48 protein-coding genes and 1 tRNA gene (2 of these 49 cut by a window edge) are annotated in these 57,671 nt (G+C 44.5%); 38 read left to right on the top strand and 11 right to left on the bottom strand.

What is annotated here, in order from left to right:
* A protein-coding gene (locus tag GKG41_RS01265) for an MBL fold metallo-hydrolase (protein WP_072853665.1) crosses the window boundary here: on the bottom strand, window positions 1–531 show its 5' portion. Its footprint begins 360 nt before the window's first position; 531 of the gene's 891 nt are visible here — the first part of the coding sequence; the start codon lies at window positions 529–531; its stop codon lies beyond the left edge, outside the window.
* A gap of 175 nt (window positions 532–706) precedes the next feature.
* On the opposite strand from GKG41_RS01265, the gene rfbB reads away from it, so the two are divergent.
* The 11 genes from rfbB to rfbD all read left to right on the top strand — a co-directional run bounded on the left by rfbB (window position 707) and on the right by rfbD (window position 12,442).
* Window positions 707–1,783, top strand: a complete 1,077-nt coding sequence (gene rfbB, locus GKG41_RS01260) for a dTDP-glucose 4,6-dehydratase (protein WP_154256449.1) — start codon at window positions 707–709, stop codon at window positions 1,781–1,783.
* Between the two features lie 85 nt (window positions 1,784–1,868).
* Window positions 1,869–2,738, top strand: coding sequence for a glucose-1-phosphate thymidylyltransferase RfbA (gene rfbA, locus GKG41_RS01255; RefSeq protein ID WP_072853662.1), 870 nt, complete (start codon window positions 1,869–1,871; stop codon window positions 2,736–2,738).
* Window positions 2,739–2,806: 68 nt separating this feature from the next.
* Complete coding sequence (rfbC, locus tag GKG41_RS01250; protein ID WP_154256447.1) at window positions 2,807–3,358, top strand: dTDP-4-dehydrorhamnose 3,5-epimerase; 552 nt, start codon at window positions 2,807–2,809, stop codon at window positions 3,356–3,358.
* Between the two features lie 16 nt (window positions 3,359–3,374).
* Complete coding sequence (locus tag GKG41_RS01245; RefSeq protein WP_072853658.1) at window positions 3,375–4,166, top strand: ABC transporter permease; 792 nt, start codon at window positions 3,375–3,377, stop codon at window positions 4,164–4,166.
* 8 nt (window positions 4,167–4,174) lie between these two features.
* Window positions 4,175–5,449: an ABC transporter ATP-binding protein gene (locus GKG41_RS01240; protein ID WP_072853656.1), complete on the top strand. Its 1,275-nt coding sequence runs from the start codon at window positions 4,175–4,177 to the stop codon at window positions 5,447–5,449.
* Window positions 5,450–5,466: 17 nt separating this feature from the next.
* Window positions 5,467–6,402: a class I SAM-dependent methyltransferase gene (locus tag GKG41_RS01235; protein WP_072853654.1), complete on the top strand. Its 936-nt coding sequence runs from the start codon at window positions 5,467–5,469 to the stop codon at window positions 6,400–6,402.
* Window positions 6,395–7,633 (top strand): hypothetical protein, encoded by a 1,239-nt coding sequence (locus GKG41_RS01230; RefSeq protein WP_154256445.1) that lies wholly within the window; start codon window positions 6,395–6,397, stop codon window positions 7,631–7,633. Before GKG41_RS01235 ends, GKG41_RS01230 begins: the two co-directional genes overlap by 8 nt.
* Window positions 7,634–7,645: 12 nt before the next feature.
* Complete coding sequence (locus tag GKG41_RS01225) at window positions 7,646–8,617, top strand: glycosyltransferase family 2 protein (protein ID WP_154256443.1); 972 nt, start codon at window positions 7,646–7,648, stop codon at window positions 8,615–8,617.
* A gap of 35 nt (window positions 8,618–8,652) precedes the next feature.
* Window positions 8,653–9,903: a glycosyltransferase gene (locus GKG41_RS01220; RefSeq protein WP_154256441.1), complete on the top strand. Its 1,251-nt coding sequence runs from the start codon at window positions 8,653–8,655 to the stop codon at window positions 9,901–9,903.
* A 2-nt stretch (window positions 9,904–9,905) separates the two neighbouring features.
* On the top strand, window positions 9,906–11,564 hold the full coding sequence (locus GKG41_RS01215) for a glycosyltransferase (protein WP_154256439.1): 1,659 nt from the start codon (window positions 9,906–9,908) through the stop codon (window positions 11,562–11,564).
* A gap of 29 nt (window positions 11,565–11,593) precedes the next feature.
* Window positions 11,594–12,442, top strand: coding sequence for a dTDP-4-dehydrorhamnose reductase (gene rfbD, locus GKG41_RS01210; RefSeq protein WP_154256437.1), 849 nt, complete (start codon window positions 11,594–11,596; stop codon window positions 12,440–12,442).
* A gap of 56 nt (window positions 12,443–12,498) precedes the next feature.
* Here the strand turns inward: rfbD and GKG41_RS01205 are convergent, their stop codons facing one another.
* On the bottom strand, window positions 12,499–13,455 hold the full coding sequence (locus tag GKG41_RS01205; protein ID WP_072853643.1) for a glycosyltransferase family 2 protein: 957 nt from the start codon (window positions 13,453–13,455) through the stop codon (window positions 12,499–12,501).
* 183 nt (window positions 13,456–13,638) lie between these two features.
* On the opposite strand from GKG41_RS01205, the gene GKG41_RS01200 reads away from it, so the two are divergent.
* The 13 genes from GKG41_RS01200 (at window position 13,639) to GKG41_RS01140 (ending at window position 29,539) form a co-directional block, all read left to right on the top strand.
* Window positions 13,639–15,000, top strand: coding sequence for a glycosyltransferase family 39 protein (locus GKG41_RS01200; RefSeq protein WP_154256435.1), 1,362 nt, complete (start codon window positions 13,639–13,641; stop codon window positions 14,998–15,000).
* An 18-nt stretch (window positions 15,001–15,018) separates the two neighbouring features.
* Window positions 15,019–15,369 (top strand): EamA family transporter, encoded by a 351-nt coding sequence (locus GKG41_RS01195; RefSeq protein ID WP_072853639.1) that lies wholly within the window; start codon window positions 15,019–15,021, stop codon window positions 15,367–15,369.
* On the top strand, window positions 15,356–15,697 hold the full coding sequence (locus tag GKG41_RS01190; RefSeq protein ID WP_084068026.1) for an EamA family transporter: 342 nt from the start codon (window positions 15,356–15,358) through the stop codon (window positions 15,695–15,697). The genes GKG41_RS01195 and GKG41_RS01190 overlap by 14 nt, the downstream gene beginning before the upstream one ends.
* Window positions 15,698–15,799: 102 nt before the next feature.
* Entirely contained in the window at window positions 15,800–17,665 is a 1,866-nt protein-coding gene (locus GKG41_RS01185) for a glycosyltransferase family 2 protein (RefSeq protein WP_072853637.1), read from the top strand.
* 13 nt (window positions 17,666–17,678) lie between these two features.
* Window positions 17,679–18,635: a glycosyltransferase family 2 protein gene (locus GKG41_RS01180; RefSeq protein ID WP_154256433.1), complete on the top strand. Its 957-nt coding sequence runs from the start codon at window positions 17,679–17,681 to the stop codon at window positions 18,633–18,635.
* 28 nt (window positions 18,636–18,663) lie between these two features.
* Window positions 18,664–20,193 (top strand): glucosyltransferase domain-containing protein, encoded by a 1,530-nt coding sequence (locus GKG41_RS01175; protein WP_154256431.1) that lies wholly within the window; start codon window positions 18,664–18,666, stop codon window positions 20,191–20,193.
* Window positions 20,194–20,281: 88 nt separating this feature from the next.
* Window positions 20,282–21,685 (top strand): undecaprenyl-phosphate glucose phosphotransferase, encoded by a 1,404-nt coding sequence (locus GKG41_RS01170; RefSeq protein ID WP_154256429.1) that lies wholly within the window; start codon window positions 20,282–20,284, stop codon window positions 21,683–21,685.
* A gap of 16 nt (window positions 21,686–21,701) precedes the next feature.
* Entirely contained in the window at window positions 21,702–22,808 is a 1,107-nt protein-coding gene (locus GKG41_RS01165) for an LCP family protein (RefSeq protein WP_154256427.1), read from the top strand.
* A gap of 75 nt (window positions 22,809–22,883) precedes the next feature.
* A complete protein-coding gene (locus GKG41_RS01160; protein ID WP_154256425.1) occupies window positions 22,884–23,828 on the top strand; it encodes a glycosyltransferase family 2 protein in 945 nt (314 codons plus the stop codon).
* 75 nt (window positions 23,829–23,903) lie between these two features.
* Window positions 23,904–25,730, top strand: coding sequence for a glutamine--fructose-6-phosphate transaminase (isomerizing) (gene glmS, locus GKG41_RS01155; RefSeq protein WP_072853625.1), 1,827 nt, complete (start codon window positions 23,904–23,906; stop codon window positions 25,728–25,730).
* Window positions 25,731–25,865: 135 nt separating this feature from the next.
* Window positions 25,866–27,437, top strand: a complete 1,572-nt coding sequence (locus tag GKG41_RS01150; protein WP_243140950.1) for a trypsin-like peptidase domain-containing protein — start codon at window positions 25,866–25,868, stop codon at window positions 27,435–27,437.
* A gap of 155 nt (window positions 27,438–27,592) precedes the next feature.
* Window positions 27,593–29,050, top strand: a complete 1,458-nt coding sequence (gene clpX, locus GKG41_RS01145; protein ID WP_072848337.1) for an ATP-dependent Clp protease ATP-binding subunit ClpX — start codon at window positions 27,593–27,595, stop codon at window positions 29,048–29,050.
* Window positions 29,051–29,080: 30 nt separating this feature from the next.
* The gene (locus GKG41_RS01140) at window positions 29,081–29,539 is read left to right on the top strand and encodes a signal peptidase II (RefSeq protein WP_072848335.1); all 459 of its coding nucleotides are present in this window, start codon (window positions 29,081–29,083) and stop codon (window positions 29,537–29,539) included.
* Window positions 29,540–29,640: 101 nt separating this feature from the next.
* Here the strand turns inward: GKG41_RS01140 and GKG41_RS01135 are convergent, their stop codons facing one another.
* Window positions 29,641–31,059, bottom strand: coding sequence for an aspartate ammonia-lyase (locus tag GKG41_RS01135; RefSeq protein ID WP_072848334.1), 1,419 nt, complete (start codon window positions 31,057–31,059; stop codon window positions 29,641–29,643).
* Between the two features lie 177 nt (window positions 31,060–31,236).
* Window positions 31,237–32,697 (bottom strand): trimethylamine methyltransferase family protein, encoded by a 1,461-nt coding sequence (locus tag GKG41_RS01130; protein ID WP_154256421.1) that lies wholly within the window; start codon window positions 32,695–32,697, stop codon window positions 31,237–31,239.
* Between the two features lie 260 nt (window positions 32,698–32,957).
* Here GKG41_RS01130 and GKG41_RS01125 point away from each other — a divergent pair, with 260 nt between their 5' ends.
* Together GKG41_RS01125 and GKG41_RS01120 are read left to right on the top strand one after the other, a co-directional pair.
* Window positions 32,958–34,418: a sigma 54-interacting transcriptional regulator gene (locus tag GKG41_RS01125; RefSeq protein WP_154256420.1), complete on the top strand. Its 1,461-nt coding sequence runs from the start codon at window positions 32,958–32,960 to the stop codon at window positions 34,416–34,418.
* 88 nt (window positions 34,419–34,506) lie between these two features.
* Window positions 34,507–35,787 (top strand): MFS transporter, encoded by a 1,281-nt coding sequence (locus GKG41_RS01120; RefSeq protein WP_173015485.1) that lies wholly within the window; start codon window positions 34,507–34,509, stop codon window positions 35,785–35,787.
* Window positions 35,788–35,846: 59 nt separating this feature from the next.
* On the opposite strand, the gene GKG41_RS01115 is transcribed toward GKG41_RS01120, so the two are convergent.
* Window positions 35,847–36,359 carry a ferritin family protein gene (locus GKG41_RS01115; protein WP_072848326.1) on the bottom strand — a complete coding sequence of 171 codons (513 nt, stop codon included), beginning with the start codon at window positions 36,357–36,359 and terminating at the stop codon, window positions 35,847–35,849.
* A 302-nt stretch (window positions 36,360–36,661) separates the two neighbouring features.
* Here GKG41_RS01115 and GKG41_RS01110 point away from each other — a divergent pair, with 302 nt between their 5' ends.
* The 4 genes from GKG41_RS01110 (at window position 36,662) to GKG41_RS01095 (ending at window position 41,331) form a co-directional block, all read left to right on the top strand.
* Window positions 36,662–38,149, top strand: coding sequence for an HD domain-containing phosphohydrolase (locus GKG41_RS01110; protein ID WP_158640961.1), 1,488 nt, complete (start codon window positions 36,662–36,664; stop codon window positions 38,147–38,149).
* Window positions 38,150–38,244: 95 nt separating this feature from the next.
* Window positions 38,245–39,546: a phenylacetate--CoA ligase gene (locus tag GKG41_RS01105; RefSeq protein ID WP_154256416.1), complete on the top strand. Its 1,302-nt coding sequence runs from the start codon at window positions 38,245–38,247 to the stop codon at window positions 39,544–39,546.
* A 14-nt stretch (window positions 39,547–39,560) separates the two neighbouring features.
* On the top strand, window positions 39,561–40,001 hold the full coding sequence (locus GKG41_RS01100) for an ACT domain-containing protein (RefSeq protein ID WP_072848321.1): 441 nt from the start codon (window positions 39,561–39,563) through the stop codon (window positions 39,999–40,001).
* A 628-nt stretch (window positions 40,002–40,629) separates the two neighbouring features.
* Complete coding sequence (locus GKG41_RS01095; RefSeq protein WP_173015484.1) at window positions 40,630–41,331, top strand: HAD family hydrolase; 702 nt, start codon at window positions 40,630–40,632, stop codon at window positions 41,329–41,331.
* Between the two features lie 50 nt (window positions 41,332–41,381).
* On the opposite strand, the gene GKG41_RS01090 is transcribed toward GKG41_RS01095, so the two are convergent.
* Window positions 41,382–41,465: transfer RNA gene (locus GKG41_RS01090), tRNA-Leu, on the bottom strand.
* Window positions 41,466–41,833: 368 nt separating this feature from the next.
* Between GKG41_RS01090 and GKG41_RS01085 the strand changes: the two genes are divergently transcribed.
* The 3 genes from GKG41_RS01085 (at window position 41,834) to GKG41_RS01075 (ending at window position 47,096) form a co-directional block, all read left to right on the top strand.
* The gene (locus tag GKG41_RS01085; protein ID WP_072848745.1) at window positions 41,834–42,907 is read left to right on the top strand and encodes a carbamoyl phosphate synthase small subunit; all 1,074 of its coding nucleotides are present in this window, start codon (window positions 41,834–41,836) and stop codon (window positions 42,905–42,907) included.
* On the top strand, window positions 42,907–46,113 hold the full coding sequence (carB, locus tag GKG41_RS01080; RefSeq protein WP_072848317.1) for a carbamoyl-phosphate synthase large subunit: 3,207 nt from the start codon (window positions 42,907–42,909) through the stop codon (window positions 46,111–46,113). The genes GKG41_RS01085 and carB overlap by 1 nt, the downstream gene beginning before the upstream one ends.
* 140 nt (window positions 46,114–46,253) lie before the next feature.
* Window positions 46,254–47,096, top strand: a complete 843-nt coding sequence (locus GKG41_RS01075) for an undecaprenyl-diphosphate phosphatase (RefSeq protein WP_072848315.1) — start codon at window positions 46,254–46,256, stop codon at window positions 47,094–47,096.
* Here the strand turns inward: GKG41_RS01075 and GKG41_RS01070 are convergent.
* The 5 genes from GKG41_RS01070 to GKG41_RS01050 all read right to left on the bottom strand — a co-directional run bounded on the left by GKG41_RS01070 (window position 47,080) and on the right by GKG41_RS01050 (window position 53,244).
* Entirely contained in the window at window positions 47,080–48,651 is a 1,572-nt protein-coding gene (locus GKG41_RS01070; protein ID WP_072848313.1) for a helix-turn-helix domain-containing protein, read from the bottom strand. The genes GKG41_RS01075 and GKG41_RS01070 overlap by 17 nt on opposite strands.
* A gap of 42 nt (window positions 48,652–48,693) precedes the next feature.
* Window positions 48,694–49,329 (bottom strand): corrinoid protein, encoded by a 636-nt coding sequence (locus GKG41_RS01065; RefSeq protein WP_072848311.1) that lies wholly within the window; start codon window positions 49,327–49,329, stop codon window positions 48,694–48,696.
* 35 nt (window positions 49,330–49,364) lie between these two features.
* Entirely contained in the window at window positions 49,365–49,904 is a 540-nt protein-coding gene (locus GKG41_RS01060; protein WP_154256404.1) for a DUF2284 domain-containing protein, read from the bottom strand.
* On the bottom strand, window positions 49,901–51,715 hold the full coding sequence (locus GKG41_RS01055) for an ASKHA domain-containing protein (RefSeq protein ID WP_154256402.1): 1,815 nt from the start codon (window positions 51,713–51,715) through the stop codon (window positions 49,901–49,903). Before GKG41_RS01055 ends, GKG41_RS01060 begins: the two co-directional genes overlap by 4 nt.
* Before the next feature lie 98 nt (window positions 51,716–51,813).
* Window positions 51,814–53,244: a trimethylamine methyltransferase family protein gene (locus tag GKG41_RS01050; protein WP_072848305.1), complete on the bottom strand. Its 1,431-nt coding sequence runs from the start codon at window positions 53,242–53,244 to the stop codon at window positions 51,814–51,816.
* Window positions 53,245–53,515: 271 nt separating this feature from the next.
* Between GKG41_RS01050 and GKG41_RS01045 the strand changes: the two genes are divergently transcribed.
* The 5 genes from GKG41_RS01045 to GKG41_RS01025 form a co-directional block, all read left to right on the top strand.
* Complete coding sequence (locus GKG41_RS01045) at window positions 53,516–54,076, top strand: helix-turn-helix domain-containing protein (protein ID WP_072848303.1); 561 nt, start codon at window positions 53,516–53,518, stop codon at window positions 54,074–54,076.
* A gap of 227 nt (window positions 54,077–54,303) precedes the next feature.
* Window positions 54,304–55,401 (top strand): aminopeptidase P family protein, encoded by a 1,098-nt coding sequence (locus GKG41_RS01040; protein ID WP_072848302.1) that lies wholly within the window; start codon window positions 54,304–54,306, stop codon window positions 55,399–55,401.
* A 21-nt stretch (window positions 55,402–55,422) separates the two neighbouring features.
* Window positions 55,423–56,724, top strand: coding sequence for an MFS transporter (locus GKG41_RS01035; RefSeq protein WP_072848300.1), 1,302 nt, complete (start codon window positions 55,423–55,425; stop codon window positions 56,722–56,724).
* Window positions 56,725–56,831: 107 nt separating this feature from the next.
* On the top strand, window positions 56,832–57,617 hold the full coding sequence (locus GKG41_RS01030) for a threonine/serine exporter family protein (RefSeq protein ID WP_072848298.1): 786 nt from the start codon (window positions 56,832–56,834) through the stop codon (window positions 57,615–57,617).
* Window positions 57,614–57,671, top strand: partial view of a threonine/serine exporter family protein gene (locus GKG41_RS01025; protein ID WP_154256400.1) — the 5' end (the start) only. The gene runs 389 nt beyond the window's last position; the window shows 58 of its 447 coding nt (coding positions 1–58); it begins with the start codon at window positions 57,614–57,616; its stop codon lies off the right edge, out of view. Before GKG41_RS01030 ends, GKG41_RS01025 begins: the two co-directional genes overlap by 4 nt.

Here is a 57,671-nt window from a genome sequence, read left to right as displayed (position 1 = left end):
ATCTACATGGTCATCGTATGCGCTGAATACATTTACAGTTAGACCAAGCAAAGAAAAGCTGTCACCGGTATGAAGATATTTCAGGCTGTCAGTTCCTTTCGTCAAATCCAAGAAGGTTTTATAGGTGTTAATATCATCCCATTCCTGGGCCTTTTTTTCATACGCTTGGTAATCCAGAGCAATCGTATAGATTTCTTTAATAGTAATTCCCTGTGGGTTGGCGTAGACTTGGTTAAAGGCGCCTATATGATCTGGATGAGGGTGGGTAAGAATCCAGGCATCAACGGAATTTCCTTTTTCTGCAATTGCCTCTCTTACATTTTCTTCATTATCAGTCCATCCGCCGTCAACTACTACAAGTCCTCCTGCAGAAGACTCGATGGTATAAAACATTTGGTTTTTTCCGTCATTGTCTCCATATTGTGTGATGGTCCAAGTTGTGTGAGAAGATTGAAATCTTCTGTAACTGGCGAACATAACAGCACATATAAGTATAAGACAGATTATGAATCCAATATACTTTTTCTTCATTTGTAGTACCTTCCTTTCAGTAATATTTTAATACATGTTTTGTAAAATGGCCAGAAAAAGATAATCAAAGGTACTATCTGCATAAAATATAAAATCTTGAAACATAGCACGGTAAATGCTATAATAATAAGCAGTGTGCAATTTTAAACGAGAATTTACGGAGGAAATTAAACCAATGAAAACATATGTAGTTACTGGGGGAGCAGGCTTTATCGGTTCTAACTATATCCATTATATGTTAAAAAAATATGATGATGCGATCCGAATTATAAATGTAGACAAGCTGACATATGCCGGCAACCTGGAGAACTTAAAGGATGTTGAAGACAGGGATAATTATACATTTATAAAAGCAGACATCTGTGACAGTGAGGCGATCAACAGAATTTTTGAGGAGAATGATGTTGACAGGGTGGTTCATTTCGCGGCGGAAAGCCATGTGGACAGAAGTATTAAAAATCCGGATATCTTTGTAAAAACAAACGTGCTGGGGACATTGGTAATGCTCAACGCTGCCAAGGCCGCCTGGGAACTTCCCGATGGTTCATATAAAGAGGATAAGCGTTTTCTGCATGTATCCACTGACGAGGTATACGGTTCACTGGAGAATGAGGATGAGTTTTTCTATGAGACAACGCCCTACGATCCGCACAGCCCATACTCTGCAAGTAAAGCATCCTCAGACATGCTGGTGAAATCTTATATGGATACCTATAAATTTCCGGCTAATATCACAAACTGCAGCAATAACTACGGGCCCTACCAGTTCCCGGAAAAGCTGATTCCTCTTATCATCAATAATGCTCTTCACGGCAAAAAACTGCCGGTCTACGGGGACGGAAAAAATGTCCGTGACTGGCTTTATGTAGAGGACCATGCGAAAGGAATAGACATGGTGCAGGAAAAGGGGAGGCTTTTTGAGACATATAATATCGGGGGACACAACGAAAAGCAGAACATTGAAATTATTCATATTATTCTGGATACGCTCCAGGATATGCTGCCGGAGGGAGATCCCAGGAAGAAGCTGGTGAGCAAAGAACTGATAACCTATGTGGAAGACCGGAAGGGCCATGACAGAAGGTATGCCATCGCACCGGATAAGATAAAGGAAGAGATTGGCTGGTATCCTGAGACTAAGTTCGAGGACGGAATACGTCTGACGATTCAGTGGTTCTTTGAACATGAAGACTGGATGAAACGTGTTACCAGCGGGGACTACCAGAAGTATTATGAGGAAATGTATCAATAAATAACAGGGCAGTTGGCTCGTCACGGCATCTTCTGACGGGTCAATTGTTGTGTTTAAAAACAAGATTACAGGAGGTATTTATAAAGTGAAAGGTATTATATTAGCCGGAGGTTCCGGTACCAGGCTGTATCCTTTAACAAAAGCAATCTCTAAGCAGATTATGCCTGTTTATGATAAACCCATGATTTACTATCCCCTGTCCACGCTAATGCTGGCCGGTATCCGGGAGATTCTGATAATCTCCACACCAAGAGATCTTCCGGTATTCGAAGAGCTGTTTGGGACGGGAGAACAGCTGGGGCTGCATATGTCATACGCAGTTCAGGAGTCTCCCAGAGGACTTGCAGACGCCTTTCTTGTAGGGGAGAAATTTATCGGATCAGACAATGTGGCACTGGTTCTGGGGGATAACATTTTTTACGGCCAGAGTTTTTCCAAAGTGCTTCAGCAGGCTGCGGGGCGTGAAAAGGGGGCAACCATCTTCGGCTATTATGTCAGAGACCCCCGGGAATATGGGGTTGTAGAATTTGATGAAAGCGGCAGGGCTCTTTCTATTGAGGAAAAGCCGGAGCATCCAAAGTCCAACTATGCAGTTCCAGGACTCTATTTTTATGATAACGATGTAGTTGAGATTGCGAAAAATGTGAAGCCTTCAGCCAGGGGCGAGATCGAAATTACCAGTGTTAACAATGAATATCTGAGGAGAGGTACCCTGCAGGTAGAGACTCTGGGAAGGGGATTTGCATGGCTGGATACAGGGAATCATGACTCTCTTTTGGATGCCGCGGATTTTGTTTCGGCGTTTCAGAAACGTCAGGGGCTCTACATCTCCTGTATAGAGGAAATTGCCTATAAACGCGGGTTTATTAACCGGGAGCAGCTGATTCATCTGGCGCAGCCGCTTTTAAAGACTGCATATGGTCAGTATCTGATGGAAGTGGCGGAAGGCCTGTAGCGTTATTTCGGGAAGAAACACAGGGTAGTTTGGTTTGACAATAATTGATAAAACGAGGTTAACGAAAGATGGGAAAAATAAAAGTAACAACCTGTGAAATTGAGGGACTGAGAGTGATCGAACCTGCGGTTTTCGGGGATGAACGCGGTTATTTTATGGAAACCTATAACTATAATGATTTCAAAGAAGCCGGCATTGATATGCCCTTTGTACAGGATAATCAGTCCTGTTCCAAAAAGGGGGTTCTTAGGGGGCTTCACTTTCAGATTCATTATCCACAGGATAAGATTGTCCGGGTAGTCAGAGGTGAGGTATACGATGTGGCTGTGGATTTGCGGAAGGGTTCTCCCACATTCGGAAAGTGGCATGGGGAACTCCTCTCGGCAGAGAATAAAAAGCAGTTTTTTATTCCGAAAGACTTTGCCCATGGCTTTCTGGTGCTCTCTGAGGTTGCAGAGTTCGCTTACAAATGTACAGATTTTTATCATCCCAACGATGAAGGGGGGATTATCTGGAACGATCCCCAAATAGGGATTGCGTGGCCGATTCCGGAGGGAATGGAATTAACTATTTCTGAAAAGGACCAAACATGGGGCGGATTACAGGATTTTGAGAAATAGGTAAGGAGAAAATTACATGAACATGTTTAGAGAACTGTTGGCGAACAGGAAACTCATATGGAAACTTGCAAAAAATGATTTCAAAACCAAATACTCCGGTTCATATTTTGGAATCTTCTGGGCTTTTGTTCAGCCAATTGTTACCGTATTAATCTATGTCTTTGTATTCCAGGTAGGGTTTAAGGCGCAGCCGACAGATACAGGATATCCGTATGTACTGCAGCTGGTATCAGGCATTATCCCCTGGTTTTTCTTCTCAGAGGCGCTGTTAAGTGCTACGAACTGTCTGTTGGAATATAGTTATCTTGTGAAAAAAGTAGTGTTTAAAATCAGTATCCTGCCTATTGTTAAAGTGTTATCTGCAATATTTGTGCATATCTTTTTTATTTGCTTTGGCGTGCTGCTGTTTGTCATTATGGGGAAGATACCGCCGATACAGTTTGTCCAGATTGTTTATTATATGTTCTGTACGCTGTGCCTGGCCATCGGTCTGAGCTTTTTTACCTGTGCCATCGTGCCATTTTTCAGAGATTTTTATCAAATGGTAAGCATTGCACTGCAGATTGGGATGTGGCTTTGCCCTATTATGTATGATATATCTTTAATCCCAACTAAGATACAGTTTTTTTTGAAGCTGAACCCTGTGTATTATATTGTGCAGGGATACCGTGACTCCTATATGAATGGAATCTGGTTCTGGCACCATGGGACTATGGGAATTTATTTCTGGGTAGTAACCATTTTGTTCGGGATTCTGGGATTCAAAACCTTTAAAAAGCTGAGGGTTCACTTCTCAGATGTCTTATAGGAGGAAACATGAAAAATATTGCAGTAGAAATAAAGAATGTTAGAAAAGTATATAAGCTCTTTGACAAACCTACGGATCGGTTGAGAGAGTCCCTGTCTTTTACCCACAAAAACTATCACAGGGATCACTTTGCTCTGGAGGATATTTCATTGACGGTTCATGAGGGAGAATGTGTGGGAATCATCGGTACCAATGGTTCTGGTAAATCTACCCTTCTGAAGATTGTCACAGGTGTTCTCAATCCTACGGAGGGGAGTGTGACCGTAAATGGAAAAATCAGTGCCTTGCTGGAGCTGGGAGCCGGATTCAACATGGAATACACCGGAATTGAAAACATCTATCTGAACGGAACGATGATGGGCTTCTCAGAGGCGGATATGGATAAGAAGATAGACGACATCATAGACTTTGCAGAAATTGGAGATTTTATTCAGCAGCCGGTGAAAACTTATTCCAGCGGTATGTTTGCCCGTCTGGCCTTCGCTGTGGCTATTAATGTAGAGCCAGATATTTTGATTGTGGATGAGGCGTTGAGTGTGGGGGATATCTTCTTCCAGGCGAAATGTTACCGAAAATTCAATGAGTTTAAAGAAAAAGGCAAAACAATTGTGTTTGTGTCCCATGATCTAAACAGTGTTCTGAAATACTGTGACAGAAGTCTTCTGATTCACCACGGCAAACAGATTGCTGTGGGCAAATCATCGGAGGTTATCGATATTTATAAAAAAATTTTGGCGAACCAGTACGATGAGAACGGGCCTGTGGAGCCTTCACAGGAAGTAAGCGCCGCTGAGAATAAGCCCGAGGAAATCTGGAAGGAAAAGCTGGTCACCAATCCTCAGGTGATAGACTATGGGGAGAAAAAAGCAGAAATTGTAGACTTTGCCATTGTTGATGAAAAAGGGATGATCACATCCACCATAGACAAAGGAAGCAGATGCAAGATTAAAATGAAAGTGTTTTTCCACGATACTGTTCAAAATCCTATCTTTGCCATTACCATAAAGGACAGGAAGGGGACAGAGATTACCGGGACAAATACTGCATTAGAGGATAATAACCTGTCAACAGGCAAAAAAGGAACTACGGCTACAGCGGTATTTGAACAGAGAATTGACCTTCAGGGAGGACAGTATCTGATCTCCTTCGGGTGCACAGGATATGAGCTGGACAGCCTTGTTGTGTATAATCGTTTGTATGATGCCTGCTTTTTGGAGGTATTCTCTGCCAAAAATACCATTGGCTACTATGACATGAATTCCAGCGTTACCTATGAAAAATAAAACAGGATGGATACAAAATGGGTGAGAAAATAGGAAAAGTAAAGATGAACCTGGATTACTATGGAGGGGAAGACCTCTATAGTGACGGTGAGGTGGAGGAGCAGCTTCTTAAGATTGTTAAGAGCCACAGGGAAGAAGAATTTCCTGAGATCATCATGAAGGAGAAATCATGGCCGATTCTGTACCATTTGTCTAAGCAAAGGCAAAATATTATTGAGTGGTATCCTTTTGAACCTGAGGCTGCGGTATTTGAAGTGGGCGCAGGCTGCGGGGCGATCACCGGGGCGCTTACAAGAGCAGTGAAGAAAGTAGTCGCCAATGATCTGTCTAACAGAAGAAGTATGATCAACGCTTACCGGAACCAAAATGCAGGGAACCTGGAGATTATGGTGGGGAATTTTAATGAGGTCTCCGCACATACAGAGGAGAAATTTGATTATGTAACCCTTATCGGTGTGTTTGAGTATGCAGAAAGCTACATGGGCACCTGCAGTCCCTATGACGATTTCCTTACGAAGATTAGAGGCCTCCTGAAGGCAGAAGGCACAGTCATTATAGCAATTGAGAATAAGCTTGGGCTGAAGTATTTTGCAGGCTGTCCGGAAGATCACGTGGGACGGCCCTTCGAGGGGCTGGAAGGATATCCCAACACTAGCGGAGTGAAAACCTTCAGCAAGAAGGAGCTTTCAGAACTCTTAGAGGGCAATGGATTTCATGAGGTTCAATTTTATTACCCGTATCCCGACTACAAACTTCCTACCACCATCTACTCAGATTCGTATCTTCCCAAGGATGGAGAGCTGGTGAATAACCAGAGAAATTTTGATACGGATCGTATTGTGCTGTTTGATGAGACAAGAGCGTTTGATTCAATCATAAAGGCTGGTCTGTTTCCGGAATTTTCCAATTCCTTTTTGGTGACCGCCCAAAAAAGGGGGGAACAGGATGCGTAAAGTAGTATTTGCTAAATTTTCCAAAGAGCGCAGAGAAGAATATCAGATTATGACTCAGGTTATGGAGGGGAATCCAAGAAGGCTGCTGAAAAAGGCTGCATCTCCAAAGGCCGTGGGACATATTCAGAAGCTGGAGGCTTCCTGCAGGATCCTCCTGGAAGAATATAAGGATAATAAAGAAGTTATTATCTGTCCATGCAGTCTGGTTGAGGAAGGCACTGCAGAATTCTCGTACATTGAGGGAGAAAGCATGGAGGAACGTCTGGAAAAGTGTATCAATCAACAGGATTGGGAAGGGCTTCTGGAGGAGATAAAGCTTCTGGAAAGAATTGTCTCTGGTGTCAGGCATGCCGGAGAGTTTGTGAGGACAGATTCTTTTGATGCTATATTTGGAGAGGTTCGGCTGCCGGAGGGGATGAGAGCCGGTGCTGTCTCTAATGTAGATATCATTCCCACGAACCTAATTTTTAGAAACCAATATTACATGATTGACTATGAATGGGTTTTTGATTTTCCTGTACCTTTCTCTTTCATTTTGTTCCGTGCACTGTTCCACAGTGTGGAGATCAGCAAGCTGCCCCGGGAGATGATAGATAAAGTTTATGATACCGTGCATATTTCAGAGGAAGAACGAAGGCTGTATCTGGAAATGGAGATTTCACTCCAGCGTTATATCACAGGGGAATACACAGTCCTGGGGGAACTGTATCGGCGAATGGATCGTCAGTGCTATATGCTGCGGGAACTGGATACTCAGAATGTATTCACCAGAGTACGTCTGACAGCAGAGAAGGAGACGCCCGGGGAAGCGAAGGAACTGTTCAATTACAGGACCAAGGACAAGGAGATTTCACTCAACATTCCGCTTCAGAATACGGGCATTCAGAGGCTGTTCTTGTACCCGGAGGAGAAAAGCTGTATCCTGGAACTCACAGAGGTGGCTGCCCGGACCGGGGAGGACTGGACTCCAATTTCCCTGGAACAGCATAACGGTGCCCTGGTCAGAGAAAACTGCATCTATTTCCTGGACAAACCTTTTATGATTATTGAGAATGAGGACTATGATGAAGTGGGAGTGAAATACCGTATAATCTTCAAAACTGCGGAGGATGCTAAGAGAATGTCGGAACTGGTGCTAAATATCCGTCATTTGCAGGATAAAATCAAAAAGATGGAGAATACCAAGGTCTGGAAGGCATACAGAAAATATAAGGATATGAGAGAAAAGTAATTGGAGGCTATTATGGATGTAACTATTGTAATCCCCACGAAAAACGGAGGAGAACTGCTGGACAAGGTACTGGCGGCAGTATTTTCACAAAAAACCCAATATACCTATGAGGTTATATGTGTGGATTCCGGCTCTAAGGATAACACGCTGGACATCATAAGGAAATATGACTGTAAGCTGTACCAGATTCCTCCCTCTGAGTTCGGTCATGGAAAAACAAGAAATTACGGTGCCTTCAAGGGAACGGGAACCTATATTATTTTTCTTACGCAGGATGCTCTCCCGGCTGCGGAAACCTGGCTTCAGAATTTTATCGACGCTATGAAGCTGGATTCGGATATTGTAGGGGGCTTTGGGATTCACTATCCGTACGAGGACTGTAATATTTTTGAAAAAAGAGATCTGGACGGACATTTTAAGGGATTCGGGCTTGACAATACCATATACTTTCTGGAGGATCCAAAACGGTATAAAGAGGAGGAGGCCTACCGACACAAATTAGCGTTTTTTTCAGATAACAATTCCTGTGTCAGGAGAGATATCTTTGAAAAGTATCCCTATGAAGATGTGAATTTTGCCGAGGATCAGCTCTGGGCAATTAAAATGATTGAGTTGGGTTATAAAAAGGTGTATTGTCCGTTTGCACCGGTATACCATTCCCATAACTATCCTATAGGGACGTATTTTTCCAGATATTATGATGAGTATAAAGGGCTGTATGAACTGCACAGATATAAACTGGTAGAGAAGTGGTATCACCTTCCCCGATATACATGGAATCATATACGGGGAGATTACCATTATCTTAAGTCAATTACACTGCCCAGGAAAGAGAAAGTAAAATGGCTGATTTATTCCATTAGGAAAAATCACTGCAGATATTTTGGAGGATATCTGGCAGGGCGTTATGCAGACTGGTCGCCGAAAAAGCAGCAGAGGATAGACCGGCTGATTTCGCAGCAGTATAAACAGATACATGCGTAAGGGAGTTTGAGTATGAGAATAAAGAGAGGTAAAAAATGGGAAGAGTAGTCAGATTTACAAAAAGAGCCTGCAGCTTTTTAAAACGCAAAGGGATCCGGGGGATCATTGACAAGATTAATGAGGAAGAGATGGAACCTCCTAAGATTGAGACCATTGAATTCTACCGGTATATTATGGACCGCACGGAGATCCCCTTTTCAAAGGAAGCGTACGAGTCACACAAGATGGAGGAAACATACCTTTTAAACTGGGTGATCCCGGAGATGGGGGTTGGATCCGGGGGACATACTACTATATTTCGGTTTGTTTCTAATCTTGAAAATATGGGATTTCACAGCAGGATTTATCTGCACAAATCTCCCAATTTTAAAGACAATGAGAGTCTGAAAGAATTCCTGCGAAAGTATTTCCCTATTCTGGATGAGCGGGTAGAAACCTATTACGATGTATCTCTGGCGGAATATGCACATGCGACCATTGCGACATCATGGAGCACCGCTTATTTTGTCAGGAATTTTAATAATACAATCTCTAAATTCTATTTTGTCCAGGACTTTGAACCATATTTTTATGCCCATGGATCCGAATATGAATTTGCGGAGAATACTTATAAGATGGGATTCCGGGGAATCACGGCAGGGGACTGGCTGAGGGACAAGCTGAGAGAGGAATATCAGATGGAGACCGGAAGCTTTCACTTTTCCTATGAAAAGAAGTTTTATTATCCCAGAGAACGGACAGACAGTGTGCAGAGAGTGTTTTTCTATGCACGGCCTGTGACGCCCCGCCGGGACTTTGAATTGGGCCTACTGGCACTGGACGAGCTTTGCAGACGAATGCCAGAGGTAGAAGTGATCTTTGCGGGGTGGGATATCAGCAATTACAACATTCCCTTTAAACATCAGAATAAGGGGATTCTGGATATGAATGGATTGGCAGAGTGCTATGCCCAAAGTGACTTATGCCTTGTAATATCCAATACAAATCTCTCTCTGGTTCCCCTTGAAGTTATGGCCTGCAATTCTGTTGCCGTATGCTCAAAGGGAGCCAACAGCTCCTGGATGGTAACGGAGGAAAATGCTGTTTTGGTTGACTACGATCCCAATGAAATTGCGGATACCCTGGAATATTATCTCACCCACGAGGATGAGATGGAGAAGTACAGGAAAAAGGGGCTTGCCTATGTAAAGGATACCTCCTGGCTGAAGGAAGCAGAGAAAGTCCGTGATATGCTGAAAAACTGGATCCGGGAGGATGAAGCAAAACTGATGGAAAGCGGGAAATAGATATGGAAAAGCTGCAGCGCATTCTGGAGTACGGAAAAACTTATGGTGTCAGAGAAATGATGAATAAGTCTGCAGAATTTCTCACAGGCAGGAGGATTGCCTATGAAAAGTGGTTCCAGATGCACAGGGCGTCCTCCAGGGAACTGGAACTGCAGAGGAAAGAACATTGGGAAGATGCTCCTCTGGTAAGCATCATTGTGCCTGCATACTGCACACCGGCCCTTTTCTTTCGTCAAATGACAGATTCAGTTATAGCCCAGAGCTATGAAAACTGGGAGCTATGCATTGCTGACGGGAGCGGAAAGGACAAAACAGAATTGGAAGCCCTGGTAGAGAATGCATATGCCGGGGAGAAAAGAATCCGCTACAGACTTTTGGAGGAAAACCTGGGGATCTCCGGAAACAGCAATGCAGCCCTTGCAATGGCTTCCGGAGATATCATTGCATTGCTGGATCACGACGATGTGCTGGCGCCGGAAGCACTCTATGAGATAGTAAAGGCTTATAAGGAAAATCCCGGAGCAGAAATTGTATATACGGATGAGGATAAGGTGGATATGGAGCTTGTGACTCATTACCAGCCGCATTTCAAGCCGGACTTCAATCTGGATTATCTGAGAACGAATAATTACATCTGCCATCTGTTTACGGTCAGAAAAGAGACGGCAGAGACGGCTGGCGGTTTTCGAAAGGAGTATGACGGGGCACAGGATTACGACTTTATTCTGAGGTGCACGGAGGTAGCAGCAGAGATTGTGCACATACCTAAAATATTATACTACTGGAGAATGCATCCAGGTTCCGTTGCCGGGAATCCGGAAAGTAAGGCGTATGCCTACGAGGCCGGAAGAAGGGCGGTGGAATCCCATTTGAACCGTCTCAGCATAGAGGCACAGGTGGAGCACGCAGGCCACTGGGGGCTTTACCGTACCCGCTACGCGCTGACCGGCACACCGCTGGTTTCCATTATCATTGCACCGGTTACTTCTGAGACTAAGGCAGAGGCGTGCAGAAAAAAAATTCAAAGTCGCACGTCATACACCAATTATGAGATCGTGACCCTGGGTGAGGCTGCCAGGGGAGAGTATCTGGTGTTTTTCAGTGAGGATATCACCGTACTGAATGACGGGTGGCTGGAAGAGATGCTCTCTAACTGCCAGAGACCGGAGGTTGGTGCAGTGGGGGGAAAACTATTTTTTCCGGATCAAAGGGTATATTCCGCAGGGATTCTGCTGGGAGTCAAGGGACTGGGTGCCCATGCATTTTCCGGGCTTCCAAAGGAGGAACTGGGATACTGTGCAAGAGCGGTAATGCAGCAGGATGTGAGTGCGGTTTCCTCAGAGTTTATGATGGTAAAAAAAGAGGTATACGATATAGTAAACCAGAATCAGGAATATCTCTTTACAGACAGAGGTCTGGCCAATCTGGATTTTTGCCTGAAGGTGAAACAGGCGGGATATCTGATTGTGTATCTGCCTATGGCAGAGGCTTGTACAGAACGATCTCCGTCTAAGCAAAAGGAGAAAGCTGTGGTTGAGACATCCTGTAATCCAAAAGAAGTGGACAAGTTCTGTGAAATATGGAAGAGTGAGCTTAAGAGAGGGGATCCCTGTTATAATCCTAACCTGACGAAAAAGAGATGTGATTTTTCTTTGGGATAGTGTGAGAAGAAGAAAGGCGGGTAGCAAATATGAAAGTTTTAGTGACAGGAGCAAAGGGCCAGTTGGGTACTGATGTTATGAATGAGCTGGCAAAAAGAGGATATGAGGGCATCGGGGTAGACGTAGAGGAGATGGATATCACAGATCCTGAGGCTGTGGAAACAGTTATTTCAGAGTCTGGGGCAGATACTGTGGTACACTGTGCCGCCTACACGGCAGTTGATGCGGCTGAGGACAATGAAGAGCTTTGCCGGAAAGTAAATGCCTTCGGGACAGAAAATATTGCAAAGGTATGCAAAAAACTGGATGCAAAGATGGTATACATCAGCACAGACTATGTGTTTGACGGAGAAGGGGAACGGCCCTGGGAACCGGATGATCCCAGGCAGCCTCTGAATATCTATGGACAGACAAAATATGAAGGGGAACTGGCAGTAGAAAACAATGTGGAGAAATTTTTTATTGTCCGTATTGCGTGGGTGTTCGGCGTAAATGGGAAGAATTTTATAAAGACGATGCTGAATCTGGCAAAATCACATGATGAGCTGAATGTGGTAAATGATCAGATAGGATCTCCCACGTACACATATGATCTGTCGAGACTGCTGGTAGATATGATAGAGACAGATAACTATGGCTTTTATCATGCGACAAATGAAGGTCTATGTACCTGGTATGAATTTGCAAGGGAAATCTTCCGTCAGGCAGGAGTTAAAGTTAAGGTGAATCCTGTAGACAGTTCTCAGTTTCCGGCAAAGGCAAAGCGTCCTCATAACAGCAGGATGAGTAAAGAAAAGCTTACGGCAAACGGATTTCAGCGCCTGCCGGCATGGCAGGATGCGCTGTCCCGCTATCTGGATATTATTCTGGAGCGTTGACGGAGGTTACAGTTACGAAAGAAAAATGAGGCACCGGAAATACCGGCAGCCTCATTTTAATTTTCGTTTTTATTCTCTTCCGGATTTCTGTATAGATCCCGTATGATGAAGAGAGGTGCTTTGTTGATGCTGAGAAAAACACGTCCGATATATTCTCCCAGCAGCCCCAGCATAATCATAAGCAGACCACCGATTACCAGCAGTACACACATCAGGGAGGCCCATCCCACAATTGGCTCTGGATGGAAGAATTGGCTAATCACAATGTAGAGTGCCCCCAGGAATCCAAGGCAGGAGAAAACACCGCCAGCAATGCTGGCCAGGCGCAGAGGCTTAATGGAAAAGGAAGTAAATCCATTCAGCCAGAGCATGACAAGTTTTCCGAGGGTAAAGGTTGTGGTACCGAATTCCCGTTCCTTATGGTCAATATAGACATTGGCGATTTTATCTGTGGAACGGAGAATTAATCCCCAGATATAGGGGAAACCGCTGTCATACTTCAGTATCTGGTCTACCACAAAATGGGTCATGATAAAGTAACTGCATAAAGTCAGTTCTTTTGGTTTGTTCAGCAGGCAGGTGGCCATGCGATCGTTCAGACGGCTGCCCCAGTTTTTAAAACGGCTGTGTTTCTTCACATGGTATTTGCCAAAAACCACATCGTATCCTTCCTGGATCTTTTCCAGAAGCTTGTGAGCTTCCATAGGGGGATTCTGGCCGTCGTCATCCAGGGAAATGATGTAGTCCCCGGTACACAGGGAGTAGCCCGCCATCAGTGCGGCATCTTGTCCAAAATTTCGGGACAGATTTGCAGCGATTATCTGGGGATGTTTATGGGCAAGCTCCTGGATGACGGAAAAGGTATTGTCTTTGGAACCGTCATTTACCAGTATAATTTCGTAATTATAGTCATCCGCGGGGAATGCCTGAAAAATCCCTTCTACCACATGGCCGACAGACAGCTCTGAGTAGTAGCAGGGAATTACAAATGAAAGTTTTTTATCATATTTCAAGGGAATTGCCTCCTCTTTCTCTAATCCTTGCAGGGGTTATTATAGCATAGGAAAAAATGGAAAGAAAGGGGCAAGAGAGGAAGCTTAAAGATTTTTAAGAAAGATTTAATTAAATTTTAGACACAGTATGATATGATAAGGAGCGGGTATTTAGGGAGAAAATTAAAATAAGGAGTATAATTTATGAAAGAGTATCTGTTGAAAAATGAGGGGAGAAACTTAAACAGGTTTTTTATTGCTTTTGTATTTGTGTTTGTGCTCATGTGGGCATTTATTATACCGTACAATAATGCACCGGATGAGTATATGCGATATGAGATTCCGCATTTTATTTATAAATATGGAGCTCTGCCTCACGGAGGGGATCCCAGGATCCGGGACCCCTACTGGGGAGTTTCCTATGGCTTTTTTCCTATCTTATCGTATATTTTTTCTGCGGGATTTATGAAGATTGTGAGCTTTTTTTCTGCCAGTGATTTTGCTCTGGTTATGGCGGCCAGGATACCAAGTGTACTGTTTACTACAGGAACGGCAGTTTTTGCCGTAAAAATCGGAAAGAAATTATTTCCGGAATCAGGAAGCTGGCTTTATATTGCACTCTGCATGCTTCTGCCGGAGGCTGTATTTGTGGGGGCATATGTTAATAATGATGCTATGGCTATCTTCTCCACAGCCTTTATCGTATACATGTGGATAAGGGGAATTGAGACCAAATGGGATTATAAATACTGTGCTGGCCTTGCTGTGGGTATGTCATTTTGTATACTTTCTTATTACAATGCCTATGGTTATCTTCTAAGCAGTGCTTTTATTTTTGCCTGTTCTATGTTACTATGTCAGGAGAAAAAGTGGCAGTGGAGTCCTTTTTTGAGGAAGGGCCTGTTTATTCTGGGGATCGTGTTTCTGCTGACCGGATGGTGGTTTATCCGCAATTATATAATTTATGACGGGGATTTTCTGGGCCTGAAGACAAATAACTACTATGGTGATTTGTACGCCATTCCCCAGTACAAGCCGAGCCTGAATCCTAACCCGCATCATACCGGTATGGGGCTGGGGGGAATGCTCTTTGGTCAGCAGTGGCTGCACAAGGTGTTTCAGAGTTTTGTAGGGGTGTTTGGATATATGGATGTCTATCTGCCCCAGGGTATATATGCTGTTTATCTTGTTATATTTACCGGAGGAGCTTTGGGATGTCTGATTCGTCTGAAAAGGCTTTTTACAATCAGAAAAAACAGAGAATGGGTCATGGAGGGCTTTTTCCACATTGGGATGCTGGCGGCCATAGGCATCACCAATTTTCTAAACCTTTATCATTCTTACTTTGTAGATTTCCAGCCCCAGGGAAGGTATAGTCTGCCAATGCTGATTCCATTTATGTTTTATGTAGTATATGGAATTAAGACCTTGGCACAAATAATGATAAAAGATGGGAAAAAGCAAAAAGCTGTGTATGGACTCCTTGTTGTGTTTGTTGCAGCTGTAGCTTTGTATAGCTTCTTTGGTGTTATATTCCCTAAATACGGGTTTGTACATTTTACGTAATCTAAAAGGAGAACAACAGTGAAAAAAATATCACCCATACAGATTATAGTACTGCAGCTGGCGGTTATCATTTATACATTTGAGACCGTGGCTGCAAAGTTTGCCTCAGGCTATCCCTTTTTGTCCTGGGGATTTATCCTGTGTTATGGGATCCAGATGGGCGTTCTGGGAATATATGCTGTCGTCTGGCAGCAGGTGATAAAGCGTGTGGAACTATCTGTGGCCTATGCCAACAGAGCGTTTGCAATATTCTGGTCCATGCTGTGGGCAGTTTTATTTTTTAAGGAAACCGTAACTCTTCGCAATTTACTGGGCGTTGGGATTATATTTGCAGGGATAATGGTGGTGAATACAGATGACAGTGAATAATTATTATTTATTTCTGGTGGCAGCGGTGGTAGTGGCCGCCTTTTCTCAAGTGCTGCTGAAGAAGAGTGCCGGGAAGGTCTACCCTTCGATTATACGAGAGTATCTTAATATCCATGTAATTGCTGGGTATGCACTGATGATTCTATCTACTTTACTTACCATTGCTGCGTACAAAAAAGTAGACTTTAAGAATGGGCCTGTGGTTGAGTCTTTGGGATTTATATTTGTAATGGTACTCAGCTGGGTGTTCTTTCAGGAGAAGATCACGAAGAGAAAACTATTGGGGAATCTTTTGATTTTGGTGGGGATTGTAGTCTTTTACTCCTGAGACTATGCATGGAATCTTGCAAAAGCCTCTGGATAATGCTAGAATACTGTATCAAGTACACAAATGTCTGCTCCTGGCAGGCGATATATAAGGAAAAACATTATGAGTGAAAATAATAATATGCCCTTGGGAGGAATAGAGTGGAGCAGAGTATTGAAAAAGCTCTCTCCTTATACTATCCAAAAGGGGCTGAGATATCTGAAGCATTACGGATTAAAGGAATTCTGGGTTCGGCTCAGCGAGCGGTTTGAACCTGAGGAAATACCTTACGGGCCCTGGTACGAACAGTACATACCAGGAAAAGAGGAACTGGAGCTGCAAAAGAGTAGACATTGGAATAAGAAATATAAAATTAGTGTGGTAGTGCCGGCGTACCGTACGCCGGAGCTTTTTCTGCGCCAGATGCTGGATTCTCTGTTGGATCAGACCTATGATAATTGGGAGCTGTGTATAGCTGACGGCAGCCCGGAGGATAAAGGTATGGAAGAGATTCTGGAGGAATATGCAGATAAAGATTCCAGGATTCATTTTCAGAAACTGGAGAAGAACCTGGGAATTGCAGAAAATACGAACGCGGCTTTTGCTATGGCTTCCGGTGATTTTGTGGGGTTGCTGGATCACGATGACCTTCTGGCGCCCAATGCCCTATATGAGATTGCTGCCGCACTGGAACGAGATGAAATGACAGATGCGGTCTATACAGACGAGGATAAAGTCACTGCAGAGCTGGACGAGCATTTCCAGCCCCATTTTAAACCTGATTTTAACCTTGACCTGCTGCGTTCCAATAATTATATCTGTCATTTTTTTGTGGTGAGAAAAAAACTGGTGGAACAGGCAGGGGGATTCCGCAGAGAGTTCGATGGGGCTCAGGACTATGACTTTATATTCCGCTGTGTGGAGAAGGCCCGGAAAGTGGCACATGTACCGGAGATACTCTATCACTGGAGAACACACAAAGCATCAACGGCAGATAATCCTGCCAGTAAAATGTATGCTTTTGATGCAGGAAAAAGGGCAATTGAAGCCCACCTGGACCGGATGGGAGTGAAGGGAAGGGTAAGCCATACCAAGGACCTGGGGTTTTACCGGGTAGAGTATCCGGTTGACGGAGAGCCTTTGGTGTCTGTGATTATCCCCAATAAAGATGAGAAAGAATCATTAAAGAAATGTCTCGATTCAGTAATGGAACTAACATCTTACTCCAATTACGAGATCTTGATAATAGAGAACAACAGTACTTCGCCGGAGATATTTCAGTATTATGAGGAACTGAAAACGAATGAGAAGATACGTGTCATTGTCTGGGAGGGTGAATTTAATTATTCTGCAATTAATAATTATGCGGTTTCCTATGCGAATGGGGAATATCTGCTGTTTCTGAATAATGATATTACAGTGATTAATCCCAGGTGGATGGAAGAATTGCTGGGCCACTGCCAGAGAAAGGAAGTGGGTGCTGTGGGGGCGAAGCTGTATTATCCGGATGACACCATTCAGCATGCGGGCTGTGTCATTGGGATGGGCGGTATTGCCGGCCATATGTTTGTAAACATGCCCAGAAGCAGGACCGGATATCTCCACAAAGCCTCCGTTCAGCAGGATATGAGTGCGGTGACGGCAGCCTGCATGATGATGAAGAAACACGTGTTTGCTCAGGTGGGCGGCTTTTCCGAAGAGCTGAAGGTTGCTTTTAACGATATAGATCTCTGCCTGAAAGTAAGGCAGGCAGAATATTTGATTGTTTATAATCCTTATGCGGAACTGTATCATTATGAATCAAAAAGCAGGGGGATTGAAGACAACAAAGAAAAAGTACGAAGATTTCAAAGAGAAATAGAATATATCCGCTGTCATTGGGAAGAGATATTAAAAGAGGGAGATCCCTGCTACAATAAAAATCTATCTCTGACGAAATGGAATTATTCTTTGAAGCCAATAGAACGTCTGAAGCATCAGATGAGATAGAAGAGGTAGTATTATGAAGGAAGTATCCGTCGTGATACCTAATTTTAATGGAATTGCATATATGAGAGACTGTCTGGAGGCGCTGAAGGCTCAGCGCTTTACCAACTTTGAGGTAATCGTTGTCGACAATGGATCTTCTGATGGGAGCCGTGAGCTTGTCCAGCAGGAATATCCGGAGGTAAAGCTGATCGCGCTTTCTGAGAATTTTGGGTTCTGCAGGGCTGTAAATGAGGGGATATATGCATCCAGCGCCCCATATGTGCTTCTGCTGAACAACGATACAAAAGCGGAAAAGGATTTTGTGGGGAATTTACTGAACAGCATCCGTAAAAGTCCGAAAAGATTTTCCTGCCAGGGTAAGATGGTGCAGATGCACGATCCCTCAAGGATAGATGATGCGGGGAATTACTACTGTGCTCTGGGGTGGGCATTTGCCAGGGGGAAAGGGAAGCTTCAGGAAATGTATCAGCGTGAGGAAAAGATATTTGCCGCCTGCGGCGGAGCTTCTATCTACCGGAAAAGTATTATGAAAGAAATTGGATATTTTGACGAGGAACACTTTGCGTATCTTGAAGATATAGATATCGGGTATCGGGCCAGAATCTATGGATATGAGAATATCTTTACTCCGGATGCTGTTGTACATCATGTGGGAAGCGGAACCAGCGGCTCCAGATATAATTTGTTTAAGGTACGCTATTCCTCCAGAAATAATATCTACCTGATTTATAAGAATATGCCTCTCCTTCAAATTCTATGGAATCTTCCGCTGCTTCTGGCCGGATTTCTGGCGAAAGAGATATTTTTTGCGGAGAAAGGTTTTGCAAGAGAATATGCAGCCGGGATTGTCAATGGTTTTAGAATCAGCGCAAAGGGAAAAAAGGTAAAATTTTCCGGAAAACATTTGATAAATTATCTGAGAATCCAGTGGGAACTGTATCTTAATATAGTAAGAAGACTGATGCGCTGACAGGACAAGGAGAAAGGAACGTGACGATATGCTGGAATATATGAATAAAAACAGAAAAGTATTTGCGGGAGCATTTCTTTTCTCTCTGGTTTGTTTTGGTTTTATGCTGACACATCATACAATAACCATTGATGAAGAAACGTGGATTCTGGCGGACGGGTCTTCTCTTCTCTGGCTCCTTCAGGGGAGGTTCAGCACCCAAATTTTCAACTGGCTGTTTACACAGAATGGTAATTATGCACCGTTTTTGTGGGACTTTCTGTCAATTGTTCTCTGGAATCTTTCGGGCATTATCTACGCCTACAGTCTTCTGGGAAAGGATTCAGGGGATAAGAGACTGCCTCTTTTCTTTTTCTGTTCGTACTATTCTTCCCTGCCCTTCGTGGTAGGAGAGATTCTTTCATTTTCCATGTTTAATCTGCAGGTTTGTGTGGCTATGGTTTTTACCGCACTTGCTTTTTGGCGGTCTGTTTGCCTGCTAAAGGGCAGCGGAAAGAAGGAAATTCCCGTCATTTTGCTTCTCTTGATCTTTGCGTTTGGGGTTTATCAGGCTCTTATCTGTGTGTATGTTACAGCCGTTGTGGGCTACTGCCTTCTAAACTTTATGGATGGGCGGGAGCGGCTTGGCAGAGAGATTGGGGTATGTGCCTCTCTGTGCATTGGAAGTATTATCATATATTACCTGATTAATATGGGTGTTGTCTTCCTGACCGGAACCGCAGATTACCTGGAGGAAAATTATGTGGGATGGCTGGATGAGGGCGGTCCTCTGAGGGCCCTGTTTATGGCATTTGCTAATATAGCGCGTGTTTCCTTCGGCATTCCAGTGGGAGAAGTAAAGATATACGGAGGAGTGGTTCTCTGTGCGGTGACAGCAGCCTTTGTACTCTTTTCCGTCTGGAGATTCTTTGCGGAAAAAGGGGGAAGAAGAAAAGCAGGGATTCTGTTTTTTACGGCAGCTCTTACGGCAGCTCCGTTCATCCTGTACCTGGTACTGGGGACTTATAAAACCCACGGAAGACACCTTCTTGCACTTCCTTTGGCAGGAGGGATAGAAATCTGGCTGATTCTCTCTGCCATAAAGCGCAGCGCAGCCAAAAAAACAGCGGTTGTTGTTCTTTCCTATCTGCTGTTTTTAAATGCCCGAAACATGAATCTTTTGTTTTACTATGGGAGTATCGGATATGAGCATGATCGGACTGTTGCCAACCAGTTGATGTACGATATAAAAAAGGCGGGCATGGATTATCATAAGAAACCGGTGGTTTTTGTGGGAATGGAAGATTATGATTCTGTTCCAATAGAAACATCTGATACTATCGGAGGCTCTGTCTTTGCATGGGATGACGGCAATATTGCCAGGATGGCTGATTTTTTGGCTACCGAGGGTTACCGGATTATGAAACCTACGCCAGAACAGATCAAAATCTCTCTGGATCAGATGGAGGGAATGAGGGAATGGCCTATGGAAAATAGTATCCGGGAGACTGACGAGACAATTATTGTTTATTTTTCCCAGCCCACCGGGAAGTGGTTTTTGACGAACAATGTTGAATAAGGAAAGACTTAAGAAAATATTTAGTTGCCCTTTGTATGGTTTTATTGTATAGTATTAATGATTAAGATGAAATAGAAGGTGGTAACCATTGATTAAAGACAATCAAAAGCATTTTAACCGCTTGCATGTAGTGATTGATGCTTTTGTAATTGCTGTGTCTTACTGGCTGGCATGGTTTATCAAGTTTGAAAGTCCCTTTTTTCAGAATTCGGTAAAGACATTATCGTTTGAACGTTACATGGCAGCTTTGGTTGTCATCGTTCCGGGATATTTGATTTTATATTATGCATTTAACCTGTATACCCCCAAACGGGTGCAGGGAGGGCGGCTGGAAGTCAGCAATATCGTTAAGGCGAATACCATTGGTTTGTTTCTGCTGATTGTCGGACTTTATCTGATGCGGGAAATTAATTTTTCACGTACTATGCTCTTTATTTTTTACGGTATCAATATTGTGGCTGAGACAATCGTGCGCAATGCTATACGGTTTATTCTCCGTGACATGCGCCGGCGGGGGCTGAATCAAAAGCACATTTTGCTGGTGGGGTACAGCAGAGCGGCAGAAGAGTATATCGACCGTATCATTCAAAATCCTCAGTGGGGATATAAGGTTCGGGGTATTCTGGATGACAGTGTAGAGGCCGGGACCGAATACAAAGGGATTAAAGTCATTGGGAGAATTGAGAATCTTCTGGTAATTCTTCCGGCAAACCGTTTGGATGAAATTGCGATTACCCTGGGTCTAAGTGAATACTTCCGGCTGGAGGAGATTGTTTCTCTCTGCGAAAAGTCCGGCGTTCATACAAAGTTTATCCCAGATTATAATAATATTATTCCTACAAAACCATATACGGAAGATATTTTAGGACTTCCGGTAATTAATATTCGCTATGTTCCATTGTCCAATACCTTTAATGCTATGGTAAAGCGTCTGATGGACATTGCAGGTTCCATTGTTGCAATTGTATTATTTTCACCTGTTATGCTCTTTACGGTGATTATGATAAAAATCACCTCTCCGGGTCCATTGATCTTTAAGCAGGAGAGGGTTGGCCTTCACAACAGAAACTTCTGGATGTATAAATTCCGCTCTATGGATGTGCAGCCGGATGCAGAAGAAAAAAAGGCCTGGACAGTTAAGGATGACCCAAGAGTTACAAACTTCGGCAAGCTGATGCGGAAAACAAGCATTGATGAGCTGCCGCAGCTGTTTAATATTTTAAAAGGGGATATGAGCCTTGTGGGGCCCAGACCGGAACGTCCGTTTTTTGTAGAGAAGTTCAGGGAAGAAATCCCAAGATATATGATTAAACATCAGGTGCGGCCCGGGCTTACCGGATGGGCACAGGTGAATGGATACAGGGGGAACACATCCATTCGCAAAAGAATTGAATATGATTTATATTACATTGAGAATTGGACCATTGGTCTTGACATCAAAATTTTGTTTTTAACCATATTCAAAGGATTTGTAAACAAAAACGCTTATTAGGTTAAGGGGATTGAAAATGGCTAAGAAAAAACTGAATAAGGCCAGCAAGGCCTACAAAAGACGAAAGAGAAGAAGAATATTATTTGGTATTGAATTGCTTATTCTGCTGGTGCTGATCAGTGCACTGTTTGTGTATGCCAAATTAAATCAGCAGCTGGACAAAATCGATACTAAGACCCTTGATATGGAAAAGGTAGAGATTAATGAGGAGGTTGTGCAGAATGAGAAGCTTACCGGCTATATGAATATTGCACTGTTCGGACTTGACTCCCGTGACGGGAACCTGGAAAAGGGGAACAGTGATACTATGATTATCGCCAGTATCAATAATGACACCAAAGAAGTACGGCTTATCTCTCTTTACCGGGATACGTACCTCAATGTGGGAGACGACACTTATACAAAATGTAATGCTGCCTATGCTTACGGAGGTCCGGAGCAGGCGATTTCCATGATGAATACGAATCTGGATCTGGATATCACCCAATATGTATCAGTAAATTTTGACTCCCTAATTGAAGTCATTGATATGTTAGGGGGAATTGAAATTGAAGTTGACGATCAGGAGTATGTCCATCTGAATAATTACTGTGTGGAGCTGAAGGAAATCACCGGAAAAGACTATGAGAAGCTCCCGGGGCCGGGGACTTATAATATGACAGGAATCCAGGCAACTGCCTATGCAAGAATCCGTTATACATCCGGCAATGATTTTACCAGGACAGAGCGACAGAGAGAGGTTATTTCTAAGATTGTGGACAAAGCAAAAACTGCAGGGGTACCTACTCTAATGAAAATTATGGATAAGGTGTTCCCTATGATTTCTACTAACCTGCAGAAAAATGAAATTATCGACATGGGTATGTCCATGCTGTCCTACCAGATTACAGAGACGGCAGGCTTCCCGTTTGAACACACGGAGAAAAAGGTAAAGAAGCAAGATTGTGTAATACCGGATAATCTGGAGACCAATGTAGTACAGCTGCATCAGTTCCTGTTTGCAGATGAAGCCTATGCACCTTCCGATACCATTCACAAGAGAAGCAAGTATACGGTTGAACTGACAGGAATCGGTAAAAACAAATCCGTTGACAGCAGCGGTGACGAGAGCAGTGAAGAATAGAAAATGATCAGTTATAACAGTGACCCGGGTAAACACCCGGGTCACTGTTATAACGTCAGGAAGGAGAAGAAAAGGATGGAAGAGAGCAAGAAAGGCAGAAAAACAGTGGATGTAGTGATTCCTGTTTACAAAGCCGGGGATGAATTTGTAAAGCTTCTTCATGGGCTGGCGAAACAAAGCTATCCCATAGAAAAAATTGTAATCATGAATACAGGGAAGGAATATTGGAAGGAATCCTGGGAGAGGGAGGTTCCTAATATGGAAGTACACCATATCGAAAAGTCCGAATTTGATCATGGAGGAACCAGGGATGAAGCTGTAGGGTATTGCTGCCAGGAAGACATCGTCCTTTTTATGACCCAGGATGCGATACCCGCAGATACACATTTGGTAGAGAACCTGACAGAAGCCTTTGAAAATGATAAGGTAAAAGCAGCCTATGCACGTCAGCTGCCGAACAGCGACTGCCGGATAATAGAGCGGTATACCCGCTCCTTTAATTATCCGAAAACCAGCCGTATAAAAAGCTTAGAGGATTTGCCTGAATTGGGGATTAAGACATTTTTCTGCTCTAATGTATGTGCTGCTTATGACCGTCTTGCGTATGAGAAGCTGGGCGGGTTTCCCCTGCACACAATATTTAATGAAGATATGATTTATGCGGGCCATCTGATTCATAAAGGGTATGCCATTGCGTATACGGCCAAGGCCAGAGTCTATCATTCCCACAACTATGGGAATATCCAGCAGCTGAAGAGAAACTTTGATCTTGCTGTTTCCCAGGTAACTCATCCGGAGGTTTTCGCAAATATAAAGTCGGAGAATGAGGGGATACGCCTTGTAAAGAGAACAGCGGCCTATCTGTGTGCCATACACAAGCCATGGCTGCTTCCCTATCTGTTCTTAAACAGTGGATTTAAGTTTCTGGGATACCGTCTGGGGAAGGCCTACCGCAGGCTGCCCAAATGGCTGATCCGTATATGCACCATGAATAAGGAATACTGGACATTTAAAATGTAATCTGGTATGATAAGCCTGTTATTGTAAAAGGACAAAAAACAAGTACGATTGTACAAACAGGTGGAGGTTAAAAGTATGTGTGGAATTGTAGGATATATTGGCGAACAGCAGGCTGCTCCCATTCTGCTGGATGGACTTTCAAAGTTGGAATACAGAGGATATGACTCCGCGGGGATTGCTGTCTACAATGGAACCGATATTGAGATGGTAAAATCCATGGGCAGGTTAAAGGTTCTGGATGAACTGACACATGGAGGAAGCACACTCCCCGGTACGGCAGGGATCGGGCATACCCGGTGGGCTACTCACGGATCACCTTCGGATATTAATGCCCACCCCCACTTTAACAGAGACGGCAGTATTGTTGTAGTACACAACGGAATTATAGAAAATTATCTGAAGCTAAGAAAAAAGCTGGAAAATAAAGGCTATGAATTTGTGTCAGAGACCGATACAGAGGTAATTGCCCATCTGCTGGACTACTACTATAAAGGAGATCCCCTGGAGGCAATTGTAAAGATCATGCACCGGATGGAGGGCTCTTATGCACTGGGGATTATGTTTCAGGAGCATCCTAAGCAGGTATACGCGGTGCGAAAGGACAGTCCTCTTATTGTAGGTAAAAGCCAGGTGGGAAATTTTATCGCTTCTGATGTTCCTGCTGTCTTAAAATATACAAGAAGTGTATATTTTATTGAGAACGAAGAAATTGTCCGCATGACCAATGACAGTGTGGAGTTTTTTAATGTGGATGAAGAAGTTCTGGAAAAGACGCCTACCACCATTGAGTGGGATATTAGTGCTGCTGAGAAGGGCGGCTATGAATTTTTCATGCTTAAGGAGATGTATGAGCAGCCGAAAGCAGTGACAGATACCTTAAGCCCGCGTCTGAAGGACGGTGATATTGTCATTGAAGAACTGGGGATGACAGACGAAGAGATCCGGGCGATAAAGAAAATATATATTATAGCCTGCGGTTCCGCTTATCACACAGGAGTAACAGCTAAGTATGTGTTTGAAGGGCTGGCCAGGATTCCCGTAGAGGTCGATCTGGCATCGGAATTCCGGTACAGGAACCCTATCTTCGAACCGAATACCCTTGCTGTCATTGTGAGCCAGTCCGGGGAGACAGCGGATTCTCTGGCCGCTCTCAGGGAGGCAAAATCTCATGGAATTAAAGTGCTGGGCATTGTAAATGTGGTGGGAAGTTCTATCGCCAGGGAAGCTGATAATGTCATGTATACCTGGGCAGGCCCTGAGATTGCGGTTGCCACAACAAAAGCATACAGCACACAGCTGATTGCCCACTATCTGCTGGCAATGAAGTTTGCAAAGGTAAGAGGCGAGATCTCGGAAGAAGTATTCCAGGAGATGATAGAAGATCTGAAGCGGCTTCCTGCACAGATTGAGCTTCTGCTGGCGAATAAGGAGAGAATACAGAGATTTGCCAACAGATATCTGGCTACAGAGCATGTGTTCTTTATCGGCAGGGGCATAGACTATGCTATCTCTATGGAGGGATCTTTAAAGCTGAAGGAGATCTCCTATATCCATTCAGAGGCGTACGCGGCAGGAGAATTAAAGCATGGCACCATCTCTCTGATTGAGGAGGGGACCCTGGTGAGCGCGGTTCTTACCCAGGAAGAGCTTTACAAGAAAACCTTAAGCAACGTGCAGGAAGTAAAAACCAGAGGGGCTTTTGTACTGGCTGTTACAAACGCCGGTAATATTGAAATTGAAAAAAGTGCTGACTATGTGATCTACCTTCCCAAGACAAACAAATATTTTGCTAATTCTCTTGCAATTATACCTCTTCAGCTTTTTTCATATTATGTATCTTTGGGCAAAGGCCTTGATGTAGATAAGCCCAGAAACCTGGCAAAATCGGTCACTGTTGAATAGAAAATAAAGAAATTTCCCCTTTCATGATTTCTTCAACGTTCTATCACAATTTAGACACAAATGGTTGTTAGACTAAAGCCATAAGATAAAGAAAGATAAATAAAAACGTTGAAGATAGAAGGGAGCATGATTATTATGAATGAAGAGTGGAACAGAGATAATTCATTAAACAATTTACCGGAAGGCACAGAGCATCCCGGGGAAGAGAATCAAAAGGAAGATACTATCCGCAGTTCGGAGTCACAGATTAATTTTACTATGAGAGACAGCAGCCGGGAGGAAGAAGCAAGACAGACCTCCGCCTCAGAAAAGGAGGATGCCGGAGAACAAAAAACCCAGTATCACTCCTACCATATTTCAAATCCTGTCCCCCCTCAGGAGCCCCCCAAGAAAAGGAAAAAGGCCGTTTCCTCAGGAGGATGGGGAAAGAAATTTGCCGTATGCGTTAGCTTTGCCGTAGTATTTGGGCTCGTGGCCGGTGTTAGTTTTCAGGCAGTCAATGCGGTAGGCAACAGTCTGAACGGTACAAAAGAAAAGGAACAGGTCAAGATTGGAACCACAGATCCGGTTGGAACCTCTGACAGTTCAGTGATTAATACCTCCGCGGCAGACACATCCGCAGCGGGATCTTCCGTAAAAGAAGTTGCTAAAAATGTAATGCCATCCCTGGTAGCTATCACGAATATCAGTGTCCAGGAAGTTCCGAATTATTTTGGTTTTGGCAGCCAGCAATATGAGGGTAAGAGCAGCGGGTCAGGAATTATTGTAGGGCAGAACGACTCAGAACTACTGATAGCTACCAATAACCACGTAGTAGACGGAGCCACAACCCTTACAGTCTGCTTTACCGGGCAGGAGGATGCGGCTGCTGCAGAATCTGACAGTCAGTCAGCTTCTTCCAGCGAACAGGATCCCAATGCAGTGGAGGCTCAGATAAAAGGTACCGATCCAGATAACGATCTGGCTGTAATTGCGGTAAAATTAGCAGATATCCCGGAAGACGTTAAAAGTCAGATTAAAATTGCTAAATTAGGAGACTCTGATGCCCTTGAGGTAGGTGACCAGGTAGTTGCTATCGGCAATGCCCTCGGATACGGACAGTCTGTAACATCCGGATATGTCAGTGCTCTGAACCGGGAAGTAAGCGTTGAAAATGTTACAAGCAGATTGATTCAGACAGACGCAGCTATCAACCCAGGCAACAGCGGCGGTGCGCTTCTGAACATGAAGGGTGAGGTTATCGGTATTAACTCCGTTAAATTTGCATCCAGTGAAGTAGAAGGCATGGGGTATGCAATCCCCATTACAACAGCGGAACCTATCTTAAATGAACTGATGAATCAGGAGACAAAATATAAAGTGACAGATGAGAATAAGCAGTCTTATCTGGGAATTAGCTGTAAAAATGTAGATTCGCAGATTACAGAGATGTATAATATGCCTCAGGGAGCCTTCGTATCAGAAGTTACCTCAGGAGGTCCTGCAGAGGCAGCGGGGATTAAGAAAGGCGACATTATCACAAAGATCGAAGGAACCAGTGTCTCTTCAGCAGATGCCCTCATTGAGCAGCTGGAATATTATGAGGCAGGAAAGACTGTGGATGTGACGGTTGCACGTGCGGAAAACGGAGAATACAAAGAGCAGACTCTTTCTGTAACCTTAGGAAACAAGAGTGATATGCCCTCCAATGTACAGCAGAAACAGTAATAAATGACTACAGAATAGGATAAGGGAACCGCAGGCTATTTGTCGGCCTGCAGTTCCTTTTTTCATTGTCCTCTGACTTTAGAAAAAGTTCACTTGTAGACCGTATTAGATTAGGATATAATGATGGAAGTAGAAATCGTAAAGGAGAACACTATATGTCAGAAGATAAAGAATTATTTGATGAGGCAGATATAGAAGAAACCGCAGTCACTGTGGATGATCATGATAAAAAAGATGACGACGAGTATGAAAAAATATGTTTTATGTGCCGCCGTCCTGAGAGCAAGGCTGGAAAGATGATAAGTCTTCCCAATAATATTAACATCTGTACAGAGTGTATGCAGAAAAGTTTTGACACAATGAGCAGCAGCAATATTAATTACAACGATCTGATGAATAATATTCCTAATATGCCGAACATCAGTATGATTGACCTGTCGACTCTGCAGGATCAGATCCCCAAAAAGCAGAAGCTGAAAAAGAAAAAGGAAAAGCCAAAGGAAGAGGAGACTGCAAAGACACTCAGTATAAAAGACATACCTGCTCCCCATAAGATCAAGGCCAGCCTAGACGAATATGTGGTGGGGCAGGACTATGCTAAAAAAGTAATGTCAGTGGCTGTTTATAATCACTATAAAAGAGTATACGCTGATAAGGTGGATGATATTGAAATTGAGAAATCAAATATGCTGATGATTGGCCCCACCGGAAGCGGCAAGACGTATCTGGTGAAGACTTTAGCCAGGCTGTTGGATGTGCCGCTGGCAATCACGGATGCTACCTCCCTGACAGAAGCCGGATACATTGGAGATGATATTGAAAGTGTAGTATCTAAGCTCCTGGCGGCAGCGGATAATGATGTGGAAAAGGCAGAGCATGGGATTATATTTGTGGACGAGATTGATAAGCTTGCCAAGAAAAAGAACACGAACCAGAGGGACGTCAGCGGAGAATCTGTGCAGCAGGGAATGCTTAAGCTTCTGGAGGGAAGCGAAGTGGAGGTCCCGGTAGGTGCAAACAGCAAGAATGCTATGGTCCCCCTTACAACGGTGGATACCAAAAATATTCTGTTTATCTGTGGGGGCGCTTTTCCGGAGCTGGAGAATGTAATCAAAGAACGGCTGAATAAGCAGTCTTCCATTGGATTTAACGCGGATCTGAAGGATAAATATGACCACGACGAAACAGTTCTTCAGAAGGTTACTGTGGATGATTTAAAAACATTCGGCATGATTCCGGAATTCTTAGGAAGGCTTCCAGTGGTGTTTACTCTGTCTGGCCTGACGAAGGAAATGCTGGTTCAGATATTAAAAGAACCTAAGAATGCGATCTTGAAGCAGTATAAAAGGCTTCTGGCTCTGGATGAAGTGAAGCTGGAGTTCGAAGACGGTGCCCTGGAGGCCATAGCGGAGATGGCGCTGAAGAAGCACACAGGAGCTAGAGCACTTCGGGCAATTCTGGAGGAATACATGCTGGATATTATGTATGAGATTCCAAAGGATGACAGTATCGGAGAAGTAATTATAACAAAGGAATATATAGAACATACCGGAGGACCCAGGATTCTTCTTCGGGGGCAGGAGCCCGTCCGGCTGGAGGCGACGGAAGGATAGGTACAGAGCCGGAGGCAAGGCAGGTGGAGTATGGGATTTTTAATCATCGCAGCAGGAATTTTCTGCTTAGACTATTTTATAAAGCGTAAGGTAGAGGCGGATAAATTACTGAATGTCACAGAAGAACGTTTGGGAGGCAGAGTCCTCATCCGCAGGACAAACAATCCGGGGATAGCATTTGGTTTGTTAAAAAAGGACAGGAAAAAGGTTACTTATATACAGCTTACAGGACTTTTGCTGGCCGGAATCGGTTATCTGTGGCTCCTTTTTCAGAAGGGGTATACAATAGCTAAAATAGGTGCAAGCTTTATTCTGGGGGGTGGATTATCCAACTGGCATGACAGACAGCGTCAGGGCTATGTGACGGACTATGTAAGTTTTAAGTGTCCATGGAAAAAATTTGAGAATATTGTTTTCAACCTATCAGATCTCTTTATTTTCCTGGGATGCATTGTGACTGTGGTGTCTCAGACCTTCCATAAAAAGTAAAAAAGAAGCAAAATATGCAGTCCTGCTGGCAGCGGTCTCTCACTCTGCCTGCAGGACTATTTTTATTACATAGGAAACTGCGTTCCCTATCGCAATTTTTCTTATTTTATACCAGGCTCTGTCATGGCCAGGGGATCCAGAATGTACTCCAGCTTATCTTTTTCCACGATCCCCTCCTCCAATATCAAATCACGGACGGATTTGCGGGATGCCAGTGCCTTTTTTGCAATTTTAGCAGCCTTCTGGTAACCGATGTGGGGACAGAGTGCAGTGACTACCCCCACACTGCCCTCCACCAGCTGACGGCACCTCTCAGCATTCGCAGATATGCCCTTCACACAGTTATCCACAAAGGTCTGTACCGCATAGGCAAGAGTATCAATGGATTGAAACAGATTATAAAAAATAATAGGCTCAAAGGCATTCAGCTCCAGCTGTCCGGCTTCAGCCGCCATAGTAATAGTCATATCATTCCCTATAATATGAAAGGCTACCTGATTTACTACTTCCGGTATCACTGGGTTTACCTTTCCGGGCATAATAGAAGATCCATTCTGTTTTTCGGGAAGATTAATCTCACCGAAACCAGTTCTGGGTCCGGAGGACATCAGTCTCAGATCATTTGCTATCTTGGAGAGTGTAACGGCGCAAGCCTTTACAGCCCCAGACACAGCCACAAAGGAATCCAGGTTAGAAGTGGCATCCAGCATATCGTAGGCCTGGATGAATCCCATCCCAGTAATCTTATCCAGATTGGGCACAATCCTTTTGACGTACTGTGTATCTGCATTTACGCCGGTTCCAATGGCTGTTCCCCCCAGATTGAGGCTGCGCATCTCATCCTTTGCCACATCCATACGGTATACATCCCTTTTGACAGCTTCGGCATATGCTTTAAATTCCTGACCCAGGCGAACGGGGACTGCATCCTGCAGCTGTGTTCTTCCCATTTTTATAATGCCGTCAAATTCTTTTGCTTTTTCTTCCAAAACATCATAGAGGCGACGGAGTTCTTTTTGTGCGTTTTCCAGCAGACGCAGAGAAGTCATTTTTCCGGCTGTGGGGATGACGTCATTGGTGGATTGTCCGCAGTTTACGTGATCATTGGGATGGATGATGGAATAGTCCCCCTTTTCTCCGCCCAAAAGTTCAATGGCGCGGTTGGCGATCACCTCATTGGCATTCATATTTAAAGAAGTACCTGCACCGCCCTGAATTGGATCTACAATGAATTGTTCATGGAGCTTTCCTCCTATAATTTCGTCACAGGCCTGAACGATGGCCTCTCCTAATTTCCTGTCCAGGGTACCTACCTCGCAGTTTGTAATAGCTGCTGCCTTTTTTATGTAAGCTAGGCTGACAATAATCTCCGGATGCATGGACAAACCTGTGATGCGGAAATTTTCTGCAGCCCGCATTGACTGTACGCCGTAATATACCTCCCCGGGAACATCCATCTCGCCGATGGAGTCTTTTTCCATGCGGTAATCTCTGCCGTCCAATTTAATCTTTTCAACCATTTTTCTTCCTTCTTTCCTCTTCCTTTGCTATTATTATAGCCTTTCCCTGGGATAGGGTCTAATATATATAAATATATAAATCTTATAAATCAGAAGTTATACTCCTGCAGGAGAAGGGGAAAGAAGGCTGCTTCGGCTGAGCGTATTTATTGATACTGTTTGCTCATCACTTTAAAGCTATTGGATCCGGGTCTGTGCCTGTTCCAGGATATAGTTTAATTGCTCCATAACTTCTTCCGGCAGTGCAGGCGCTCTGTGTTCTGCCAGAATGCCAGCTGTTTTATTATGGATTCTGCTGCGCATATCAAGGGATGTTTTGGACCAGCTGCTGTAAAGCTGACGGTCTATTAAGGTAGGAAACCAAAATTCTTCCCGGAAATGTTCAAAGGTGTGTTCATGGGTCAGAAATTCCCCTCCGGGTCCCACTTCATGAATTACGTCCAAGGCAAGTGTGTCTCTGTTAATTTTCATCCCTTTGGTAATTCTTCGCGCGAATCCTATGATTTCATCTGACATTACAATCTGTTCCAGCGCCCCGGACATAGCCCCGTCCAGAAAACCTACATCGTGAACCAGATGGCCTCCGCTGAGGCTATTCATTATGATCTGCATAGAAGTTTCAATTGCCGCCTGCTCATCCACGAGTTTAGAGTCCGTAACACCTCCGGTCTGCATGGAGGGAAGATTCAGGTAGTGAAAGAGATCCGCGACAATACTCTCCCCCAGGCAATGTTCCGGACTTCCGTAAGCTGAATGGGTGGTGGACATATCTACAGTCAGCACTACCATTCCACAGGCGATTGAACATCCCTCACGGATTAGCTGAGAGAGGACAACTCCGGCCAGCATCTCCGCCAGGCCCGATGCCAGTGCGCCAGCCATGGTGACCGGTGCTACGGAACCAAGCTGCGCTCCGCTCATCCAGATAACGGGAAGACCTGACTGGACGCAGTACTCCAGTTTTTCATAAATTAAATGGGGAATGATTAATGGGGTAACCGGACAGCCGGGAAACAGGGCGGCAAAAGGCTTATCAATCAAATCCTTTCGGCTGCCTGCGATGGCAGAGCACATTTCTACCTGCTCTCTTAAACCTTCTACGCCTACGCCCCAGCCGATGACTGGCTTTACGGTATTTGTCAGCATTTCATACATTTCAACCACATCAGAGATGGGTACTGGGCAGTCTGATATCTGTGCTAATCCCATCACAAAGTCGATATTGGGACAGGCATCTGCGACCCTGGCGCTGTATGTCACGTCTCTGCGTACCGCTTCCCTTCTTCGGCCGGTTTCAAAGTCATTAAAAAATGGATTCGTAGGTCCCAGCCCGTAATAAGTATTAGAACCGCCCGCCCGAAGGGCAACATTCCCGAAGCGATCGTAGAGGACTAATTCCGGGGCCGCTGAGTTGATACAGCGGATGACCAGGTTCCGGGGGAATATCACAGTTTTCCCCTCTTTTTTGCAGCCCGCTTTATCGAGAAGTGCAACCGCCCTTTCATGCTGCACCTCCAGACCTGTTGTTTCCATAATCGTGAGGGCGGCATTGATAATACGTTCACATTCAACCTCCGAGACTGCATGAAACAGCCCTCCGTTTATCTGGTAGTATGATTTTAATCCTTCAATTGCCATAACCGTACTCCTTTCGACAATCTCCTAGTTTTTTTATATCTTAAACGCTATATGGTTATACAAGCAAAAACTGTGCCAAAATAAGGCGAGTGTGAAAAACGATTGTCTGTCTATTATGAGAGGCAGTACACGAGAGAGGAGTTGGAGTTAGTGCAATATTAATTGCGGTAATAATTATTGCTTTTATTGACTAACTGCAATAATTATTGCATTATTAGTGTAAGAGCTCTATTAACTTATGGCATGAGGAGGTATTGAGAATGGAATCAATTTTTTGGGAAATCCTGGATATGCTGCCCACGGCAGTTTATATTTTGAATCAGGATGGCACCTTTAGGTTTATTAATAAGGCCGCAGAAGAACTGGACGCACTCAGGCGGGATGAGATAATTGGCAAACAGGCGTTTCAAATCTATCAGAGTATTTATCTGGGGGAAGAAACCATATCCCCGGGGATCACTGCCCTGCATACGGGTAAATCAATAGAAAATATAAATCTGGAATGGTATTGCAACGGGAAACGAAACAATGCTTTAACCAGTGCCTATCCGATAGTAAAAGAAGGAGAAACGGTAGGTGCAGTGATCTTTTGCGATCCTGTGAGTTCTCTGAAAAGGCGGCTGATCCAAAATATATCATTTATGAAGAAGAGCACCATTAAACTCAGACACAAACAACTGAAAAATGGAACAGAATATATGTTTGATGATATTATGGGAAAAAGCAGTGTATTGCAGAACACCATACAGGTTGCAAAAAGGTTTGCAGGAAAAGATATGCCGGTTATGCTCTGCGGGGAAACAGGCACTGGAAAGGAACTGTTTGCACAGAGTATACATAATGCCAGCAACTATTATGCAGGTCCTTTTGTCCCGGTGAACTGTGCAGCTATTCCGGAGACTCTGCTGGAGAGCACTTTGTTCGGTACGGTAAAAGGGGCATTTACCGGGGCAGTAGACAGTGTGGGGTTATTCGAAAAAGCAAAAGATGGTTCCATATTTCTGGACGAAATCAATTCCATGCCTTTGCTGCTGCAGGCTAAAATTCTTCGTGCCATTCAGGAAAAGGAGGTTCAGAGAGTAGGGGACAATAAATTCAGGAAAATAAGCTGCCGTATAATCAGTGCAACCAATGTACTTCCCGAAAAGCTCATAAATGATAAAATTATGAGGACGGATCTGTATTACCGTTTATCCACAGGCCTTATTATTATCCCGCCTTTGAGGGACAGAGGCAATGATTTATTTATTCTAATGCAGTCATTGATTGATAAATATAATGCAGAACAGAATGCTCTGGTGATTGACCTGATCCCTTCTTTAAAATCAATGTTTCTAACCTATGACTGGCCAGGAAATGTACGGGAGCTCTCAAACATCCTGGAAAGTGCGTTTAATATGCTTGGTGATAATGATTCATATATAGGGTTCGAACATATCCCTAATTATTTTTTGGAGTATCTGAAAAAGTCGGTGATTAAGAATAAAAGCGTAAAGACCGCATATGACATGGCCTTTAAACAGAGTGCAGACAGCTGGGAGTTATCAGAATATAAGAATCTGCCCCTGCTGGTCGATAATTATGAAAGGACGATTATAGAGTCGGCTATGGAGAAAACCAGAGGGAATCTGACACATTGCGGAAAACTTCTCGGCATATCTAGACAGTCACTGACAGTGAAGCTTAAAAAATATAAGATTACTTCCGGAGAGTTTCGCTGATATGAACTGGCACATAATTTGCTCATAAACATAAATAACATATCTTAAACGCTGAAGATAGAAGTTATTTATGCAAAGGGGGCAATTTATGAACACAAGGAAAGGTGTTAAAAACAAATGGTTTATTCTGATTCTGCTGTCCGCGGCTGTGGGGCTGATCTATCAGCTCCCCTATCTGCGCTACTCTTATTATGATGCAATGCTGGAGGCCTTTGGATATTCTAATGCCCAGCTTGGAAATTTGATGAGTGCCTATGGGATTGGCTCCGTGATCTGCTATATCATAGGCGGAGCTGTGGCTGACAGGATTTCCAGTAAAATATTATTATCTTCCGGACAGATATTAACTGGACTTGCGGGCTTCTGGTTTGCCGCTTTTCCGGCCTATCCCATTGCCTTTGGCATTAGCTTTTTCTGGGCTTTTACCAGTTCTCTTATCTTCTGGCCGGCACTGATCAATTATGTGAGGAACCTTGGAACTGAAAATGAACAGGGAAGGCTGTTTGGGCTTCTGGAGGGCACCCGGGGGTTTATATCTACTTTGATTGGCCTTGGAATTGTAGCCATATTTAACCGGGCTGTTTCCATCGCAGGTGGACTGCGCACAGTTATTCTTATCTATGCAGTCGTAAATATTGTCTTAGGCATCATTACATATTTTGTCATTCCTGCAGCCAAGACAGAGGTACAGGGGTCTGCGGAAGGAAAGATTTCACCTGTCCGCAATTTTATTACGGCTCTGAGAATGCCTCAGGCGTGGCTCATTACAATTACTATATTTGCTACTATGATGTGTTTCATCTGCCTGGGGTACTTTACGCCCTACCTTACCGGAGTAATGGGGGCTTCTGTAACCTTTGCAGCTGCCATTGGAACGCTTAGGACCTGGGGGCTTCAGATAGCCGGGGGAACTTCGGGAGGATTTATCGCAGACAAAATTCATTCTTCCTCACTGACGATGGTCTTTGCTTTTATCATTATTGCAGTGGGATTTGGAATTATGCTTTTTATACCGGGGGGCAGTCAGTTTCTGCTTTTGGCTACGGTTCTGATGTTTACATTTGGTTTGGCTATTTACGTGAACCGTGGAGTTTATTTTGCCACATTGACGGAAGCGGGCGTGCCGGCCGGTGTAAATGGAGCTGTTGTAGGATTTGCATCTGCTCTGGGATTTCTTCCGGATGCGTTTATGTATACGGTAATAGGGCACTGGCTTGATCGGTATCCCGGTGCATCCGGGTATAAAATTATCTTTGCCTGTGCTATGGCAAGCGCAGCCGTGGGTTTTCTTTGTGCTGTCTGCATTTACCGCCTGTCCAGAAAGCAGAGAGAAACTGTGGGCCCTATGGCCAGGCCCCAGCAGAACTAGCAGACCGGCAGCACCGCTCCCTGAGAGGAATGGCGCTGCCGGATTTTTTAGCTGGTTGTCTATAAATACTGTCTGCAGAGTGTCTGAAATATTTCTACATGTATGTTCTCATCTTCTATGATTCTTTGTAAATTTGCCACAACATAGGGATCCCGGATGCTTTCTGCCTGCCTTTTATATTTGCGGATAGCCTCTTCCTCACCCCGAAGAGCGTTCTGAAGCAGATCCTTGAGCTGTCTGGGGTATTGATTGCATCCGGGGGACCAGTATATGGGACGTCTTCTTGTGTACGCCCACAGGCGGGGATCGGCACCAAGAAGATACGCCAGCCTTCCAAAAATATCCAGATGGTGCATCTCAACGATCATGATCTTGTGGAAACAATCAGATATCTCCTTGTAGGTCTCTCCTGCAATAATGCTGTTGTAAAAATAGAGGCTGACTGCTGACATTTCTGAGTTGCAGGCCCCTATATTACTTGCCATCTCCCTTGCGTACATCTGATTCATACATTTTACCTTTACCTGGGGATACGGAGCCTCGGCGGCAAATACAAAGCCTTTTTGTTCCATACAACACCTCCTGATTCTTTCTGTTAACATATGTATGAGACAGGTTGGGGTTTTACGCCAAGAATTTTATTTGGAATAAAACACGACAGTGGCCGGGAGGAGAAGCATTGGGGAAATTAACATATTCTTAACCCTTCCTATGGACACTTTCTCCCATGAGAGTGTACAGATACCCTCATTTTGCTGATTTGCGACAAATTACTCCCTTCAGCCTTCGACGGGATTTGTTTGAATCCACCGGGTACTTCTTCTATAATAGATACCATTATGGTTAAATCATGTTCATTAAGGAGAGGTATATTGTGGAACAGAAGGATGATCTTAAAGCTTCAGAGTGGGCCGTGAAAGAAGGCGGCTATAAGCAGATATTTGACGGAGCACCTATAGGGTATGTAATCTATGAAGAAGATGGCAGAATTATAACAGCCAACCGGGCTTTTGGCAGAATGGTAGGGGCTGGAGAAAACAGTACAGAGAGTGAGAGCAAAAATTTTTTCGATTATATCCTTCCGGAGTATGAAGATGTGATGTGGGAGATGATACACAGGATTCTTTGCTATGGGGAGACGGATGCTGCGGACATAGAACTTCAGGGGGAGTGCAGAACTATTGCAGTAACTGTGACAAGCAGAAAATACCAGGAGAGGGCAGAGGATAACTGGAAAAAACGTGGCGGCAAGGCTGTTATATGGAGTGCGCTTACAGACACCTCCGGTCTAAAGCGAAAACAGATGGAGATCATGGAATTGAGCAGGAGAGATGCTCTCACCGGGATGTACAACAGGCATTTTTACGATGATTTTGTACAGAATCAGAATGGGGACAGTGAGCTTCCCCTGACAGTGGCTATGATTGACATCGATGGTTTGAAGATGATAAATGATTCACTGGGTCATTCTTTTGGGGATCGGGCTATTATAAAAGTTTCCAGGGTACTTAAAAAATTTGCATCTCCAAATTATTTAATCATACGCACGGGGGGAGATGAAATAGTGATTTTTTTCAGAAAGACACTTTTGGAAGAGGCTCAGATTTATCTGAATAAAGTGCAGGAGGAAATTAAATCCTGTATTCTGGGCGGCCTGCCGGTCTCATTTTCCTGGGGATACGCTGTAAAAAAGGAACCAGAGGAGTCTCTGGTTACTATAATTTCTGCAGCTGAAGATATGATGTACAGCAGGAAGCTTCTGCACAGTACAGGAAAAAAGTATGAGACCATTGATCTGATTCTAAAGACTTTATTTGACAGAAACAGTAAGATTTACCGGCACTCGCAGAGGGTATCGCGTCTGGCCGGTGCATTTGGCCAATATCTGGGCTGGGAACAAGAGAAGATACACTTCCTGAGACAGCTGGGATATGTTCATGACATTGGAATGGCATCCATATCGGATGAAATATTAAATAAGAAGGAACTGCTAAATGAGGAGGAGAAAAAGGAAATAAGGCGCCACTCAGAAACGGGATACCGTATTCTTCGGTCTATGCCGGAAACTCATGAAATGGCGCGGGTACTTTTGTTTCATCACGAGAATTGGGATGGGAGCGGTTATCCCTACGGGATTCAGGGGCAGGAGATACCTCTGGAATCCAGGCTTCTAATGCTTGTGGATGCATATGACAGGATGAAGTATGGTTATTATGGCAAAGCGGCAGAAAACGATAAAGCCATTATCTCTGAATTAGAAAGGTGGTCCGGCAGACAGTTTGATCCCTGGCTGGAGAGACAGTTTGTGAAGTGGATGGAGGAACCGTCAAAAGATACAAAAGATTATTTACCTTTATTTTGATAACTGCTATAATATACATAAGTTTTATTCTGGCTTGTTCCTATGTAGTTCAAACCAAATATACGTAAAATCAGAAGAGAAAGGAATTACGAAACATGCCCAATTATTATCAACCAGAGATAGAATGCGCATCTCAGGATCAGATCAAAGCATGGCAGGATGAGCGTCTTGTGAAAACGGTACATCACGTTTATCAGAACGTGCCATATTACCGCAGTATGATGGACAAAAAGGGGGTAAAGCCTGAGGATATTAAGTCCAGAGGGGATCTCCATAAATTGCCCTTTCTAACTAAGGACGATTTGAGGGAAGCGTATCCATATGGATTAATGGCAATGCCGCTAAAAGATTGCGTGCGTATCCAATCCACAAGCGGAACAACAGGAAGAAGAGTAGTTGCTTTTTATACACAGCATGATATCGATCTGTGGGATGAGTGCTGCGCCCGGGCGATTGTGGCCGCCGGGGGAACGAAAGACGATGTGGTTCATGTAAGCTATGGATATGGCTTATTTACCGGCGGCCCGGGGCTTAACGGCGGGTCTCATAAAGTGGGTGCCCTTACACTCCCTATGTCTTCCGGAAATACAGATCGTCAGATCCAGTTTATGTGTGATCTGGGTTCTACAATTCTCTGCTGTACGCCGTCCTATGCGGCTTATTTAGGAGAGACAATCTGTGAAAGAGGCCTGCAGGATCAGATTAAGTTAAAAGCAGGTATCTTTGGCGCGGAGGCCTGGAGTGAAGAAATGCGTCAGGATATCCAGAACAAACTGGGGATTAAAGCTTATGATATTTATGGTCTTACTGAGATATCAGGGCCGGGTGTGTCATTCGAGTGCAGCGAGCAGGCCGGAATGCATATTAACGAAGATCATTTTATTGCGGAGATTATCGATCCTAATACCGGAGAGGTGCTGCCGGACGGAGAAAAGGGAGAGTTGGTATTCACTAGCATTACAAAGGAGGCATTCCCTTTGCTTCGCTACCGGACCAGGGACATCTGTGTCCTGAATCGTAAGAAATGCTCCTGTGGAAGGACGCATGTGCGTATGACAAAACCAATGGGACGCAGCGATGATATGCTTATTGTTAAAGGGGTAAATGTTTTCCCGTCACAGATTGAGACAGTTCTTTTGAACAAGGGATATCCCGCTAATTACCAGATTATCGTAAGCAGAGAGAATAACAGCGACAAGCTGGAGGTGCTGGTGGAAATGACACCGGAAATGTTCTCCGACTCCCTGTCCTATGTATCGGCCAAGGAAAAAGAACTGAGGGATGCACTGAAAGCAATGCTCGGTATTTATGCAGTGGTAAAACTTGTGGCACCAAAGAGTATTGCCCGCAGCGAGGGAAAAGCGGTACGTGTAATTGATAAACGTAACCTATATTAAAGAGGAGGGATACTATGACTGTAAAGCAGATATCTGTTTTTCTGGAAAATAAGCCGGGCCAGTTAAAAGAATTCGCCAAGCTTCTGGACGACAATCAGATTAATATGCATGCCATGTCATTGGCTGATGCGGAAGACTTCGGCATTCTGAGAATCATTGTGGACGATTCCTATAAAACAGCCTGCGTGCTGAAGGATGAGGGTTATGTCTTTTCCATAACAAAAGTTCTCGCAGTAGAAATTCCGGACAGGCCGGGAAGTCTAGTCAAAGTACTGGACATTTTAGGCCAGAACGGTGTGAATCTGGAGTATACATATGCTTTTATTACGAGAAAAGTGGATTTGGCCTATATGATCTTCCGTGTGCCGGATAATGAGAAGGCGATTGAGGTGCTCAGCAAAAATGGCATAAAACTTATTTGCCAGGATGCACTTTCGGATTTGTTTGCTGATTAACAAGTGAGAGGGAAAGCGTTGCGAAGCAGACGGCGTTGTCGTTTGGGGGGCAGCGTTTTCTTTTTGTATGGGCGGGGAGGGGACGGTGAGAGGAATCCCGCGGCGGTGGGCTGGCTGGTTCGGGCGGGAGGAAGGCCTGGGTTCCGGGGACACCTCCGTCGCGAAGAGAGTCTAAGACAAAACCGGAATCCCCGCCGGAGCACCGTTCGTATGTGCAAAGAATGCTTTATGTGCATTCTCTGCCCATGCTCACTTTTTTTCGGCCCGGACTGCCGAAAAAATCTCCTGCGTGAATCCCGGTTTTGCCTAAGACTCTCTAAACACTCCTGCGGAATCGTCCGCGGAACCCAGGCCTTCCTCCCACCCGAACCAGCCAGCCCACCGCCGCGGGATTCCTCTCACCTGGGTATGGGATAGTTCCGGGGGGTAGATTTTTCAGAAAAGGAATGATTTCTTCCACACAGTACCCGCGGCCCTAAGACCTCCTCTCTTGAGCGTCCGTCTGCGACGCTCCGCTCGCTGACTATTTTACTCTGAGCTTCACATACACAAAACTATTATTTATATTTAGAAGTAATGAATCTAAAAGATAAGAAATGCTTAACGATGAATGAAAAACGGAGGTTATATGACAGCAGTATTATTTGATGTTGATGATACATTGTACGAAAGAAAGGTGCCTTTTGTGAAAGCGTATAAAGAGATTTTCGGGGGAAGGTATCAGGTACCTGCTGAAGGGTTATACGAATCAAACTGCCGGCACAGTGACGAGGTGTTTGAACTGTCAAGAACAGGGGCTATGTCCATGAGGGATATGTATATCTATAGGATCCAGAAAGCATTCCAAGATTTTGATATCTGTATCGGGGAGGCTGAGGCTCTTGCTTTCCAGGAGGCGTATGCGAAGCACCAGAAGAAACTGGACCTGGCGGAAGGGATGAGAGAGGTGCTTTCTCTTTGCAGAGACAGGGGAATTGCTATGGGGATTATAACGAACGGCCCATCGGATCATCAGTGGGAAAAAATCAGAACTCTGGGGGCAGATGCCTGGATACCAAAAGAAAATATTTTTATATCCGGCGACGTAGGAGCTGCCAAGCCGGACGTCTCGGTATTTCAGTTGGCAGAGAAAAGCATGGGGCTGTCTGGGGAAGCTGTTTATTTCATAGGGGATTCCTATAAGAACGATGTGGAAGGGGCCAAGAAGGCGGGGTGGATCCCTATCTGGCTCAATAGAAGCGGCAGGAAGCCCGAGGAAGAGGAGGCTGCCTGTTATGTGGCTGACAGCGGCAAAGCACTGTATTGTCTCCTGAAAACTATTCTTCCATGAAAAAAACATGAACCTTTCAGATAAGGTTCATGTTTTTTAAATAAAAAAGATGCAGGAGATGGGACTTGAACCCACACGATATTGCTACCACAGGCACCTGAAGCCTGCGCGTCTGCCAATTCCGCCACTCCTGCATTTCTCTGTTATGTACTGCCCCGCAGCACATGACATATAATAACCTTTTTTGAGATAAAAGTCAATAGTTTTTGAGAAAAAAATTAAAAAAGTTTCTCACACAATACAAAAAGTTTTGTTTTAAAACAATAAAATTTAGGCATAAGAGGAAAGAAAAAAAGGTTGAAAAACATCATATATTGTGGTACACTTTTTACAATTTGAGAACTCCCAGGGATATGCAGAAAGAATCACATATAGATAATAGGTAAAGAATCTCTGAGAGAAAGCCCCTACTGTTATGGCGTCTCTTTTTTTTTGAAAAAATGTAGGGTGAAGTCATCTGAAGGACGTTAACATGAATAGGAAAGGAACTACAGGTGAAAGAATGAAAGCATTTCTAATACTGGAAGATGGAACTGTGTTCACCGGGACGAGTATCGGGTCGTCTCGGGAGATTATCAGTGAAATCGTATTTAACACATCTATGACAGGATATCTTGAGGTTTTAACAGACCCATCTTACGCAGGACAGGCCGTATGCATGACCTATCCGCTCATCGGTAATTACGGCATCTGCCATGCAGATCAGGAATCATTAAGACCATGGCCCGATGGCTACATTGTCAGAGAATTATCCCGAATCCCCAGTAACTTCAGAAGTGAAGATTCCATACAGAATTTCCTGGTACAATATGACATACCGGGAATTGCCGGAATTGATACCAGAGCCCTTACTAAGATTTTAAGAGAAAAGGGTACTATGAATGGTATGATTACTACGAATGAGAACTTTGCACTGGATGAGATAATACCGAAGCTAAAGGCATATACTACGGGTAAAGTGGTTGAGAGAGTAACCTGTAAGGCAAAGAAAGTCTTAAAGGGAAAAGGATCAAAGGTTGCCCTCATGGACTTTGGGGCAAAGAATAATATTGCCAGATCTTTACACGAGAGAGGCTGTCAGGTTACCATATATCCTGCGCTCACATCTGCAGAAGAGATTTTGCGGGAACAGCCGGACGGCATTATGCTATCCAACGGACCTGGAGATCCCAAGGAGTGTGCTTCTATTATAGAAGAAATTAAAAAGCTGTACGAAAGCAATATTCCAATTTTTGCCATCTGTCTGGGGCATCAGCTCATGGCACTGGCTACTGGTGCTGATACCAAAAAAATGAAGTATGGCCACAGAGGGGGCAACCATCCGGTAAAAGACCTGGAAAATGGCAGAGTTTATATCTCCTCACAGAACCATGGATATATGGTAGACACCGCCACCCTGGATCCTAATGTGGCAGTGCCCGCATTTGAAAATGTTAATGATAAGACAAATGAGGGGTTAAAATATATAGGAAAGAATATTTTTACCGTGCAGTTCCATCCGGAAGCCTGCCCGGGCCCTCAGGATTCCAGCTACCTGTTTGACAGATTCCTGAAGATGATGGAGGTGACTGAATAATGCCAAAGAATCCAGAGATAAAAAAAGTATTGGTGATCGGTTCCGGGCCAATTATCATCGGCCAGGCGGCTGAATTCGATTATGCCGGTACCCAGGCCTGCCGCTCTTTAAAAGAAGAGGGAATTGAGGTAGTGCTGCTTAACTCGAACCCGGCAACCATTATGACAGATAAAGATATCGCAGACCGGGTTTATATTGAGCCGCTTACAGTTGAAGTGGTAGAACAGCTGATTTTGAAAGAAAAACCAGACAGTGTCCTTCCCACCCTGGGCGGGCAGGCCGGACTTAATCTGGCTATGGAGCTGGACGAACGGGGATTTTTTGCAGAGCATAATGTGCGTCTTATAGGAACTACCTCAGAAACAATAAAAAAGGCAGAAGACCGCCTTGAGTTTAAAAGTACAATGGAAAAGATTGGAGAGCCGGTGGCGGCCTCTCTTGTGGTAGAAAATGTAGCGGACGGCGTGGCGTTTACCAATACCATAGGCTACCCTGTAGTGCTTCGTCCGGCCTATACCCTGGGAGGAAGCGGCGGCGGGATTGCCCGCAATGAAGAAGAATTGGTAGAAATTCTGGAAAATGGTCTTCGTCTCTCCCGCGTCGGCCAGGTGCTTGTAGAGCGGTGCATCGCCGGTTGGAAAGAAATAGAATATGAAGTAATGCGTGACAGTGCCGGAAACTGCATCACAGTATGTAATATGGAGAATATTGATCCTGTTGGGGTTCACACCGGAGACAGCATCGTAGTAGCTCCCTCCCAGACACTGGGGGACAAAGAATACCAAATGCTTCGTACCTCTGCATTGAACATCATCAGTGAGCTGAATATTACCGGCGGGTGTAATGTACAGTATGCACTCCACCCGGAGAGCTTTGAATACTGTGTCATTGAAGTAAATCCCCGTGTATCCAGATCCTCAGCTCTGGCTTCTAAGGCGACGGGATATCCCATTGCTAAGGTTGCTGCCAAGATAGCACTTGGATACACCCTGGATGAGATACCCAATGCAATTACAGGAAAGACTTATGCCAGCTTTGAGCCTATGCTGGATTATTGTGTAGTTAAGATTCCCAGACTTCCTTTTGACAAGTTTATCAGTGCAAAGAGGACACTCACTACACAGATGAAAGCTACCGGTGAGGTGATGAGCATCTGCAGTAACTTCGAAGGGGCTCTTATGAAGGCCATCCGTTCTCTGGAACAGCATGTGGACAGCCTTATGTCTTATGATTTCACAGAACTGACAAGGGAAGACCTGCTGGAACAGCTGGCTGTGGTAGATGACAGAAGAATCTGGGTGATCGCAGAAGCTATCCGCAGAGAGATCAGCTATGAAGAGATTCATGAGATTACAAAGATTGACATATGGTTTATTGATAAGATAGCAGTGCTGGTGGAGATGGAACAGCAGCTGCAGACGAATGAGCTGACGGCAGAGTTGCTCCGCGAGGCGAAACGCCTGGAATTCCCGGATCACGTAATTGCAGGCCTTACTGGTATGACAGCCGAAGAAGTGAAGGCTAAGAGAAAAGAACAGGGGATACTGGCGGCTTATAAGATGGTGGATACCTGTGCAGCAGAATTTGCCGCCGCCACCCCCTACTATTATTCTGTGTACGGCGGTGAGAATGAGGCGGTGCAGACCAGGGACAGAAAAAAGGTACTGGTCCTGGGATCCGGACCTATCCGCATCGGGCAGGGGATTGAGTTTGACTTTTGCTCTGTACACTGCACCTGGGCATTCTCACAGGAAGGGTATGAGACAATTATTGTGAACAATAATCCTGAGACCGTAAGTACAGACTTTGATATTGCCGACAAGCTGTATTTTGAGCCGCTCACACCTGAGGATGTGGAGAATATCGTTGACATAGAGCAGCCCGACGGAGCTGTGGTTCAGTTTGGAGGCCAGACGGCAATTAAACTTACAGAAGCATTAATCCGAATGGGGGTTAAAATTTTAGGAACCTCGGCAGAGAATGTAGACGCGGCGGAGGACAGAGAACTTTTTGATGAAATTCTGGAGCAATGCCGGATTCCCCGTCCCCAGGGACATACGGTATTTACAGCGGAGGAGGCAAAAAAAGCTGCCGGTGAGCTGGGATATCCAGTACTTGTGCGCCCCTCTTATGTTCTGGGCGGTCAGGGAATGCAGATTGCTATCAGTGACCAGGATATCGACGAGTTTATAGGCATTATTAACCGTATAGCCCAGGAGCACCCCATACTGGTAGATAAGTATCTCCAGGGAAAGGAAATTGAGGTGGATGCTGTCTGTGACGGTGAGGATATCCTGATTCCGGGGATTATGGAGCACATCGAGCGGGCCGGCATTCATTCCGGTGACAGCATATCGGTGTATCCTGCCCAGACTATCAGCGACACTGCGAAAGCAACCATTGAGGACTATACCAGGAAACTGGCAAAATCTCTTCATGTAATTGGCATGATCAATATTCAGTTTATCGTGTGTAAGGAAGATGTGTATGTCATTGAAGTAAATCCCCGTTCCAGCCGAACCGTGCCTTATATCAGCAAGGTGACAGGAATACCTATCGTACCCCTGGCTACCAAGGTGATTCTTGGCCATAAGATTAAGGAGCTGGGATATAAGCCCGGACTGCAGCCCGAAGCTGATTATATTGCTATAAAGATGCCTGTATTTTCTTTTGAAAAGATACGGGGAGCTGATATAAGCCTTGGTCCGGAGATGAAGTCTACAGGTGAGTGCCTGGGAATAGCGAAAACATTTAACGAGGCCCTGTATAAGGCATTCCTGGGAGCAGGAGTAAACCTGCCCAGACATAAAAACATGATTATGACGGTGAAGGATGAGGATAAGCAGGATGCAGTGGAGATAGCCAGACGCTTTGAAGCTCTGGGATACAAGATTTATGCGACCAGAAGTACAGCGAGAGTCCTGAAGGAGCACGGAGTAAATGCGATCCGCACAAATAAAATAGAGCAGTCCTCTCCGAACCTGATGGATTTGATTTTAGGCCATAAAATTGACCTGGTCATTGATACGCCGTCTCAGGGAGTAGAGAAAGCGAAGGATGGGTTTATTATTCGGAGAAATGCCATTGAGACAGGGGTAAATGTACTCACTTCTCTTGATACGGCGACTGCTCTGGTTACCAGTCTGGAGAATACAGATTTGAATCGGCTGACACTTATTGACATTGCCAGGATCGCAGGCCGCTGATAACAGGGAAGGTACAAAAGCATGGCACAGCAGAATAAAAATACGGCTGTGCCATGCTTTTGTAAAAATTGAAAGTAAGTCATACGGCATTCTGAGGAGCGGTATGTGAACAGAAATTGAGCAGGCAAGAGGAGGTTATAATGGATTTTATTGAATTGTTGAAAGTTATTTTTCTGGGTATTGTAGAGGGGATTACAGAGTGGCTTCCCATAAGCAGCACCGGGCATCTGATATTAGTGGATGAATTTATCAAATTAAATGTTTCCAGGGAATTCTGGGATATGTTTATGGTAGTGATTCAGCTGGGAGCGATTCTGGCTGTAGTTGTTCTGTTTTGGGAGAAAATCTGGCCGTTTCAGAATCAGAGTCGGGAAAAGGATTTGGTGAAGCGATATGTGAAGATGGATAAAATTATTTTGTGGCTGAAAATTATGGTATCCTGTCTTCCGGCTATTATTATAGGGCTTCCGTTTAACGATATTCTGGAGGAGAAATTCAGCAATTATTTTGTAGTCTCTCTGATGCTGATAATCTATGGCGTATTCTTTATTTTAATAGAGAACTACAATAAAAAAAGAACTCCCAGGGTAAATACCCTGGAAGAGATAGACTGGAAAACGGCCTTGTTTATTGGTGTGTTTCAGGTCCTGTCCCTGATTCCGGGTACTTCCCGCTCAGGGGCCACTATAATCGGAGGGATCCTCCTGGGAACCTCCCGGACAATAGCTGCAGAGTACACCTTCTTTTTGGCAATTCCTGTGATGTTCGGAGCCAGCCTTCTTAAACTGGTCAAATTCGGCCTGGCGTTTACGGGCGCTGAGATATTGATCCTGGCTGTGGGAATGATAACGGCTTTTATTGTCTCTATTCTTTCTATCAAATTTTTAATGGGATATATCAAAAAGCATGATTTCAAGGCGTTTGGCTGGTACAGGATCGTTCTGGGTATCGTAGTCCTTGGGTATTTTATGATTGCTCATTAGAGGCATTCTGTTCTGCGTCCTGATCCATCAGACGGAGGGAGAGCATCAGGTAGAGAAGCTCTTCCGGATCCTCTAAATCGGATTCCAGAACATCTTTGATCTTTTCCAGACGGTATAAAAACGTACTTCTGTGAATAAATAAAGTTTTGGCGGACTGAACCGCGTTCAGGTGATGATCCAGATAGACGCTGAGCGTTTTCACATATTCGGTATTCTGCTCTTCATCTGATTTCTTCAGTACCAAAAGCTTCTCGTGGCAGATCATACTGCCGGGAAGCTTTTTTGTTGCCTGCTGGTAAATATAGGGCAGTGCAATCTTATTAAAATGATGAATCCACAGATAGGGATGGATCTGATTGCCTACCTCCAGTGCGGAACGTGATTGAATATACTGGCGCCTCAAATTCAAATGACCTGTCATGGAACGGCTGTATCCGGCCTTTAAGAAGCTGTCCCTGATAAAGTAGATAATCTTGTCAGAGATATCATCAACATCGCATTCAGACTTCGTAAGATTAAAATATACAACCACATCTTCCTCGAAGGGAAACGCGCAGGAATAGGGAAAAAGGTTTTCCAGATAGTTGCAGATGGCGTTAATGGTAAGGTTTTGCTGATCCAGATACGTGGTCTGTAATACAATACAGAGATATTCGTGAGAGGTAAGCCAGCCCAGAGAGGTTAACTGTCTGCTGATAACCAGATAGTCCGCAGTCCGGTCTGATAAAATGCTGAGAAATATGGAATGCATGGTTTTATCATTGGGAGAGCGGTGGGCCGCATTGCGCATCAGTGCATGCTCTATAAAGGTTGCCAGAAATTCCAGCAGAGCGCCTGCACTACTGGTAAAGGGGACATCCATCTCTGTCATAACCAGTCGGTGCGTGGTTTTGCTGAAGCGCTTGATGTTGACATTCAGCGTTCGGTGCCCGGTGATGTGTCCGGGGTAGATAAAAGCTCCATCCTTTTCCCGTACCGCATTGTACAAGGTATCCTGCTTCAGTGCTGTAACATACTCAATATACTCCGGCTGTTCATAGGTGGGAAGTCCTCCGGCATTATCTTCAGCGCCTGGAGAGGAGGCGATGATAGAAAAATCCATCCCCATCAGCCGAAGAGGAGAACCGAGAACAGAGTAACTGGCATCCAGGAGACTCTGAATGGATCCTCCGCTTAAGCTGATATGCATGAGAGTCTCCTCCCACAGGTCATATTTGTCAAATATTTCCTGGAGATAATTAAAGACAGAGGCTGAGGAATCGGGGGTATCTATCACACATAGATTCACGGAGGAAGATACTGCCTCCTCCACGGTTTCCATCTCCGTCTCCATGACGGTCAAAGGGCAGATAAAAAAACAGGAGGAAGCCCCTCTTCTAAGCTTTTGGTATTCCGAAAAGGAAGAAAGTACATATATATGATTATTTACAAGTCCGGAATCCTCCCTGTAAAACAGGGGGCGCCCCAGATGCGGCCGCTCGGAGAGAGGGGAGGGCGCTGTTAATGAATATTTTGTTTTTAAGTCGCTGATCAGCAGAGCGGGACTGAGTTTCATAAGTAACCTCCCTGTACAGTGTGGGGAATCTCAATAAATGGATCAAATAAAGAATGTTTTTGCTGTCTCTGCAGCATCTACAGCTGTTTCGGTATAAACATCTGCACCGATCTCGTCCGCAAATGCCTGGGTAATGGGTCCCCCGCCCACCATAATTTTCAGACGGTTTTCTTTATCGGACTGTTTCAGACATTTCACCACATGCTTCATCTCGGGCATGGAGGTGGTGAGAAGGGAAGAGATACAGACAACTGAGACGTCAGGGTGTTCTTTCACTGCCTTTAGGAAGCGTTTTTCAGAGACATCCACCCCGAGATCAATCACTTCAAAGCCTGCACAACGGAACATGATTCCTACCAGATTCTTGCCCACATCATGGAGATCTCCCTCTACAGTGCCCAATATTACTTTGCCGATGGGATGCATATCACAGGTGCCCAGATAAGGCTCAAGGACATCCAGACCGCAGCGCATAGAGCGGGCTGCGGCCAGAATACGGGCTATATAAATATCGTTGCCTTTATAGAGCTGTCCTGCATTGCGCATGGCAGGGATCATCGCCTCTTCCAGTATCTGCTGGGGTGAGATGTTCTCCGAGAGTGCCTGCTGAACTAATTTTTCTGTCTGCTTCGGATATCCTTCTTCAATGGAGGAACGAATTTCGCCTAATAAGACCATGAAAATCTCCTTTGCAATCATCTCTGTAACCTTGGCTATTCTAAAAGGAAACAACTGGTGTATGCTATGGTACAGTCACCATAATAATAAGGAAGAGAATTATCCTTGCAGATTTGACTGACCAGCATACCGTAAGCTTCCATAGAGGATACCTTTTTATCGGGAAAACGGCAGGGTGCATCCGGGTAGGTACAGGTCTTGCAGCGTGTGCAGCAGCCGGCACCGATAGCCAGAAGATCCGGGTAGTCTTTTTTCAGATCTTCCATAAGGCGGAGGAAGGCTTCCTTGTGTCTGGCTTCCGTTTCCATCATGCCTTCTCCGTCCATATTGTCTTCCAGCTCCCCCACTGTCTGTACAATGAGCCCTTTCTGATACTTGCGTACTTTCCCTTCACATTCTTCCAATGACCCGCAGCCCGGGGGACAGGTCCAGTTTTTATTATACTGGTGACACTTGTTGGCGGCACACATCTCCCTTACCTCAGGGAGAAGACGGATGGTATGGCAATCCAGGGGACCTGTATGGGTAAACCCGGCATTTTTACCTCTTGCATCTAAAGTCTCAAAGTCAATCATTCGCATTCCCTCATTTCTTCCGGAAGTGGAAATTCCAGTTCATCTACAAAAGTATCCTGAAACTCCGACTCTGCGGCAAGCTCTAAAAACTCAATTCCCGATGCCAGATGCCGGGTATGCTGGAATTCAGTGTAATTCATTAAGGCTATTTTTGAACCTTCCCCGGCAGCATTCCCCACAGGTGTGATGCGCTCCCGGAGTACTGGAGGGATTAAGCCTATATTGCAGGCGCTTTCCGGTGACATATAATTACCGAAGGCACCGGCAATCAATACTTCCCGGATATCTTCCACAGCAATGTCCAGATTCCGGCACAGGAGCTGAATACCCGCAGCAATAGCACCCTTTGCAAGCTGCACCTCACGGATATCCTTCTGTGACAGGAAAACTGGTTCCTGCCGTTCGGTTTCCTCCGGAAAGGCCAGCATAAAGGCTGAGATATTGTCAATGGTGACGAGTCTGTGGGCGTTGGCCTTTGCTATGGGGTGCTCTAATTCTTCCGGGCTGTAAAGGCGTCCGGATTCTTCCAGAAATCCGTGCTGAAGAAGAAGGCTGACGGTATCCATCAGACCAGAACCGCAGATACCGGCTGGTTTTTCGTCACCGATCGTGGAATACACAAGACGCTCCCCCTGAAAGGTAACATGATCAATGGCTCCGTTGGCACCCCGCATCCCGCAAGTGATTTTAGCGCCCTCAAAAGCCGGGCCGGCAGCTGTGGAACAGGTAATCATCCGTTCTTTATTCCCCATTACCAGCTCTCCATTGGTCCCTATGTCTATCATAAGCGTCATGTTATCCCTTTTGGAAAAATTAGTAGCCAGCAGACAGCCTACGGTATCTGCCCCCACAAATCCCGCAATATTTGGCAGCACCATCAGTCTGCCTTCGGGATGAATGCGGATACCGTATTCCTTGGCGGGCAGGATCAGAGGCTCGCTCAGGGAGGGATTATAGGGAGAGTGCACAAGCGCTCCCGGTGAAATCCCCAGAAACAGGTGGTGCATACAGGTGTTGCCCACAAAGGAAACCTGATAAATATCCCGGATTTCTATGGCGGCCTGTTCTGCAAGTGCCTGCAGAATTTGATTCATTGCCTGGCGGACGGCGTTGCTCAGCTGTTCCAGATGGCCGTCCAGGGCATAATTGGAACGCATTATGACATCAGCCCCATACTGTGACTGTGGGTTCAGCATGCTGGATACTGCTATCTCTTCACCGCTGCACCCGTCCATGAGATAACCTACAATTGAAGTTGTCCCGATATCAAAAGCGGCAAGATAGTAAGGCGTGTGCTCTCTTCTCACATCCAGGATTTCGTTGTGACATAAGATAACGTTTGGCTTATAATCCGAGCTCTTTAATATCTCATAGAGAGTGCCTGCAACTGACACATTGGGAGGGACGGAAGCAGGAGGTACAGAGGACTTGGCGGCTACAGCTGTTTTCAGCCGGTCCCAGTCAGAATCACTTTCACCGATCCGGCACTTCTCCACCTCAACATCCACAGACTGTATCATGGGGGCAACAATAATTTCACGAGAGCTCCCCTTGGTGAGCAGACTGTGGCCGGTAGCTTTCAGGGAAGTGTCCACGGTCATGTCTCCCTGTATATGTACACTGCAGGCTTTCAAAATCCCAGTAACAGGACCGGAGATAATCCTTACAATGCATTTGCCGCAGGAACCCTGTCCCCCACAGGGTGCATCCGGCTGCAGGCCCGCCTGGATCTCCGCATCCAGAAGAGTCGTGCCTTCAGGAACTGCTATAGAAAGCTGCTCCTGCAAAAAAGTAATCGTATAGTTTTTCATAGGCTGCACCTCTTTTATATTCGATGTTCTTATTTTATCAGAAAAAGGGAAAAAAGCAAAGGAATATATCCCTTTGCTTTTTTCTGGAGGGGTGTATCTTACAGAAGTTCTTTTTCGGCGGCTGCCAGAATCTTTTCAACTTCTGCTGTAATGGCTGCATCCTGAGGAACTAATTCATCTTTCTCAATTAAATCTAATGCACGGTCAGCAGCTCTCTCATTCAGTGGGGTCTCTCCGCACTTAATCCAGTCAGCCCATACACTGTCGAAACCGATGGATGGTACGAAGATCTCGTTTTTCTGGAGATATTCAATGGTGTGCTCCTGCTCTAAGAAGGTTTCGTGATCGTTTACCACATAGTCAAGAGCCTCGAAGCCCAGAATGTCTTCATCAAATTCAAAGCCGCGTTTTGCTTTGCGGATCATAGCAAGAATTTCATTGTCAAGCACTAACTGACTTAAGGAACAGCACATAACACTGGCTGTGCTTCCGAAGCCGGTAACCAAAGTAGCTCCTGCAATTGCCGGAAGGAATGCATTGATCATCTTTTCATAGCCAGCCTGCTCATCCATAGAACAGCTTGTACAGGACAGTCCGTAGACATCTGTCATAAAGCCGCAGTATGTAGCTAACTGTACAGCCAGTGCACTGGAGATACCTGTCTCAGGCAGACCTAAGATACTCTGTCCGTTCTTCATGTTGGCAAAGAAGGTTCTGGAACCGTAGAACAGTACACAGTTCGGGTTCATCAAGTAGGCAACAGCAGCAAATGCCAGGATCTCAGCGTGAGACTGAGCAACTGTTCCGGCTATGGTAAGAGGAGATGTAAGACCTCCCATAGGTGCTGCCAGGACGCTGGTTGGGATGCCGGCCTTGATGATATGTGCCATTGTATTAGTAATCTCTTTTGGCAGGAATAAAGGTGATTCAGGGGAGATTCCGACCATACCGATTGGATTCTTCTCTAAATCAGAACCGCCGTATAATTTAAATAATTCAACAATATATTTTGCATTGCTTGCTAAGGAGATACCAGGGCCATAGATTGGCTTCTTGGAATACTCAAACATAGTAGCAGTTTGTTTCAGCTGGCTGATGGCGGAAGGAACTTCGCTTGGATATACAAGAGCACAGGGAAGATCTAATTCCGGACACTGGTTCATTACGCGGATGGTGTCAATTAAGTCTGTCAACTGCCCGTTGCGGCGTTTGCCTGACTTTAAGTCTGCAATCCAGGGAGCGCCTCCGGTGCTGTGAGAGAAGGTTTTTCCGATTTCCATCTCTAATTTAGAGCCTGTGGTAGATGTCATCACTACCTGCTTTTTCTGATTTTTAATTGTTTTCTCGATCAGGTCATCGCAGAAATAAACACGGTCGCCTTTTTCGGTACAGCCGTTTTCGCATAACATTTTGCGGATTTCCGGATCTTCTACGCGCATTCCAAAACGTTTTAGAATTTCTACACCGTATCCGTGCAGCTGCTCAATTTGTTCCTGACTTGCATACTTTAATTGTGGTACGTAGTTCATAATTTCCCTCCATGTTTAACTTTAACTAAGTTTTTTACTGGTTTTTTACTAATTATGAATTCATGTGTGTGTTTTGTTATGCCTATATTACCATTTAAAGTTAAAATAGTCAATGAAAACCCCAGTTAATCGTGAAAAATATTTGTTAAAATTCACCAATATAAAATAACCTGATATTTTTAGATTTTCATTGTGCTTTTCTATACTTTTATAGTATAATGAGGTAAAGAGATGAATTTAAGTCATTTTAGAGGGAAAGTAGGAAAGAAAGTTGAGTGACATTAGCAAAATTGGTTACAGTATCAGGAGCCTCAGGAAATCAAAGGGGATGACTCTTCAGCAGCTGTCAGAAGCTACAGGCCTTTCCACAGGCTATCTAAGCAACCTGGAGAGAAATATCAGCAGCCCCACATTAATGAATATTCAGAAAATCTGCGAAGTGTTTGGAAATTCCCTTGGAGACCTTCTGGAACGCAATGCAGAATCCAGAATCGTAGTAAGAAAAGAAGACAGAGAAGTTACGATTGATGAAGAAAACAATATGAGGCTGGAGACCATAGATTTCGGGACTGGAAATACTTCATATTTATATATGACAATCGAACCAAACAGTTCTTCTGACGGTTTGTGGTGGGTTCACGAATGTGATGAAGTAGGGACTGTACTCTCCGGGCATCTTACCATCATGCTGGACGAGCAGACGTTTGAGCTGAATGTGGGTGATACCATATTAATCAAGGCGCATACCAGACATTGTTATTTTAATAAGCATGAAAAAACTCCCTGTGTCTCTTTTTGGGCCAGATATTGGGATGACAGCGAAGAGGTTTAGAAACGTGCAGTTTCTTCCGGATATGAGGCAGATATTTGGAAGAAACTGCATTTTTTAACCTAATAATGTTAAAAAATAAACAAAATAAAAATTCATATTTGTGAAAAAGTTACATATTTTATCAATATATATAAAAGACATTTGAAATATTGATGATAAAATGATATCATACTAAAAGAATCATGTGTGTGAAATTTGTTCGAAAAAATGTGAAGAGGTGTAAGCGAATGGATGCATTGAAAATCAGGTTACAGAATGCCTGCGAACTTCTGAAGAAAGAAGGATTTGACAAAGCAATTATCGGCGATCCCATGTCCATTAATTATTTGACAGGTATCAGTATTATTCCTTATGAAAGATACTATGGATTAGTTGTTGATGCAGATGCATGCAGTGCAACAATGGTGAATCCAAGTGTAGATACAGGCTGTATGAAGGGTACGGTAAAAGAAGTTACATATCTTGACAGCGACGGACCTGCGGCTGCTATCAGGGAAGTAGTGGGAGAGTGTAAAAAACTGGCGGTGGAAACAAAGTATTTCTCCATGGCTATTGGTGAAATCTTTCACGGTCTCGGATGCGAGGTTGCTGACATCGGCAATTGCATTGCGAAACTGAGAATGTGTAAAGATGAGTCTGAAATTGAGACTATGCAGTTTGCTGCCAAAATCGTAGATGAGGCAATTGCCTATGTATCAGATAAAATCAAACCGGGGATGACAGAAAAAGAATTAAATATGATGCTATATTCTTATATGTCGACCTATCCGGGATTTATCACAGACGAATTTATTATCCTGGTTCTGGGAGCAGATAATTCGGCAAATCCCCACGGTGTCAGCGGCGACTATGCGTTCAAGGACGGGGATATTATTCTTCTCGACTTCTGTGCGTACTATAAACATTACTGGTCAGATATTACCCGCTGCCTGTTCCTGGGTCATGTAGGCAATCCAAAGCTGGCAGAGATTTATGATATTGTACTGAGAGCAAATCTGGCAGCCATCGCTAAGGTAAAACCAGGCGTTAAGGCCTGCGAGATTGATAAGGCAGCTAGAGATGTGATAACAGAGGCTGGATATGGAGAACTCTTCCTTCACAGAACCGGACATGGCTTAGGTCTGAGTGTCCATGAGGAGCCGAATATCTCTTCTGACAACCAGCTGGTTCTTGAAGAAGGCATGACATTTACCATTGAGCCGGGTATTTACATTGAGGGCGTCGGCGGAGTGAGAATTGAGGACGATATTCTTGTGACAAAAGACGGATGCCATATCTTTACAACTACTTCCAAGAAGATGGAAGATCACATACTTAAATATTAAGGCTTAACTTAGGAGGAAAAAATGAGCGAGATTAAGACCGGGGCAAGTAAACTAAAGAAAAATATGCCCACACTGATTATTTTGATTATTTCCGGTGCTCTCATTTATGCACTGCCATATTTCAGAAGCTATTACTATGATTCATTTGTAAAGCTTTTCAACATTAATAATACACAGATGGGAGCTCTGGGCAGTGCCTTCGGTGCCACAAGCGTTGTTGCCTACTGCCTCGGCGGTTTTTGCGCAGACCGCTGGCCGGCTAAATACCTGATGACAATTTCTCTGGTAACTACAGGTGTCTGCGGATTTGTTCTGCTGCTTTACCCCCCGTATCCAGTGGTGTTCGCTATCCATCTGATTTGGGGTATTACATCCATCCTTACGTTCTGGAGCGCCCTTGTTAAGGCTATCCGTTCTCTGGCTAACTCTGACGAACAGGGAAAAGCATTTGGATTCTTTGAGGGTGGACGAGGCCTTGTCAATATGGTACAGTCTGCACTGATCCTGGCGCTTTTCGGATATATGTCCAAGGCAGTTTCCGAGAAAGCAGCATTGTCTGCAGTTATTATTATTTATTCTGTCATCTGTATCTTACTGGGACTTCTGGTATTCTTTATGTTTAAAGAGCCGGAAAGAGAAGAAAGTGAAGGGGCGCCAACAAAACTGTTTGATATGAAGATCTTGAAGAGGGTAGCTAAGATGCCTACTACATGGCTTCAGATTTTGATTATCTTCTGCTCCTATGCTATGATCATCAGCTATTTCTATATTACACCATACGCGACCTCAGTATTCGGAACCTCAGCTGTTATTGCGGCTGCTCTGGGATATTTTTCACAGTACTGCCGTCCCATTGGATGTTTTGTATCCGGTATCTGTGCGGATAAATTTGGTTCATCCAAAATCTGTGCGATTTCCTTTGTTATTATGCTGGTGGGTATTCTGGGCGTTATCTTTACACCTGGACAGCCATCTATGATCTGGATGCTTCTTATCTTTATTGCAACGATCTATGCTTCCATGTATGCCATTCAGTCTATGCATTTTGCTATCATGGAAGAGGGTGAGTACCCTCTGGAGATCACGGGAACCGCAACAGCTATTGTAACTCCTATCGGATACAGTGCAGAATTCTTTATGCCAATCATCGGCGGTATCTGTCTGGATCATTGGAACAATACGGCCCAGGGCTATAAGGTATTCTTTGGCATTTTGGCCGGACTTGCTGTTATCGGTCTCATTGCGAACTTTGCATGGATGGCCATTACGAAAGAGAAACGTATGGAAATTAAAGCCAGTAAAATGCAGTCGAAAAAGGCTTAAAAGTAATCTTTGAACTCTTAACAGAAGAAGGGTGTTGTGTAATTGCGCAGCATCCTTTTTTGCTATATAATGATTACAAATCAAATCCGGTTTTGGGGAGATAAAAGATGGAAAATAAGGACAGGCAAATTATGGATGTGGCTATGAAGGCGGGCAATATTCTGCTGGAAAGCGGAGCAGAGATTTTCCGTGTGGAGGAGACGATCAATAGGATTGCAAAGTATTACGGGGTGGAGGACAGCGACTCCTTTGTGCTCAGCAGCGGTATCTTTATCACTGCGGAGGGGAAGGAAAAGCAAATATATGCCAGAGTAAAACACATCCCTCTGAATGCAGTTCATCTGGAACGGGTAGCGGCTGTGAATCAGCTCTCAAGGGAGATTGAGGAGGGAAAGCACACGGTAGAACAGGCCAGAGAGAGACTGGAAGCTATTGAAGTGATGAAGGGTAAGAAAGATCTCGCGAGAATGCTTGCCTCCGGGTTAGGGGCGGGATGTTTCTGCTATGTGTTCGGAGGAGATTTTTTTGATGCGTTTACGGCCTTCCTGGCGGGATTCCTTTTGTATTGTTTTGTCGTATGGACAGAGAAAAATGGAAAAAATATGTCCAAAATTGTGGTTAATATTATGGGTGGTTTTTTGGCTACTATGTTTGCAGTGCTCTTATATAAATGTCATCTGGGCACAAACCTGGATTATATTATCATCGGTTCCATTATTCCTCTTCTTCCAGGGGTTTCCTTTACCAATGCGATTCGGGATTTGGCAGATGGGGATTATATTGCCGGAACGGTGAGAATGATAGACGCTCTTCTGGTTACGTTTGGGATTGCTTTGGGAGTAGGACTGATGTATACCATTTACTATAAAATGACAGGAGGTCCTATGCTATGATATTGGATTTCCTTCTTCAGTTTGTGGCAGCCGGCCTCGGTACGGTTGCGTTCT

Source organism: Lactonifactor sp. BIOML-A5, assembly GCF_009677585.1.
Lineage (GTDB): Bacteria > Bacillota > Clostridia > Lachnospirales > Lachnospiraceae > Lactonifactor.
The sequence above is the reverse complement of the archived record's forward strand: the minus strand, read 5'-3'. Positions and strand labels throughout refer to the sequence as shown.

Bases quoted from the DNA above. Each gene is read 5' to 3' on its own strand.
- rfbB (WP_154256449.1), top strand. From the start codon at position 707: ATGAAAACATATGTAGTTACTGGGGGAGCAGGCTTTATCGGTTCTAAC.
- rfbC (WP_154256447.1), top strand. From the start codon at position 2,807: ATGGGAAAAATAAAAGTAACAACCTGTGAAATTGAGGGACTGAGAGTG.
- GKG41_RS01245 (WP_072853658.1), top strand. From the start codon at position 3,375: ATGAACATGTTTAGAGAACTGTTGGCGAACAGGAAACTCATATGGAAA.
- GKG41_RS01240 (WP_072853656.1), top strand. From the start codon at position 4,175: ATGAAAAATATTGCAGTAGAAATAAAGAATGTTAGAAAAGTATATAAG.
- GKG41_RS01235 (WP_072853654.1), top strand. From the start codon at position 5,467: ATGGGTGAGAAAATAGGAAAAGTAAAGATGAACCTGGATTACTATGGA.
- GKG41_RS01230 (WP_154256445.1), top strand. From the start codon at position 6,395: ATGCGTAAAGTAGTATTTGCTAAATTTTCCAAAGAGCGCAGAGAAGAA.
- GKG41_RS01225 (WP_154256443.1), top strand. From the start codon at position 7,646: ATGGATGTAACTATTGTAATCCCCACGAAAAACGGAGGAGAACTGCTG.
- GKG41_RS01220 (WP_154256441.1), top strand. From the start codon at position 8,653: ATGGGAAGAGTAGTCAGATTTACAAAAAGAGCCTGCAGCTTTTTAAAA.
- GKG41_RS01215 (WP_154256439.1), top strand. From the start codon at position 9,906: ATGGAAAAGCTGCAGCGCATTCTGGAGTACGGAAAAACTTATGGTGTC.
- rfbD (WP_154256437.1), top strand. From the start codon at position 11,594: ATGAAAGTTTTAGTGACAGGAGCAAAGGGCCAGTTGGGTACTGATGTT.
- GKG41_RS01200 (WP_154256435.1), top strand. From the start codon at position 13,639: ATGAAAGAGTATCTGTTGAAAAATGAGGGGAGAAACTTAAACAGGTTT.
- GKG41_RS01190 (WP_084068026.1), top strand. From the start codon at position 15,356: ATGACAGTGAATAATTATTATTTATTTCTGGTGGCAGCGGTGGTAGTG.
- GKG41_RS01185 (WP_072853637.1), top strand. From the start codon at position 15,800: ATGAGTGAAAATAATAATATGCCCTTGGGAGGAATAGAGTGGAGCAGA.
- GKG41_RS01180 (WP_154256433.1), top strand. From the start codon at position 17,679: ATGAAGGAAGTATCCGTCGTGATACCTAATTTTAATGGAATTGCATAT.
- GKG41_RS01175 (WP_154256431.1), top strand. From the start codon at position 18,664: ATGCTGGAATATATGAATAAAAACAGAAAAGTATTTGCGGGAGCATTT.
- GKG41_RS01165 (WP_154256427.1), top strand. From the start codon at position 21,702: ATGGCTAAGAAAAAACTGAATAAGGCCAGCAAGGCCTACAAAAGACGA.
- GKG41_RS01160 (WP_154256425.1), top strand. From the start codon at position 22,884: ATGGAAGAGAGCAAGAAAGGCAGAAAAACAGTGGATGTAGTGATTCCT.
- glmS (WP_072853625.1), top strand. From the start codon at position 23,904: ATGTGTGGAATTGTAGGATATATTGGCGAACAGCAGGCTGCTCCCATT.
- GKG41_RS01150 (WP_243140950.1), top strand. From the start codon at position 25,866: ATGAATGAAGAGTGGAACAGAGATAATTCATTAAACAATTTACCGGAA.
- clpX (WP_072848337.1), top strand. From the start codon at position 27,593: ATGTCAGAAGATAAAGAATTATTTGATGAGGCAGATATAGAAGAAACC.
- GKG41_RS01140 (WP_072848335.1), top strand. From the start codon at position 29,081: ATGGGATTTTTAATCATCGCAGCAGGAATTTTCTGCTTAGACTATTTT.
- GKG41_RS01135 (WP_072848334.1), bottom strand. From the start codon at position 31,059: ATGGTTGAAAAGATTAAATTGGACGGCAGAGATTACCGCATGGAAAAA.
- GKG41_RS01130 (WP_154256421.1), bottom strand. From the start codon at position 32,697: ATGGCAATTGAAGGATTAAAATCATACTACCAGATAAACGGAGGGCTG.
- GKG41_RS01125 (WP_154256420.1), top strand. From the start codon at position 32,958: ATGGAATCAATTTTTTGGGAAATCCTGGATATGCTGCCCACGGCAGTT.
- GKG41_RS01120 (WP_173015485.1), top strand. From the start codon at position 34,507: ATGAACACAAGGAAAGGTGTTAAAAACAAATGGTTTATTCTGATTCTG.
- GKG41_RS01115 (WP_072848326.1), bottom strand. From the start codon at position 36,359: ATGGAACAAAAAGGCTTTGTATTTGCCGCCGAGGCTCCGTATCCCCAG.
- GKG41_RS01105 (WP_154256416.1), top strand. From the start codon at position 38,245: ATGCCCAATTATTATCAACCAGAGATAGAATGCGCATCTCAGGATCAG.
- GKG41_RS01100 (WP_072848321.1), top strand. From the start codon at position 39,561: ATGACTGTAAAGCAGATATCTGTTTTTCTGGAAAATAAGCCGGGCCAG.
- GKG41_RS01095 (WP_173015484.1), top strand. From the start codon at position 40,630: ATGACAGCAGTATTATTTGATGTTGATGATACATTGTACGAAAGAAAG.
- GKG41_RS01085 (WP_072848745.1), top strand. From the start codon at position 41,834: ATGAAAGCATTTCTAATACTGGAAGATGGAACTGTGTTCACCGGGACG.
- carB (WP_072848317.1), top strand. From the start codon at position 42,907: ATGCCAAAGAATCCAGAGATAAAAAAAGTATTGGTGATCGGTTCCGGG.
- GKG41_RS01075 (WP_072848315.1), top strand. From the start codon at position 46,254: ATGGATTTTATTGAATTGTTGAAAGTTATTTTTCTGGGTATTGTAGAG.
- GKG41_RS01070 (WP_072848313.1), bottom strand. From the start codon at position 48,651: ATGAAACTCAGTCCCGCTCTGCTGATCAGCGACTTAAAAACAAAATAT.
- GKG41_RS01065 (WP_072848311.1), bottom strand. From the start codon at position 49,329: ATGGTCTTATTAGGCGAAATTCGTTCCTCCATTGAAGAAGGATATCCG.
- GKG41_RS01060 (WP_154256404.1), bottom strand. From the start codon at position 49,904: ATGATTGACTTTGAGACTTTAGATGCAAGAGGTAAAAATGCCGGGTTT.
- GKG41_RS01055 (WP_154256402.1), bottom strand. From the start codon at position 51,715: ATGAAAAACTATACGATTACTTTTTTGCAGGAGCAGCTTTCTATAGCA.
- GKG41_RS01050 (WP_072848305.1), bottom strand. From the start codon at position 53,244: ATGAACTACGTACCACAATTAAAGTATGCAAGTCAGGAACAAATTGAG.
- GKG41_RS01040 (WP_072848302.1), top strand. From the start codon at position 54,304: ATGGATGCATTGAAAATCAGGTTACAGAATGCCTGCGAACTTCTGAAG.
- GKG41_RS01035 (WP_072848300.1), top strand. From the start codon at position 55,423: ATGAGCGAGATTAAGACCGGGGCAAGTAAACTAAAGAAAAATATGCCC.
- GKG41_RS01030 (WP_072848298.1), top strand. From the start codon at position 56,832: ATGGAAAATAAGGACAGGCAAATTATGGATGTGGCTATGAAGGCGGGC.